Source organism: Microcystis ichthyoblabe FBCC-A1114 (assembly GCF_050500245.1).
GTDB lineage: Bacteria > Cyanobacteriota > Cyanobacteriia > Cyanobacteriales > Microcystaceae > Microcystis > Microcystis ichthyoblabe_A.
Genome location: NZ_CP191408.1, coordinates 1311462 through 1366855 on the forward strand (window position 1 = coordinate 1311462; position 55394 = coordinate 1366855).

Here is a 55394-nt window from a genome sequence, read left to right on the forward strand (position 1 = left end):
AGCCACAAAAACCCCCGCCACTGCCACGACTACCTGTGCCGGTGTGGACAGGCTGCCGTACCAAGTTTTCACTTTTTCGAGGGTGGCAGCGAAACTAACCGGGGTATCAAGGGGGGAAAAATCGTCGGTTTCGATTTCCACTTCCACTTCCTCTGGGGTATATTTAGTATCGAACGGTTCGGGAGACTTCATAAATACTCAAGCTACTTAACACTTCATCCCTATTTTATCGGTGATTGGGGTTGATAGGGGTTGGGACGAAATTAATGTAACAATGAGTTTATCAATAGCTAGACGACTGGAATCTATGAGCCTATCGACTCCCACCGTTACCGCCATCAATTATTCTGATGCTACCATCACTAGGGCCCAACGCGCCCTCTGTTGTTCTCCTTTCCGTGTCACCCTATTCGCCGCTATGCTGGAGCAAAGTGTATCACTTTTGAGCATTCCGGGTGCTGGGGGTTTAGAGAAAAGTTATACTTCCAGACTGCTGACGGAAGCAGCAGTGGAAAGCTATCTTCTCTGGTTGATTAAAGTGGGAATTTTGCGACGCGAAGTAGATGGACAGGGGATAACCGATAGTTTTCGTCTCACTCCTTTGGGGAGGAAATTAATAGAAAAATGGCAACCCCAAGGGGACTTTTTCCCTCAACCCACTTTCTGGCAAAGATTTTTAAATACTCTGCAACGTTGGTTTTCTTTTTAATGCTGTTGGGTGTCAGTTATCAGTTATCAGTTATCAGTTATCAGATGTGAGTTTTCAGTTATTAGCCTCTTGCATGAGTGCCTGTCCTTATAAATAGCATATACTCAACGGATTTAGTATCAACTGATTACTGTTTACCGATTACTGTTCACTGAAAATACTCAATAAAAAAACTAGATGAAAGCAATTATGGTAGTGGGGACAACCTCCCACGCGGGTAAATCTTTTTTAACTGCGGCTTTATGTCGTTTATTCAACCGGAAAGGTTGGCAGGTAACACCCTTTAAAGGTCAGAATATGGCTCTTAATGCCTATGTTACCGCCGGAGGGGAAGAAATGGGTCACGCTCAGGCGGTGCAAGCATGGGCCGCGGGGACAATTCCCCGGGTAGAAATGAACCCAATTTTATTAAAACCCCAGGGAAATATGACCTCTCAGGTGATTATTAAAGGTAAGGCTGTTGGTGTCACCACGGCAGCGGATTATTATCAGAATTATTTTGACCAAGGTTGGCAAGCAATTAAAGAATCTTTAGCCAAATTATCGGCAGAATTTGATCTAGTTGTCTGTGAAGGTGCGGGAAGTCCGGCGGAAATAAATCTCAAACATCGGGATTTAACTAATATGCGGGTGGCTAAATATCTCGATGCCGCTACTATTTTAGTGGTGGATATTGATCGCGGGGGGGCTTTTGCTCACGTCGTCGGTACGTTAGAATTATTAGAACCGGAGGAAAGAGCTTTAATTAAAGGTATTGTGATCAATAAATTTCGCGGACAAAAATCTCTCTTAGATTCGGGGATTACTTGGCTAGAAGATTATACAAAAATTCCCGTGTTGGGAGTTCTTCCCTATAGTGATATCTTTTTAAGTGCCGAGGATTCTCTCAGTTTACTCGATCGCCCCGCCCAAAAACCCAAAGCTGAACTAAATATCAGTGTCATTCGTCTGCCTCATATCGCTAATTTTACGGATTTTGACCCTCTCTGTGGCGAAGCAACAGTTAATGTCCGTTATCTAGAATTACAGGAATCTTTAGGTGATCCTGATGGGGTAATTATCCCCGGTTCTAAAACCACTGTTGCTGATTTAATTGCTCTTAATCAAAGTGGTATGGCTAATCAATTACAAGCCTATCACCAAAGGGGAGGTATTATCTTTGGCATCTGTGGTGGTTTGCAAATGTTAGGGCGATTAATCCTGGATCCTGACCATCGAGAAGGTCCCGAAAGTGAGGCAACTGGCTTAAATTTACTGCCCTTAAAAACGGTAATTACTGCCGAAAAAATTACCCGTCAACGACAAGTTTTATCTAATTTTCCCCAGGGGGGTTTACCAGTAACAGGATACGAAATTCACCAGGGAATAAGCCAATGGGAAAGTGAATCAGGTTATCAAAAAATGTTCGAGGAAGATGCTAGTCTAGGAATTGTCAATGATTCTCTCTCAATTTGGGGCTGTTATTTACATGGTATCTTTGATAATGGTTCTTGGCGAAGAACTTGGCTAAATCATCTACGTCAGCGTCGCGGTTTATTATCTTTGCCTACGGGAATTGCTAACTATAGTGAACAAAGAGAAATAACCCTAGATAATATGGCTAATTTATTGGAAGAACATTTAAATCTTAAACCTATTTTTGCTCATTTGTAAGGAGAAATTATGACTATTTCAGTGCGTTTTTTACCCGATGATATTATCATAGAAGCGGAAACGGGAGAACTATTATTAGATGTAGCCAAAAAAGCAGGAATTGACATTCCTACTGGCTGTTTAATGGGTTCCTGTCACGCCTGTGAAGTAGAATTAGATGATGGTACTCAAATTTGTAGTTGTATTACTGGTATCCCGGGCGATCGAGATTCTTTAACCGTTCATTTATACTCCGATCCGCTCTGGTAGTTGCTCCCTTAGATCTAGTCAAACTTGGGAACAATCCAAGCCGCTATAATAGCCAATAAAACAACAATTTCTAAGACTTTATATAAGTTAAGAGATTGTAGCCACTGAAAACTATTAGCTAGACGCAAACTTAACCCCCATTGACGTAATTGAGATAACCATAATTTCGGACTATCTTGTTCACGAAAACCCCATTTAAGGATAGACAATAACAGGGGAACTCCTCCCACTTTAGCAGTCATGAGCAGGTGCAGGATCAGACATACTGCCATAATTAACCAACTGAGCAAATGGGCATAATACCAAAAGTGATTTAATTCCCCTTCCGGTAGCCATTTGGAATCCATCATCCGACCACTATACAAGGCAAAAGTTAGGGCAAAAAGAATCAAAGTATTGACTAAACGATGGAGACTGTACCACCAAATTGGCTTACCAAATTGGGTTAATTTGTTAAGAGAATCACTTTGAATTAATCTTTTGTTGCCGCGACGAAAAGCATAGATAGCAAAAACGGGAAAGATAATCAGAGTATAGAGGCCAAAAGTACCATGAATACTTTCAATTTCTTGATATTCTGGTAGGGGCAGTTTCAACCAACGACCGTCAAAAGTATCATAGGTCCAATAGGCCGTAACCATGGCGGCAATGAGGACAATTCCCGTTAATCCGTGCAGAATTCGCAGTAAAAGAGGTTGATAAGGTTGATTAGTTTTCATAAACTCGATCGATACAATAGGGTATATAAACTTGGCCAGATACTATGTTAACTAATCCTTGGCTCGTCGCTGTTCTTCTCAATACCATCCTCCTCGGAATCGCTGCAATTGCCCCAAAAAAGCTCTTAACTCGGATGGGTTATCTCCATGCTTGGGTTTTAGGGGTAATTGTCTGGGGAAGCTTGGGATGGCGCGGTTATCTGATTGTTTTATTCTATTTCCTCGTCGGTTCTACTGTCACCCGCATCGGTTTAGCGCGCAAGGAAGCGGAGGGAATCGCCGAAAAAAGAGCGGGGGTACGCGGTCCAGAAAATGTCTGGGGTTCCGCTTTAGCAGGGGCAATTTGCGCTATCCTCAGTCTTTTTGCCGCTTCTCCCTGGGATTACCTGTTAATACTCGCTTATGTGGCTAGTTTTAGCACTAAATTAGCCGATACTACTGCCAGTGAGGTGGGTAAAGCTTACGGTAAAACTACTTATCTAATCACTAATTTTAAATCCGTCCCCCGGGGAACAGAAGGTGCTGTTAGTTTGGAAGGAACGCTCGCCGGTTTGCTGGCAGCCACGGCTATTTCCCTGTTAGCATGGGGTATCGGTGCGATCGATCTTCTTGGTGTGTTATGGTGTGTAATTGCGGCATTTATCGCCACCAATATCGAAAGTCTCATCGGAGCTACCCTACAAACTCGCTTTCTGTGGTTAACTAATGAATTAGTCAATGTGATCAATACGGTTATCGGTGCGATCGTGGCTATAATGTTAAGCTTGCTCTGGTCTTTCCGCTAAAGTTAAGTGACTAAAAAAATTTTTCAGAGAATATCTATGCTAAAGTGGCGTTTTTGTGCATTGTCCCTCCTGTTACTGCTAATTACTGCCTGTGGGACGGAAAATCAACCGAATTCTAGTTCTAACACTGCAAATAGTCCCAGTGCTGACCGCTTGCAAACGGTGAAAAATCGCGGTAAGTTAATTTGTGGCATTAACGGAGAAGTGCCGGGGTTTAGCTTTGTTAATGAAAAAGGCGAATATTCGGGCTTAGATGTGCAAATTTGTCGAGCTATCGCGGCGGCTCTCTTTGATGATCCCGCCAAAGTCGAATATCGTAAACTTAGTCCCCAAGAGAGATTTACTGCTGTACAGACGGGAGAAGTGGATATTCTCAGTCGCAACACCACCTGGACGATTAACCGGGATACCGCTCTGGGGATGGAGTTTATCACCCCGGTTTTCTATGATGGTCAAGGAATTATGGCCACGAAAGCCAGTAATATTAAGAAATTAGAAGATTTAAGCGGAAAGTCCCTTTGTGTGCTATCGGGAACCACCACGGAACAAAATCTGGCCGATGCCATGGCAAAAGCGGGAGTTCAAGGTTATAAACCGATCGTTTCCGATGATGTGGAGGCTTTATATACAGCTTATCAGGCGGGGCGCTGTCAGGCCGTCACCTCCGATCGCTCCCAATTGGTGGCCCGGCGCTCGGTTTTTCCCCGACCGCAGGATCATCAATTATTAGAAGTGGTAATATCGAAGGAACCCTTGGCCCCGGCCGTGGCCGATGGTGATCCCGCTTGGTCGAATGCCGTCCGCTCGATCGTTTTTAGTTTAATTCAAGGGGAAGAATTCGGGATTAACTCCCAAAATATTGCCACTTTTGCCGATAGTAAAGACCCCAGTATTCGGCGCTTTTTGGGTATTGATGAGAAATTAGGCGAAGATATGGGTTTACCCAATGATTTTGCCCAAAGAGTCTTAAAACAGGTGGGTAATTACGGTGAAATTTATGATCGTGAAATCGGTAAACCCCTGCAACTCGATCGAGGTTTAAATAATCTTTGGATAAAGGGCGGTTTATTGTATTCTCCTCCTTTTCGTTAATTTTAAGATTGTGTTTTCTGGCGGGGAATATAGACCCCTATGGCTGCTGGAATAACCCGAAATATGGCGGGAGTAGTGCTAGTAATTTCGCCATCGGTGTTGATACTATGGGGTTTACGAGTCTCAATTTGAATTTCTTTACCGTTAAGAGTTCTCACCCAAGATAATAAACCCTGTTGTCCTCGCGGCAATGTCCACAAAAGCGGGAAAATTTGCCACCAGTGTTCAATTTCTAGGCTATATAAATCTAACCTTTGATCGTCGATTTGGGCATCGTAAGCGATCGGCATTCCTCCCCCATAATAACGACCATTTCCGATCGCTATTTGTAGGGTTTTAACTTTGATATTTTCTCCATCAATACCGATCATAGCGGTAAAAGGACGGGTTTTACTTAATACCTGTAGGGCTGTCCAAGCATAGGCCAAAATTCCCAAACGTCGCTTTAAACCCTTGCTCAGTTTCTGGGTAATTTTCACACTTAATCCTAAACTAGCCACGTTGAAAAAGTATTTATTATTTACCCAACCTAGATCGATATATTTTAAATTACCTTCGGCAATAATTCGACAGGCTTCGGCAATAGAATTCGGTATCCCTAAAGTCCGGGCCAAATCATTAGCGGTTCCCAGAGGTATAATACCTAGGGGCAGTTGAGTTTCTACCAACACATCCGCCATAGCATTAAGAGTCCCATCGCCACCGCCGACGATAACTAAATCAATACTAGAGCGATATTTTTCCAGCAAAAAAGGTATATCTTCTACCTTTTTCAAAGGGACGCTGATAATTTCAAAATCCCAATGATTGAGCAGATCAACAGTTTGAGCAAAGTTTTCTTTACCCTTGCGCGAGTGACGATTGATTAGTAGTAAAGCTCTTTTAGTCATAGGTAAGTTTCTCAGTAGCATCAATATCTGAAGATAAACCAAGTTGGATAAGGCTTTTAGACTTTTTTCTCCTCAAAAAGTGTGGCTCTCTTATTCTTTGTGTGATCTCGCGTAGCGAGCGCGTTGCGACCAGTTTAACTTACTATAGAAGCGATCAATCTTTGTGTCCTCTGTGTTTCTGTGGTTCCTTCCACTCGCTCGCCAGCAGGACTGTATCTTAGAATACATTTTACCCACCAAACCTAAGAGAGCCAATGGAGGCGGCTCTAAATACTGGGACAAGAAATATAATGGTACTGGAAACACGTCGGTAAATTATGCTCCTCTCAGTGGAGGAGTTGGAGATCTAACTGATGGCATAATTCCTACACAAAACTGGAATGATGTAGAAGTTGCAGACGGTACAGGACCTTATGTTGGTTAGGAAAACCGGAATCCTGTCATTACTTTTAACTTTGCTGGCACAGTAAATATAAACGCAGTTACTGTATATGTGGATGACGCAAATGGTTTTGGTGCTGTTTCCGTACCGCAAAGTATATTATTAAGTATGGGTGGCTCTAATTATAATTCGGGGTCTCTTACTGATCCTCCTACTGCAGCGCCAACATCCTATACTTTTTCAGGATTAAATTTTAGTGGTAGTTCCCTACAACTTACTCTAAATCGGCGCACTGCCTGGGTCTTTGCCAGCGAAGTTACTTTTGATGGCGAACTTTTGGGTGTCCAACCAGTTCCCGAACCCACCTCAACCCTCAGCCTCCTCGCTCTCGGCACTCTCGGTGCAGCTTCAACCCTGAAACGCAAACTAAAACCCTCCCAATCCACCGAAAAAGAAACCACAAAAGTCGGCTAAATTGTTTCTAAAATACCATAAATTCCCCTTTATTTAGTCAATTGAGTAGGGGCATTTATATCATATTTTTATGTTATCTTGAGGGTATTTATACCGCTTTGCGGAAGGCAAAAGTCTTATACCACAAGCTTTTCATGTTCCTAATTTTTACAATCCAAATCAATCATTAATGCTACCAGTATAAAATAATTAAAAAATAAGTCCACATCCCTATAACTTTGACAACTTTACTCTTCTGGAATAAACTGATAAACCAAACGATGCTGACAGAACAAATTAAACCTTTAGCCAAGCAAAAATATCCACTGCTGATATTGACCAACGTTCTAAACCTTTAATCACTGCTAAAGGCTCATTATTTCCTTCAGTTGCAATATGTACTTTCGGTAATCCTGTTTGAAAAACGGTGACTGACTTTGCTGAAGGATCAATCAACCAACCTAATTCTGTTCCTTGTTGTAAACAGAAAATAATCTTTTCCATCCCTAAGGTAACAGATTGTTCAGGAGACATAATTTCAATAATCCTATCGGGATAACGTAAAAATTGATCGGCCATTTCTTCATCTAGATCTCTTGGCAAATTCTCCCAACGAATCACCGCAATATCTGGCACAATTGAACGTTCTGCAAAAGTACAACGCAATTCAGGTAGAGCATAAGCTAATTTTTGAGGTTTAGTCTGTTGATTAATGGCAGAGGCTAACTCAAATTGTAAGATGCTGTGTTTTCCTTTGGGCATAGGTTTTTGAGTGACAATTCCATGATAATATTCCCTAGCAGGCTTAGTTTCTGGAAGGGCAAGAAATACTTCGAGGGAAAGAGCTTGTTTATCTTCTATTGTGGCAAACATTAATTGATTTCTCCGCTCTTGAGTTGTTTTCTATTATAAGCTCCTGACTCCTTACTCTCAGGACAATTTTTGATTTTTGCCATAAGTCCAATCTAAAAATACGGGTTTTTCTTTAAGCTCTAGCACGAAAAATTTGATTAGGGGACTTCCAAAAAATAAACTATTCATTCTCAAGAATAATAATCATTCTCGGAGTGTGGGAGGTAGGGATCGATGGTTGCCCCCTCCTTCCAATTTTGTAGTAGAATTAATCCTGTACATTATTAATCAAGTTTTTCTTTTTAAGAATATATGGAATTAACTGATTCCCTCAAGAAATTGCTCAGTGAAACTGCACTTCAATTAAAAGGTGCAGCTAAAAGAAGATTCATGGCGCAAACAGTCTTAGAATTAGGCTATGGGGGACAAACCCTTGCTGCACAGGAGTTAGGCTGGAATCGAACTACTATTCGTAAAGGAATTAAAGAACTAAAAAGAGGCATTATTTGTGTTGATAATCATTCAGCTAAGGGGCGGAAAAAAGCAGAAGAACATTTACCTTTTCTATTGGAAAACATCAAAAATTTAGTGGATTCTCAAAGCCAAACTGACCCAAGTTTTAAAAGCCAAAGGCTTTATGTGAGACTGAGTGCGGCCGAAGTCCGAAAGCAATTAATCTCTAAATATGGGTACAGTGATGAGGATTTACCGAGCGAGGAAACTATTCGGGTTAAATTAAATAACTTAGGTTATCGTCTGAAAAGAGTCGCTAAAGTTTTACCTCAAAAAAAATTCCAGAAACCGAGGCAATCTTTGAGGAATTAGCTAACATTAATCGGGAAGCGGATGAAGACCCTACGATGTTACGTCTTAGTTTAGATGCCAAAGCCCGTGTTAATATTGGACTGTTTGATCGAGGAGGTAAAAATAGAATAACTGTCGAAACAAACGATCATGATTTTAATCCGAAAACAACCCTAACCCCTTACGGAATATTTATTCCAGAATTTGATGAGTTGTTTTTGTATTTCACTACCTCCACAGTCACCAGTGACTTTATTGTTGATATATTAGAGGATTTCTGGGAATCTGAAAAATCTCGTTTTGAGAAAATTAAAACTTTGATAATTAATCAAGATAATGGATCAGAAAATAATTCGAGACGAACTCAGTTTATGAAACGTATAGTTGAGTTTTCCCAAAAATATCAAGTTAATATACGTTTAGCTTACTATCCCCCCTACCATAGTAAATATAATCCTATTGAACGAACCTGGGCTGTGTTAGAAAACCATTGGAATGGGAGTATTTTAGATGAAATCGAAACAGCTTTGAAATTCGCCCAAACTATGACTTGGAAAGGAAAACACCCGATTGTTAAGTTGATTACTGAAACTTACGAAAAAGGAGTAAAGCTTACTAAAAAAGCCATGGAAAAAATCGAAGAAAAAATCGAACGTCTCACAGAATCAACGAATCAAGACTTTCCCGATTTGGGGCAATGGTTTATTGATATTTATTATGATAAGACCTAGTTTGTAGTTAACTAAGATGGTTAGCTAAAAACTGTATTTGATTCTTTAACTTGTCCTTGTTATACTCGAAAAAGCTCGGAAGTATAAAAGTTTATGCTGCTATTTTTTTTTCGGAAAAATAGGTTGTAATGGGAGACTCTTTGTTTTCCTAGACAAAAATAATTACTTTTTCAAAAAAACACTTTTCTATTTTTTTGTTGGGTATTTTATTCTCTGGAAGTCCCTAGCCGTGAGGTTTAACTCTGGAAAAACCCCTGAAATAAGACGTTGATCCTGTTTAAATAAATTACCTTGATATTCTCCATCGATTAATTGATAGATAGAAATGGTGGGTTCTTTGGGGCTGCCGATATATCGGGCCGAACCTTTGGCTAAATAATCGATAATCCAATATTCGGCAATTCCTAATTGTTCGTAGTCGTCGAATTTTTTCAGATAATCATCTCGCCAATTGGAACTGACAATTTCAATAATTAATTTAGCTGATGTTGCCAAAGAAATTGAGGAAGCGGTTTCCCAATAGGGATCATTAACTAGATTTTCTCTGTCTAAGACAATAATATCGGGTAGATAACCCGTATGGGGGCGAAGGGGTTTTACTGCCGCAGTATTGGGGATAAAATAGGGTAATTGCTGCCGATTTATCTCTAAGAATAGGGTTCCAGAAACAAATCCGCCAATTTCTTCGTGTTTTCCGATCGGTCGCATCATAGCCAATAATTTTCCTGCGATTAATTCGTATTGTTGTCCATCATCGGGATATTGATTAATATAGTCATCAAAAGTCAACAATTGGGGGATAGTTTGGGTTGTGGTCATGGCAGTTAGGGGAATTAAGAGAGATGATTTTTCTAGATTCTAACTCGATTAACGACGTTGCCACCAAGTCAATCCAGCTAGGGTAAATCCTACTAAAGGCATTACTACCATCGCTATCCAAAAAATAGCGTTAGCTTGCAGGGGATTTAAATTGATTCTTCTATTTTCTGGTTCCTTAGCTCGGATAGATAAGGTGGCTGTTTCACCACTGGCTAACCACTGCACAGAATTTAAAAATATATCTCCGTTTAACTGTTGTTCAAACAGTCCATCGCTGGCAAAGCTGGCATTACCAATCACGATTAATTTACCTTTTTTTCCAGCCAGAGCAACTCCTAGATCAAAGGGGCCAGCTAAATCTTTTTCAGGGTTAAACTGGAGATTCTGATCATTTAAATCACTCTCAGCCCACATTTTATCATTAGTAATCATTAAAGATACGGCTTCAATTCCTTCGATGGGAACGGTAGCGATGGGACGAGCAAAGGGAAAGATAGAAATACCGTTAGCAAAATCCTGGGTAATGGGATGATTACCGTAATTGGTAATAATGGGACTAGCCGGACCTAAACCGATGATTTCCCCAGCACCGGAAGCATCAATAATAATCCGATTATCTAGTTTCACACCCCAAGAGGTTAATAAGGGTTCTAATCCGGTTTCGGTTTGGGGGTCAATCATTAATAAAATTTTGCCCCCTTGCTCAAGATAGTTTTTTAACGCGGTGACTTCCTGGGGAAATATTTTTCTTTTGGGACTGGCAATAATAATGACATCGGCATTATTGGGAATGGTGGAACGTTCCACTAGATTAAGTGGTTTTACTTGATAACCTTTTGCTTCTAAACTATTGACTGTTTGCACTAATCCACCTTGAGGCTCTTTGATGGCATTTTCTCCATGACCTTGCAGAAAGTAAGCGGTTAAAGTGCGATCGGTTTTAGCGGTTTCGATGGCGTTACTCAGTTTCGCTTCCGTGAGACTTTCCTCTTCACTAATAGTTTTCAGAGGCTGTTTTTTGTCACCATACTGTAGATAGACTCTGGACAAATTATCATCGGCTAGTTTTTTGAATTCTTGAGCGATATTGGGTTTTTTCTCCGGGTTAACTATCTCGTACTGAAATTGGGGATTTTTGCGTTGATAATTGGCTAAAAGTTCCTGTTCGTTGCCACTGATTCCCCGGGTTGAAAAAATCCAGACTTTGATTGGTTTTGACAGATTGGTTAATAGTCTTTCGGTTTGGGGGGATAAACTAAAGATTTGGTTTTCGGTTAAATCAACTCGATAGGGATAACGGAGGGCGAGAAAGTTAATTAAACCGATAACACCGAGGACAATAATAGTAGTAATGAGGGTTTGAGTGCCAGTGCGGGTACTTCTTTTTTGCCAAAAGTCTTTGGAAGTGATTACTAATAACAACAGCCACCCTAGAAACAGAATAGCCCCGGCAATTAATAACCCCAGAGAGAGGGATGACCATTGACCGGAGATTAACCCCACGGTTAAGCCGGCACTAGCCAGAAAGAGGGCGGGTATATAGAGAAATTTACCGTATTTTTGCCAGGATCTCATAGTTAGTTTCTTTGATAACGGTCCGCTTCGATCGCTTGAGTAGTTAGGAAGATTCCCAGCAGAATATAACTGAGGAGGATGACTAAACTACTACTGTCAAAAATTCCCCGCACGAAATTGTTAAAGGGTTGATACCAAGATAGATGGGAGAGCAATTCTTTCAAGAAAAATCCGATCTGTTCTCCCACTTCTCCTCCAATGCGATCTCGAAAGAAGGTTTCGGCATTGTTAGCAATTACATCCAGTATCCAGATAAATAAGATGGTGATAAAGGTGATGATGTAAGCAAGAATAGAACTATTGGTGAGGGAAGATATAAACATCCCGATGGCTAGGATGGCCGCTGCCAGTAAAATTAATCCTAGATGAGCTAGTAAAATACTGGCTATATTCACCGGGGGAACTGCGCTACTAAAAACTACTATTTCGTAAATCCAGAGGGGGGTAATCATCACGGTAAAAAAGGCCAGCACTCCCAATAATTTACCGATGGCTATACTCCAATTAGTCAGGGGGGAAGTGGCTAAAAGTTCTAGGGTTCCCTGTTTTTTTTCCTCTGCGTATAATCCCATAGACAGGGCCGGCAAAATTACCAACAATAAAGAGGATAAAATAATGCCGATGAAAGTGGTCAGAAATTCAGATACCGTATCTCTGGCTACCAGAAATCCCGATTGTTCCTGAATACCAATATCGAGAATAATGCCGTAGAGAAGGGAGTTAAAGAAAAATCCCGCTACTAACCAAAATATCCCCATAATGATATAGGCATTGGCGGCGGTAAAATAGCTTTGAAATTCCTTGCGAAAAATCGCCCAGATATTATTGATCATGCCTCTCCTCTTGGTGATTACTTTCCCCGCTGCCGATTACTTCCAGAAATATATCTTCTAGGGTTTTACGCGTGCGACGCATTTCTAATAGGTTATAACCATTGTTGACAACTATTCTAGCAAGTTCTGCCCCTAGGTTTGTCCCCGCTTGACCAACAATTTTGAGCAGGTTATCGCCGACTTTTGCTGCTTGTTCGACTTGGGGTATTTGTTGCAGGATTTCTAACAGGGAATCCCTATCACCTTCGATCTCAATTTCATAACTGGAACCAGCAGGGGTAGCGGTAGTAATATTATTGGCTACGATGCGACCCCGATTAATAATTGTCGCTCGATCGCAGGTAATACTCACTTCTGGTAAAATATGAGTGGAGAGAATAATTGTATGTTCTCCCGCTAAACTTTTAATTAGATTTCTCACCTCGATAATCTGTTTCGGATCCAATCCTACTGTCGGTTCATCTAAAATAATTACTGGTGGATCGTGTACAATCGCTTGGGCAATTCCCACACGCTGTTTATAACCCTTGGATAACTTGCGGATAATAACTTTTCTTTTTTCTAGTAACTGACATTTGCCTAACACTAAATCTACCCGCGCTTTTCTATCCCCCGATGAGATGCCTTTAATCCGTGCCACAAAATCAAGAAAACCTTCCACGGTCATCTCTGGATACAAGGGGGGATTTTCGGGAAGATAACCAATGCGACGACGCACTTCTAAGGATTGTTGATGCACATCGTATCCTGCTATCCTTGCTGTTCCTGTCGTGGCAGGAATATACCCAGATAAAATCCTCATAGTTGTGGTTTTTCCCGCTCCATTCGGTCCCAAGAAACCGAGTATTTCTCCTTTTTCTACGGTAAAATCCACGTCACTAATTGCCGTGGTCGAACCATAAATTTTACTCAGATGTTCCACTTCAATCATAAGCTTTATCAGTTATCAGTTATCAGTTATCAGTTATCAGTTATCAGTTACCAGATGTGAGTTTTCAGTCAATAGTGTTAAGTGACAAGTTCGGAGCTTTCTTTTAACTCGACGGAATCTAAAACCTAATTTGTTAAGCTAGAAGATTTTATGGACTTAGTTTCTAACCTTCTTTTTGGGTAGGAGAATTGCCAGATTCTTTCTTTTGCCTCTTGCCTCTTGCCTCTTGCCTCTTGCCTACTGCTCACTGATAACTGATTTTTCCCAGACTATGATCGCGATTAATTTCTACCACTATATCCGCTTGTTTGAGCAGGGGGGGCAGAAACAATTGCGGATGTAAACTTTTCCAAAAATACTTGACAAATTCCTCGATTTCTGATGGGGTCATACCTCCTTTTGTTTCGGCCGCCTGTCGCCATTGTAAACTGTAACGGTAGTCAAGGGGATAAAGAATCAGTAAGCGATCGATTTTTGACCAGAGGGGTAGATATTCTCGCAATCTTTGATTATTATCCCTGGCGAATTGTCGGTCTTCCTCGCTATTAATCGGATCGGGGGCATGATCAAAGACTGTTTCTTCTACTGGATTCATGCCCACAAACCAACCCTCGAAAAAAAGAACATCAACTCGTTCCACTTGTTCCGCTGCAATTCTATCTCCTTGTCCTCGATGCAGGGACTTGTCAAACCGCGGGATTAAAATCGGACTTTCTTGCTGACAAACCTGTTCTAAAACTTTAATTCCTAATGCTATATCATGAGTACCCGGTGGACCACGCCAGCGCAATCTTTCATCCTTTTGACGCAATTTTATTCGCTCATTATAGGTCTTATAAATATCATCTAAAGAGAGATTATTTACTTTTAAATCAAAATAGGCTAAAATAATCGACATTATGGATGTTACGGTGGTCTTTCCCGTGCCTTGGGGAGCCAAAATGCCTTGAATCAACGGTTTTGCGTGGCTGCGTAGCTCTAGCGCCCAGGGAATCCACAAGCGCCAACAGCTGATCAAAATCTGATTTGGCTGATTTATCCCTAACTCCTGACATTTTTGCCAGACTCGCGGCCAGAGAATCGTTAATAGTTCCGCCCTTTCCTGTAGGATGAGAGGGTTAGTCTGCTGAAAATTTAAGGATTCGATCGCTAGTAATTCTTCTAGATCCGCCTCAGTTAAGGGATTTTTGTCGATTAATCCCTGTAAAATCGTCAAAATCTTCATAGCTGTTATCAGAATTAGCAAAAAACTGTCCCTGTTATTCAGGAGTAATTATCTAGGGTTAGCCACCCATACTAGGAGATTAATCCCGCTCAAGATTTTTTTGAGAGTGTTTTTTAGGGTTATTTGCCCAAAAATGAAGGGTTTGCAGGCAGGCACGGATTTCTATCATATATGTAAGTATATGTCAAGTTCCGTTTTTGGTCAAGGGGTTTGGTCAAAAATCTCTAGCTTTGTCTCCAGTTTCTCAATCGGTTAGACTAAGAATTATTAACATTACTTAACAAAACACCAGATGAATACAGCTGCTCTGACAATCAGGCAAAATTGGCAATGGCAAGGAAATTCGATACACTATGTGCAAGCGGGTACTAGAGTTGCGGGAAAACCCCCTTTACTATTAGTCCACGGTTTTGGCGCTTCCACCGACCATTGGCGAAAAAATGTGCAAGGTTTGGTCTCAGAATGGGAAGTATGGGCGATCGATCTGTTAGGATTTGGTAGATCAGCTAAACCGGATCTTGTCTATAGTGGCAATCTTTGGCAGCAACAATTAAACGATTTTATCAAGGAAGTTGTGGGCCAACCGACGGTTTTAGCGGGTAATTCTCTGGGGGGTTACGCTTCTCTCTGTGTAGCTGCTAATCATTCCGAGAATGTTCGGGGATTAATTCTCCTCAATAGTGCTGGTCCCTTTAGCGATACAGAAAGCAATCGTCAGCCTAATTTAGCACAAAAACTACTGCGATCAGTCTTGCTGCAACCCTGGGCTAGTTATCTCTTATTTCTCTATACCCGTCAACCCAAAACTATCCGTAAAACCCTAGAGAAAGTATATCTCGATCGCAGTGCCATTACCGAGCAGTTAATAGAAGATATCCGTCGTCCTTCCCTGGATGCGGGAGCAGCCAAAGTTTTTGCTTCTGTGTTTAAATCTCCCCGGGGGGAAAATGTGGATATTCTCCTGCAAAAGTTAAGTTGTCCCCTGTTGATGTTATGGGGTGAGGGGGACCCTTGGATGAATACTAGGGAACGCGGGGCCAAATTCCGTCAATACTATCCTTCTCTCACAGAATATTATCTAACTGCCGGTCATTGTCCCCACGATGAAATTCCCACAGAGGTTAACCAGTTGATTAGTGATTGGATGAAAAGCTTATAGAACCGATTTGGTATCTTTTATAATGTAGATGCTAGGCTGAAAAGGTGAAGCGAAAACCTTGTCCATTATTAGGTTGCAGGGAAGAGAGTCTGTAGCCTATTTAACGGCAATAAGTACCTAAGCAAAATTAATTACACATATCTAACCACCTCTTGCCTCTTGCCTTTCTTCATTAGGAAATTTATTTTGCACGACTACTTACTGGCTCTTCGTTACTTGTTATGGTTCGATAGGGGGGCATAAATTGACTAAATCCTTCTCTGGCAAGAGACTTAATTGATGAGTTCGCTCTAGATAAAAAACAATTGACAAAAATCGCCAAATGCCTTTCTAAATAAGGTTTTCATCCCTTATAACCCCAGTCCATTGCATAACACAAACCGAAGAACCGCGATATAGCTCTTTGTCCCTTGATGTAATCCTTCAACCGATAGCGGTTAATTTGCATTAGCTCTTCTATATTTTTTTGGGAACATTTGATGTAGCTGGAGCCAATGATAGAAATGTTGACCCACATAAAAACTGCTGTGTCTGCGTTGACCTTTATATCTTTTTTCAGGTCTTGTAACATATTTTTGGATTCCCATATCCTTAATTTTTTTACCTTGCAGTGTGGCACTTGTATAGGCGATAGCTATAACAATTATCAGCTTTGATAAGTATTGCGGTGCTAATTGAGAACCTTCTAAGCTATAGCCTCCCGACTTAAAATTTCGGAACATCTCCTCAATATCAAATCTTTTTTGATAGGCAATTATTGCCGTCTCTAAATCCCCAAAATTTGTCAGAATATATCAAGGTTCTTTTGTTTGAAAACCCCCATAGGTTTTTTTCCACTTACCAGCTAAGTTAAACTGGACAAATCCCTGCTCTTTTGTAATATTGACATCATTTAAAAATAGTTGAGTTCCTGGACTTAAACCTAACTCTCTCATTTCTTGATAAATTCCTTCTTTTGTCTTGACATTTGTACTTTTTTTTTGTCTTAAACAAAAGTATAAACTCTGCTTCTGAAGCCACTTTCCAAGACTGACCGAGCAAAATTCTCTATCTCCTAACACCACGATTTTATGACCTGATAGCACCGTCAATATTTTCCCAATACTCGCTGCTGTTCTTCGAGATTACTACTTCCTTTTTTATCTAATATCTCCCAATAGATTGGCATGGCTCTCTTGTCGTAAATTAGACTCACCATCAAGATATTTATTGCTCCCAAACTTGTCTGGTCTATGGCAATATACGCTAATCCTTTTGTTGTGAATCTCTGCTGCTGTTTTAACATCTCTTTTAGGCAGAGAAACCAGATTTTTTCAATATTCAGAATTTCCAGCTTTAAAAATCTTTTTAGTTTTTTTCTCCGACTCTCAAACAGGATTGGTATTGGTAAGGCTTCAGCTAATATCTCTAACTTAGCTTGCTTTAGTATTTGCAAGGTTCCAACTATCATTAACAACAGTAGATATCTGGCTCGTCCCAGTTCATTTTTTAACACTTTCTGGTATAGTTCACTTATCATTTTCGTTATTTAGGTCATATATGGTAAATATGACTTATCTTTTTTTGGAGTCCGTATCTGTATTCCGTGCTACATAAGCTTTTCAGCTTGCTTGTCCCCCTGTCAGGTTTCTGCTAAGTGTCAAGCTTCCTTAGATAGAACGCAAGCTAAATTGAAGAAAGCTAAGGCATGGAGTTGGCAACTAAATGCTAATGGTGGAAAAACAGCATCTGAATTTAGTATAGAGCTTTTGAATTCACCGAATGCTGTCAGATATAATGGACGAAACAATCCTTGGAAAGCAACCAGAAATAAGATAGTAAACATAACAGTCGGTGAACCAGGATTAAACAATGTTGGCAATTCCCCCAAATTTATGGAATCAATCAGTCAAGACATCATATTTTCTTGTTCGGATGTTGTATTGATTAAGTTTTGGCTAGGATATGAATGGGGACCAGAAGTCGGTCTTCTTCAAGATGGAAATGTTAGAGTTTTTAAATGTTTGAGTGAGGATAATAGGAATTATGGTGAAGGTTTTCCTTGGGGATATGATGATTGTTGCTGCTAATTATTAGACATCTCCAAAAATTATCACCGGCTCATAGCTTGCTTTGGGCTATGTACTAACTAAACAGTTCGATAAGTCTTGATATTACCCTTAGATTCTTGTTGATTTAGATGGAAACAAAACGCGACAAGTGCAGTATGAATGATAATCTTTACAGAAGTCCCCGACAATTAAGTACGTTGAATAATTGTAAACTTTTGTCAAAAAATGCAGTCAGATCAAAGAATCGTCGCTAGACTTCCAGAAAGTTTCTGTTATTTCAGCCTATTGTCATAAATCTACTTCAAGCTTCTGGGTGTGATATACGAAAAATTCTGCGATCGCACCCAAATAGGCTGATATGCCGAAACTTTTCACAGTTCGTTACTCAGACTTCAAAAAATTGCCGTTTATTAAGAGAGGAGCAAGTTAAATGCCGAGTAATTTTTTCAGTTTATTATTCGACCTTTCCTTTTCCAAATTTATTGGAATTAGAATTATTGGTTTAATTTACGGAGTAGGGGGAATTTTTATCTTCCTATTTTCTTTAGGATTTTTGATAGGTGGATTTCAAGCAGGTCCGGGTCAAGGTTTACTGGCTTTTCTCTTGTCCCCAGTTTTATTCCTATCACTCCTGATTAGCTTTCGCATTGTTTTAGAGGGATTTGTGGCCTCACTAAAAACTGCTGAAAATACTTCAGAGCTTGCTGAACACTTCAAACGGCTTCCTTAAGTCTGGAGTTTTTCATCACAAGCTTCTGAAAACAAGTTAAGGTCATGCCAAATCATTAACCCTTAAATGAACTACTCCACTTGATCGTGTAGCAGCGTAGAGTGGTTCATTTTTATTTATTTACACCATGCTGCACTTGCGCTTCCATCCAACCCTGTATAAGTATCACATCTCACACCATTAAAATTAGCGTCTGTCACATCTGCCCCTGTAAAATTAGACCGGGCTATGTCAGCATTTATCAGGCTTGCTCTTTTTAAATTAGCATCCATTAATTTTGCATAGCCCATATAAGCACTATTAAGTCTAGCATTTGATAAATTTGCTCCTATTAATTTGGTGCTATCCAAGTTAGCTCCCGTCAAAATTGCGCCACTTAAATTGGCTTTGGTTAAATCAGAACCACGAAGACTAGCACCACTTAAATCAGCGCCTTGTAGGTTAGCGTGTCTTAGATTTAATCCACTCAAATCTGCACCGCTTAAATCACATCCGGGGCATTGTTTTGTTTGCTTAAATTTCTTTACATGATCGAGATTTTCAGCACCGATAGAACTTACTAAACTCACAGAAGATAGAACGATTATTGAAAAGATGACAGTAAGTTTCATAGCTATTTTACCTCAATTTTTTTTCAAACAAATAAGTAGCTGGTTATAATTAAATTTAAAATGGATTTTAGGTTCGATCCCCCCTGCCCCCCTTGATAAGGGGGGTGCCGATCCCCCCTTAGTCCCCCCTTAATAAGGGGGAATCTGATAATTTTTAACGCCTACCTACTTAAGAAGTAATTATAACATAGTATTTCCCCGATGCGGACAAAAAGGATGCTATCCCTCAGTGCATTTTCTGAGGGCAGTTTATCCTCCACTAACCCTATTAAGTCCAACGAAACTACCTTTGAGATTTTCATTACTAGGGAAATCGCAAAGGTTTTGAGTCATATCAAATAAAAGCCTTTTTTAGTAGGGCTTTTACCTATATTGAGCGAACCCTATCTTGTAACATCGGGATAAGATGGACATTCATAGACTGTTACTTCCTCCTTGTCACAGATTATGCTTCCCAAGAGATTGATGATTCCCAAGGGATCATCGATACGATTACCAGGGCAAACACGCTTTGTTGTTGGTACTTTATTCTTTTCTTCAACAATGGTTGTTGTTTCCACGTATGCTGTGAAGGTTCCCTGGTCAACTATTGTGTTTTTTTCCTTAATCGTATAATCGAAATCGTTTTCTCCCTGTCTGACGATTAGAAATTGTCCATCGTGTCCTGAACCGATGGTTATCTCGGTAATTTGGGAGCCTCTGCCCCGGCTATAATCTCGATCGGTGAAGGGAAAAGGATCGCTCGCCACTCCCCGGCTAACATTTCTAACAATAACCCTTCTGTCCCGACTCGGAGGGAAGGCGGTGGAGGTAAAGCTTGCTTTTACTATACCTTTAGAAAACCCCGGGCATTCACCAGTATATCGGTACATGGGAATCACCAATCTGTTGAGAGAGGGACTTCCTATTATTTCCAAACCAACTTCTGGCGATTCCGTTTGCTTATTCTGTTGTTGTTGGTTGCTGGTGATAATTGGCGGGTAAATATTTATCGCTTGGGTATTTGACGGCAGACAAGTTAGGCAGAAACTTAGGCTGAGAAATTTCAGAGGTGAAATGAAACCGTTATTCATCATAATTAGGGTTCAGATTCGCTTGAGATTATATTCTCTATAATACCTGAGTCTGTGAAACTTAAAGCATCGCATTTTTCCAATCGGTTAAGGAATGTTCCGAAGTCGGAAGCGGCAAGAAGTTTATAGGATGGCAAGTGACCTTTTTTGGCTTCAAGACTGTAGTTGGGGGGATTGGTCAATGGTCCTTCATAGCCACGCCGCCACCCTACCCTCTCTTCAAATTGCTTATAGTCATTTTTTACGCCTCTCCAGATTTCTCCCTGAACGCTAAAGCCAAAATGTCCACTGGAATATTGCACCCAAAGTCGATTAATAATCTTCAGGTCAGAACAAGACAGATTGTTTATGATGTTTCCGTTAAAGTAGGTTTGATCTGTACCTCGAAGCATTAGTTTTTTCGTTTCGGCTTCGGCCTGCTGCCAATTTCCCTGTTCGAGAAGATTGCGAAGTGTCTTAAAGAGATTATTATCGGGCAGCGGAGTGGCTCGACAGTCGTCCACTACTTGGATATTTTGCCAGCTTGCATAAAGATTAATAGGAACGGATGAAAATTCTATAACTGGTATGTTAGGATCTCTTTTGCCACCTCCCCCATTGATTCCTACCAAACAGCCGTTTTCGTGTAATAGTGGACCGCCACTCATTCCGGGTAAAAGTTCGAGTTTATGGGCAATTTGATATCCCCCTGCGGCTTTTCTGTCAGTACCAAGTACATTCCCAGGACCGAAAAATCGCGCACGTCGATCTCGGCTAGTTTTGCTAGGAACTGCCCAGCCAAATACATAAACTTTACTGGAGGCAGATAGCTGTTCTGCATTACCTATTCTAACAGTTTCGTATTCTCTTGTACTAAAAAACTTGAAAATTGCTAAATCAGCATTCGGATGAATTTTTACCGAGGAAATTTCACTTATATACTGTTGTCTGTCAGAAGTTTCAACGCGATATCCAGTAGAGTTGGGCATCGGTTCGGAAGTTGGCTTATTTTCTTGATCGCAGAATTTTGAATTGAGAAACACATGGCAGTTAGTCAGGACAGTATATAAGTATCCTTCCTGTCCTTTAAATATATATTTTTGTTTCTGGACAATTGCTCCAGTACCTGGATTATTACCGTCTATTCTAATTATTTTGACTGTAGTTTGTTTGGCGATTTCTTCAACTTCGCTTTGGGAGAGAGCTAATAAGCCTTGCTGAGTTAATGAAACCGCTATTAATCCAACAATAAGCCAGTTTATTGTAGCTAATATTTTCATCTATTTATCAGATATTACTTTAATAATTTGTTCGCTGGGGATTGCCCAACTTGAGTTATTGATTAGAGTCTGCAAATCCGGCGATGGTTGAGAACCATCTTCATAATTATCGGAGTTTTCCCACAAAACGGGATGTCTGCCGCTGATGCCGACTAATTCTCCCTTTTGATTGAGTAATGGACCTCCGCTCATTCCCTTTTCAAAGTCGCCATTATATCCAATTTGATATCCTCCTTCTAGCGGTTTTTCCAAGAATGCAACTATTTTACCCGGTGTAAAATTAAACTCGTCGTTTAGGCTCTGAGTGCTTTCTCTTGTCTCTTTTTTTTGTATTGACTCATTGGCTGGATAGGCAAATTGTGGCTGCAAATAAAAAGGGAAACCCGCCGCTAACACATATTCCCCTCTCTTTAGGTTAGCGGAGGAACCTAGGCGAGAAGCTACATAAAAGCAGGGGGATTTAAATTGTAGTAAGGCTAGGTCATTCCGAGCCAAATTTGCAGTTTTTACCACTTCTGAAATATGAATCTTTCCGTCAAAAGTTTGAATGCTGTAGGAAAAGTGATTATCCTTGAGAACATGGGCGTTAGTAATCACTTTATAATTGTTGTTTTGGGAGTAAATTATTACTCCAGAACCGATAAATTCTGATTCATATAATATTTTTACTGTGATAACTTTAATCTTATTATATAAAGAATCGATCAAAATTGGTCGAGAAGATGGGCATCCCGACCGAATAATGTGAGGAGCAAAGTAGCTATTATCTGCATCAGTCACTACCCTTAAGGCTGGACTACTGATCAGAAACATTATTAGTAAAAGTTGACATTGGGATTGGTTCACTGCCAAACTTACTCCTAGCGAGGCTCATTTTCTGAAGCTTCGATTATTTCTTCAAGATTGTTAATAAAAGTCTCGACATTAATATTAAGTTCTCCTTCTGAATCATAGGAAAAAGGCTGGTCAGTAAATCTAAATTTTGAAGGATTGCCATAGCGATTCATATTAAATAGTTTTTGGGCAACTTCTTCAGAGTTTACTCCTGCTTTTAGAGTGAATAATACCTCGTTTTTAGCACAACTGCCGCCCTTAACTTTAGGAACACAGATGACGGGATAGCCATTAACATTTGAAGTTTTAACATTGGTCAGCATAGGAGCATATTGATTAAAGCGATCAGAAACCGTGATGCAGCGTTTCCTGTTGTCCCATCCTGAATCGGCAAAGTCGTTAGAAGTCCATTCAATTATCGCTATATTTCTTTTAGGGCGTTTGACAAAGGTATTCCACTTTCCCTGAAGTTGGCCGCAGAAGAACAGTCCCTTTCCTGCGGACTTGCTAGGTTCTGGTAAACTAAAAGTGACCGCACCAGTTAAAAATAACATCGCCAGAATTTGGCATGGCTGTCGGTGTTTCATTCTCAATGACCTCTTTTTTTCGTTTTAGTCGCTAGTCTAACATGGGATTCATCCCAAATCAACTTTTAATAATACGATTAACTCCCGATCGAGCTTTGAAAACCTGCGCCCCGCTTCCCACTTACTTATAGCTATCAGTCATCAGCCTTGAAGACGTTATTAAACAAGATGTAGTATAAAAGCTGGTCAGGATAATCTTGACACCGATAATTCAGAAACTCGGCCGCCAAACTTGGATTTTCTTGTCAAAATTGCTGGCAACGGTACGCCCATCTCCACTGAGGGCGATCATTCTAGGTGAATCGAAAGATTTGGGAGAGGAAGGGGAGTAGCTAAAAATCTCCTTTTTGGTGTTTAGGTTCCATAATCTAATGGTTTCATCGGAACTGCGGCCAGCAATTATCTTGCCATCTTCGCTGATAACTATCAAACAGATATCGGCGGATGACCCTGCTTGGAGAGGAGAATCTTTCCAATCGCTATCTTTCCAAATTCTGATATTTTCTTGGCAACTGCTACTAGCGGCGGTGGTTCCATCGGCACTGACGGCAACCGAGGGGGCTGTCCATGGATTGATAGAGGGAAAAATGCGTGGTTCGTATGGGTTACTGCCTTGTTTTTGCCAAAAACTGATGTCACCGCCCGAATGTCCGCTGACGATAATTGATGCGTCTTGATTGATGGCAAGGGATACCACCTCTTTTTCCACTGGTAGCGTCTCGATTAAATTTCCCGTTGACAGATTCCAGAGTTTAACTGTTGTATCTTTTCCACCAGTAACCAATGTATTGCCATCGGAACTTAAGGCTAGGGCGATCAAACCTCGTTGGTTTGGCAGGGTAATACGTTCTTTCCCCGTTTTTAAATCCCAAACCTTGATTGTGCCATCTTCACTGCTGCTGGCTAATATTTGTTGATCGTTACTTATAGCGATCTCTAAAATAGCTTTTCCTTGTCCTGCTATGGTTTTTTTCCGTTTTCCAGTTGCCACGTCCCACAGGTAGATGTTCCCTTTCTCATCCCCACCTAGCAAAGTTTGACCATCTTCGTCTAGTACAAAGGAATTAATCTGGCTCGACGGCTCAATCAAGGGAAGTTCTTTAACCGTTGGTTCATTTGGGAACAAGTAATCCAACCACGGTTTTATTATTGGATGGCCAAACCCAAAAGAAAACCCACCAGTTATAACAATAAAAATTACCCAGAACCAACGTTTAAACCTCGATGGCGGGAGAATTTTGGTATCAGGAGGAACAACAACAGGCGTTTTTTCCCGTCCAGCGGAACCAGGCAAGTCGGTTAACATTTCTTGAGCAGAGGTGAAGCGATCGCGGGGGTGGAAACGGACAGCGCGATCGATAACGGCGGCTAAATTCGAGGGTCGGTGGGGCGCATCTTTTCGCCAGAGGATTTCACCGGTGTTGGGGTCGCTGGTGAGAGCTTGAGGAGTTTTGCCCGTCAGCAGGAAAATTGCGGTTAGACCCAAGCTGTAGAGGTCGCTGGAGCGAACTGGATGGCCAGCTGCTTGTTCTGATGCCATGTAGCCAGGAGTTCCCAATGGGACTGTTTTATTGCCGCCATTGATATTGTTCACCTCTTTGACAATACCAAAATCAATGAGAACAGGTTTACCGTCGCTGGCCCGCAGGATGATATTGTCGGGTTTGATGTCCCGGTGGATGATTCCTCGGCCGTGGATGTAGTCGAGGACGGGTAGGAGTTCTCGCAAGATTTTTTCTACTTGCGCTTCCGAGAGGTTGCCTTCTCGTTGGTGTTTTTGACTGAGGGTGATCCCTTCAATCCATTCTTGGACGAAGAAGAAATTTTCCCCTTCTGAAAAGTACTCGTAAAGTTGGGGAATTTGTCGGTTATTTCGCCCTAATTCTTCTAAAATAGCGGCTTCTCGCTGGAAACGTTTTTCAAACCAACCGGGAGTTGGTGCTGTGTTAGTTGTATCATCTGGCTTTAGTTGCTTGATTACACATTTACGGCGGGAGGGCATACGAGTATCGATCGCGAGGAAAGTTTCGCCAAAACCGCCTCTACCTAGTTGTTCCAAGATTTCATAGCGATTGTTTAGCATTTAATAGCGACTCTCTAATAGGAATGCTGTCATTTTAAAATGGATAAACTTCGTGGGGGTGATTTTTTTTCAACCCTCGCTGCCCGCTGCCCTTGAGCTATTGGTTAGATTAGCAAAAATGGTAAGTAGCTGGTTATAATTAAATTGAAGATAGATTTTGGGTTTGATCCCCCCTGCCCTCCTTGATAAGGGGGGCATTTGATAATTTTTAACGCCTACGTACTTAATTAAGTCCAGAAAACAAAAACTATCAAAAAGTCCCTCCTATCTCCTGCTGTCAACCCATTGATTAGGATTTTTCTTAGCCAAAAACTTTTTTGGCAGCGATCAAAGATTTTAGGCAAGGATGTGGAACGCTTCAGCTGATTTGGTGTAACAGAAAATTGCTGTAGATTTTACAATCTAAGACTTTAATGAGATAGTCAACAACTTACCCCGTCATAAAATTAGGGGATTTTAAACTCGAATTTTTGATAACCTGAGATGCCTCGATACGGAAAGACTTCACCCCCAAACCTCCCCACTACCCCCTAGCTTTTACCTAGGGATAAAAAACCAAATAGAACAGACAAAAAGCCTGTTCTATTTCTTAGGAGAAAAAAACTTAAACGGTCATGATATCTTTTTCTTTTGTCGTTAATAAATCCTCGATTTTGGCGATAAATTTATCGGTGGATTTCTGGACTTGATCCTGTAAATCCCTGGATTCATCCTCAGAAATTTCGTGACTTTTTTCCTGTTTACGGATAGCATCGATCGCATCCCGGCGAATATTGCGGACAGACACCTTTCCCTCTTCGGCCAATTTCGCCGCTAATTTGACCAAGTCCTTGCGGCGATCGCTAGTGAGGGGAGGGATATTCAAACGAATGGTCTGACCGTCATTACTGGGGGTTAAACCCACGTCCGAGAGAGAAATCGCCTTTTCGATCGCCCCCATACTGGTACGATCGAAGGGTTGAATAGCGATCGTGGTTGCGTCGGGAGTGCTAATAGTGGCCAGGGACTTGAGGGGAGTTTCCATGCCATAATACTCCACCACGATTCGATCTAAAAGAGAAGCATTTGCGCGGCCGGTACGAATCGTATTAAAAGCTCTCTGGGTTGATTCGACGGTTTTCTGCATATGGTCTTGAACTTCAGCTAACTTCACAGAATCCTCCTACCAATGTTCCAACGGGTTCACCTTTGACAGCGCGAACAATATTACCTGCTACCGACAGATCGAAAACGACTATCGGAATATTATTTTCCTTGCACAGAGCGATCGCAGTTCCGTCCATCACCCGCAGATCATGGGTCAGCACATGACCGTAGGTGAGACTTTGAAAGCGTCGCGCGTTAGGGTTGTGAGAGGGATCGGAATCATAAACCCCATCCACTTTCGTCGCTTTAAACACCACTTCCGCATCGATTTCGGCAGCGCGTAGGGCTGCCGTGGTATCGGTGGTAAAGAAAGGATTACCCGATCCCGCACCGAAAACCACCACCCGACCTTTTTCCAGATGACGGATGGCCCGCCGGCGGATGTAGGGTTCAGCTAATTCCTGCATCGCGATCGCCGTTAATACCCTGGTCGGTACTTGCGCTCGTTCTAGGGCATCCTGCAAGGTCATGGCGTTCATGACTGTTGCTATCATACCAATATAATCGGCCGTGGCCCGATCCATGCCAGCCGAGGCGGCTTTCACCCCCCGAAAAATATTGCCCCCACCGACCACGATCGCCAATTGGATGCCTTGGTCAACCACTTCGGAGATTTCCTGAGCGATAGCGGAAACCACCATCGGGTCGATCCCATAGCCGAGATTGCCCATCAGGGCCTCCCCACTCAGTTTTAATAATACCCGCTTGTACGCCATGCCCTTACTACCACTCGCTAAAACAAGATCTAGATAATTTTTGTCTCCCCATAAGATAGCAGGTTTTGGCCTTGATTTAAGTTGACCAGTCCACTCTCCCCCAGGGCCAACAAGTTAAGATTAATAAATCTTTTCGTTGGGAAATTAGTATTTAGTGATACCTTTGTTATTAAGGGAAGCTTAGTTTTATAGAGAATTAATAACCGTGGTCAGCGATCGATTACTATTGGTTAACAAAAACAATCAAAAGGCCGCTAACATCGATACCTTTGATTGGGTCTATGGGTTTCAGGATGGAACTCGTCTGATGGGCAAGGTTTGCGGTTACTTAGATCCCGATAGTAATCGTCTTCTCGATCCCGAAAACTGCAGCGCTATCTACCAGAATGCCCAGGGACAAGTCCTTAGTCGTTGGCAAGGTGGAGATTTTATCGCTTTTGAACTAACCACCACTGGGGAAGATCTCCTGATCGTGGCTTCTAATGATAATTGTGTCAGTAATAGTCTCTGTTTGGTTTCGGGCATTAGTCGCAGCTGCGCCCAAGTTAGCGATGAAGGAAAATCCCTCGTCCGCGAGGTTTTTCAATACCCTGCTTGGTCTTTGCAAGACGATAATAGCAGTTCTAAGCCGGCTTTCAGTTGGAATTGTTCCGTATCTCCCTTTTTCCCCTTTGTTTCCCTGCGTTTTAATCTTCAGTCCACCAGCAGCAAAAAATTCTATCGTTGGACGGTTTCTCCCTATTTTCCCTTTTGTCCCCTCTTAGAAGTGGGAGAATCCCTTGCCTAATTGGCTTTTTCACTACGATAGTTTTAGAAGATTTCAACACATCAGGAATGGTTAAAACCGTAAGCTATCCCGTGCTATATCAGACTTAGGATGGCGTTCTTTTCGAGATATGCTATCGGCGAAATCCGCTTAATATGGTCGGGATTTTCGCTTAATTTCTCGATGGCAACCAACAAAGCGAAAAGTCTGACCGTTGCCCAGATATAGGGTCCAAAAAGCCTTAAATGTCCCTAGAGATGTTAGAGCAGTTATCTTAATAGTGAGGTACGAAGTTTTCCAGCTCTCTTATTCTTTGTGTGATCTCGCGTAGCGAGCGCGTTGCGACCAGTTTAACTTACTAGAAAAGCGATCAATCTTTGTGTCCTCTGTGTCTGGAGTGGTTCCTTCCACCCCCTCACTAGGAGGAATGTATCTTAGAATACATTTTACCCACCAAATCCAAGAGAGCCATAATTCATAATTCCTTTCCAAAATGCCTTCGCCAGAATCTGCTCCGTTGTTAGCACAACTGCAAAAAAAAGTCAATAGTTTAGATGTACCATTTTATGCGCCAGGGCATAAGCAGGGGGAAGGAATCGGGGAAGATTTAAGTAATTTACTAGGAAAAAGCGTCTTTAAAGCCGATTTACCCGAATTACCCGACCTGGATAATTTGTTTGCCCCGACGGGAGTGATTAAAGAAGCGCAAATTTTAGCAGCCGAGACATTTGGGGCAGATAAAAGCTGGTTTTTAGTCAATGGTTCCAGTTGTGGCATTATTGCGGCGATTTTAGCCACTTGCGGCGAGGGAGATAAAATTATTTTAGCGAGAAATATTCATAAATCGGCAATTTCGGGCTTAATTCTCTCCGGAGCGCAGCCTATCTTTATCAATCCCGAATATAATCCCACTATCGATCTAAATTTAAATATAACCCCCCAATCCCTCGCAAATGCCCTGAAACTTCATCCCGACGCAAAAGCGGTAATGGTAGTCTCTCCCACCTATCAAGGGGTTTGCTGTGACTTAAAAACTATCGCCCAGATTACCAATCATTATTCCATCCCGCTGCTCGTTGATGAGGCTCACGGGGCCCATTTTGCCTTTCATCCCGATTTACCTCCCGCTGCCCTCTCTCTCGGCGCTGATATGGCTATTCAGTCCACCCATAAGGTTTTAGGGGCTTTAACTCAAGCATCGATGTTACACTTAAAAAGCGATCGCATTAGTTCCGAAAAAGTCGATCGAGCCTTACAATTAGTTCAAACCACTAGCCCTAGTTATCTACTTCTCGCTTCCCTTGATAGTGCTAGAAAGCAAATGGCGACGCAAGGACTAGATTTACTGACCAAAACCCTCGATTTAGCCGCTTCTGCCCGAAAAGAACTCGATAAAATTCCTAATATCTCTGTTTTAGACTTTCCCCATTCTATCCCGGGTTGTCACTGGTTCGATCGCACTCGTTTAACGGTAATTGTCAAAGATTTTGGCTTAACTGGTTACGAAATAGACGATATTTTGCGAGAAAAATACGCTGTCACGGCAGAATTACCGACTTTAAGCCAACTTACTTTTATTATCTCCATCGGCAATCATCGCGAACACATTAATCGCCTCATTACTGCTTTTCAATCCCTTCAATCCCCTTCCTCTACCAGTTTACCCCTGACTCCTGCCCCAGTCACGGGAAATCTGGCTATTTCTCCTAGAAAGGCTTTTTTTGCCCCTACAGAGATAGTATCCCGGAAAAATGCCCTCGATCGTCTTAGTGCCGATGTTATCTGTCCCTATCCCCCCGGTATTCCCGTTTTGATGCCGGGAGAGTTAATTTCTCAGGAAGTCCTCGACTATCTGCAAACTATTTTAGACCTCGGTGGCACGATTACCGGCGGTAGTGATGATAATTTGGCAACTTTCAGGGTTTTAAAATAATCGCAAAATTATCTGATATATTAACCGGAAAAAGGCAGTAATAGCAATGGCTCCAATGGCTGCCATCACGGCAATGATAGCAATTTCAGGAAAACTTAGGCCGTTTTGCAGTTGCGGAATTAACAGGAAGGCGAGGGTAATTGCTGCTAGAATCGGTAAATCTTTTCCTTCAATCACTTTTTTAAATAATGCCAAAACTAAGCCACCTAAGATCATAAAGGCGATGACAATTCCTGCCGGGGGAACTAAACTATTTAAGGCAATTACTAATAATGTCCCCTCAAATCCTGTAAAGGCAGCATTAGCGAAAGTTTCCCCAAGAGAAAAGCGGGAAGTTTTTCTCATCACCGGAGAAGCTGGGGGAATTGGAGAGGGTGGAGGAGATGGGGGAGGAGGATTTAAAGCGGTTAAAACTTCTTCACAGGATTGAAATCTATCCCGGGGATTTGCTAGTAACATTTTATTGAATACTTGGGCTAAATCTGCACTGATATTAGGGGCATAATTTTGCCAATTCCAGATCTGTTTTTGCGGATCGTATAGCTCGTCAGGATCGCGATTAGTTAAGAGTATAACACAGGTAGCTGCTAGGGCATATAAATCTGTGGATGCCGATACCTGATTGCCTAATTGTTGTTCGGGAGGAGCAAATCCGGCTGAATAAATTGTTGTGGATTTCTCTTGTGTATTACTAGGGTTATTAGTCGCCTGTTTTACTGCCCCAAAATCGAGTAAATAGAGACGGCTATTTTGGGATCGCATGATGTTAGATGGTTTTATATCCCGGTGAATGGAACCATTTTCATGGATAAATTTGAGGATAAGAAGTAATTCTTTGAGAATGTTTTTGACTTCACTTTCTTGAAAGGGTTTTTGTTGCTGTTGGAGAATTTCTTCTAAGTTTTTACCATCGATATATTCCTGGGCCAGATAGAAAAATTGCTCTTCTTCTCCCGTTAATTGATTCTTGACTTTTAAAGGGAAAAAAGCATAGAGATCGGGGATTTGAGGATGTTCTCGTCCTAAATCTTCTAAAACGTGCGCTTCTTGAAAAAATAAGTTTTTCGCTTTTTCTAAAGCTTGGGGACTTAAATTACCAGAGGGTTGAAATTGTTTGATTACACATTTAGCTTTTTTGGGACTATAACGATCTACTGCTAAAAATGCCGCCCCAAATCCCCCTTGTCCCAATAGACGTTCTGGTAAATAACGTCCCCCCAAAATTAATGGCATCCCGCAAGTAATACAATATTTCTGCTCGATCGAGGTTAAGCGATTGCTATCGTCTAGGTCTAGGCACTGATTACGCGGTCTCGGACAGTGGGGACGCGTGCAAATAACTTCCATAATCACCGTTTCCCGTGGTACTGCTCTTAGTTTAGCTACTACCGGCAATTCGGGTTAAAATTTTTATTCTTGAGAAAGATTTAAAAAGAGGGTTCGTAGGCCGACACGGATTCCCATTCTACTACAAGGTTAGCAAAAATTTTAGAGTTTGTCAAGTCTTTGGCCGAAAAAAATTCAGCCAGATAAGGGCGGTTATCAATCGGGTCACGCATATCAGCCAAGGCAAGGGTTCTGGCCGCGGCGTTTTGATGTGCTTGAAAATATTGCTTTTTTTTCCCAAAGGCAGTAAACTCAAATGTATCGTAAATGTATTTCAGATGAATTATGACTCTATATCTAGTAGAGGATGATCGACAAGAAAGGACAAAAGAAGAGGTGAGCGAGATATTGGAGCGCATTGCCACAGTCGCATCAAAATCCCAGGGAGAGTTAATCGAAGCCCTAATCGGTGAAACAGAGGGGCGGTTATTCCTGATTATCAAAGCGATTGATCGCGCCTCCCTCGAACAAGTACTAGAAAACGCTGGGCTCAGTTGGCAACTAATCAAGGAAATGCGCTTGATTGGGCAGGACTTAGCCACTGTGCGAGAGCGCAAAGACAAAGCCAACTATCTAGTACAGTGGAACTTACCCCCGGGGCTAACCATGGAAACTTACCTGCAACGAAAAGCGGAGAAAACCCCCCTTTATGCTCAAGTGCCGGAAGTCAGTTTCGAGCGGACCTATGTTTGCGAAGACTTGAGTAAATGTCTCTGTTTCTACGATAGTCCCGATGAAGCGGCGGTAAAAAGAGCCAGAGAAGTGGTCGGCGCACCTATAGATAGTTTGACCTCGATTGAAAATATTCACCCCTAGGAGAGAACAATTATGCTCGATCGAGGCTCCGAAATTCTTTCTTTTCTGGAAGAAAGAGCCACTGACCTCAACAACGGTACAGCTAATCTCAACGTCGGTTGGGCCCTAACCAAGCTAGGAGAATCGGGCTGGTTCGGCTATGCTATACCTGAAAGCTTAGGAGGCCGGGGTGGCTCCTTATTACAGGCAGTAGAGGCGATCTCCTCTGTGTCCCAATGCTGCCTGACCACCGGTTTTGTTTTCTGGTGTCAGCGCGTCTTCATTCAATATCTGGCCGCCAGTAATAACACTTATCTACAAAACAAAATTCTACCTGCTGTTCTCAAGGGAGAGATAGCCGGAGCCACAGGACTCTCCAACGCCATGAAGTACCTCGGCGGTATCGAGGAGCTGCGTTTACAGGCAAAAATCGAGGGAGAAAACGTCACTGTTAATGGCTTCCTGCCCTGGGCCTCTAACCTCGACTCTAAGGGAGAATTTATAGTGGCCGTTGCCGCTCAAACTACATCGGGAGAAACTCTTATCCTCGCCCTTCCCTCCTTCGCAGAGGGGTTAAAACGGGGTGAAGACCTACAATTATTGGGTTTACAGGCTTCCCGGACCAGTACCCTTGAATTCGATCGAGTTCAGTTATCTCACGACTGGATTATCAGCTTGGAAGCAGCAAAATTTTTACCCTCAGTCCGCCCCTGTTTCTTGCTGTTACAATGCGGACTGGCCCTTGGCATTACGCGTAAATCCCTTGGGGAGACAGAGAAAAGTTTAGGGGGAAAGGCAGCGGTAGCCAGCGATCGTTATTTCTTCGCCCGGGAGCGTCTGACTCGTCTAGAAAAGACAATCGAGCAATTCAGCACCCTAGAAAGCTTCGATCTCGGACGAACACGCCAACTATTCACCCTCAGAGTGGACATTACCCGGTTAGCGGTGGAATCCGTAGGGTTAGAAGCGGAAATTAAGGGAGGAAAAGGCTATTTTCGTAATAGCGACACGGCCCGACGGCTGCGCGAGGTCGCCTTTTTACCTGTGTTAACTCCGAGCCTGATTCAACTGGAAAGAGAGTTACAACGTCAGTCCGCTACCGATAAAATTCTCCCTGGCGAACTCGAGCGAGCGGGGGTGAGGCAATGAGTATCGCCACGGATTACCCCGTCCTCACCCTCAAAAATCTCCATAAACGCTATAAAACCCGCCATGGCTACCGTACCGTTTTTGAGGATATTAACCTACAGGTGCGCTCCGGTGAGGTAGTTTGTTTGCTTGGGGCCAGTGGTTGTGGTAAATCTACCCTCCTTGCTACCGCCGCTGGTTTGCAAAGTGCCGATGGCGGAGAAATACAATTGCACTCACGACCCCTACAAGCCCCAGACATCCGCAGCTCGATCGTCTTTCAATCCCCCGCCCTTTTACCTTGGTTAACCGTTTGGCAAAACGTGGCTTTTGGTTTGAAATTAAAGCGGATGCCCCGCCTCGATCATCAGCAATTGCGCGAAAGGGTTCACACCGCCGTTAAAAGCGTCAAACTAGAGGGCTTCGAGCGTGCCTATCCTCATCAACTATCGGGCGGTATGGCTCAGAGAGTTTCTCTAGCCCGCGTCCTCGCCCGCCGCCCCTCTCTCCTCCTCCTGGATGAGCCGTTTAGCGCCCTCGACGCGATCACCCGTTTCGAGATGCAAAAACTCCTCCTAGAAGTCATAGCTCTCTATAACAGCACGGTTCTCCTCGTTACCCACGACATCGACGAAGCCCTATTAGTGGCCGATCGAGTTCTTCTCATGGGCCGTCATCCGGTGGGCATCCGCCGAGAATGGACCATCTCGATGCCGAAACCCCGTTTCGAGTCAGCCAAGCTTTTGAGTGATCTACGCCAGTCAATTTTTCAAGAATTAGCCCTTGTCATGACACTGTAAATCCATGAACCTACACGATAATTGTGCTTGTTGCGGCATGAGCCGTCGAGATTTCCTGAAACTTTCGGCACTGTTTACCAGTTCCTTCGGGGCAGCGATCGCCGCCGATAATTGGAATCTCCCCGTTCACGCCAATGCCAAAGATCAGCCTGTGAAAATCGGTTATCTACCGATTACGGATGCCGCCCCCCTATTGGTGGCCCACTCGCGAAAACTTTATCAAGCGGAAGGTTTAACTGCCGAACAACCGCGCCTATTCCGTTCTTGGGCGCAGATTGTTGAAGCCTTTCTCGCTCGGCAGGTGAACGTTATTCATGTTCTTTTTCCCACCTCGATCTGGATTCGTTACGGGCGCAATTTCCCCGCTAAAATCGTCGCTTGGAACCATACCAACGGTTCAGCCCTCACCGTCCTTCCCGATATTGAAAATCCCAGGGAATTGGGAGGTAAAACGATCGCGGTTCCTTTCTGGTATTCGATTCATAATTTGGTCTTGCAACAACTCTTACAACGTAACGGGCTGAAAATAGTTCGCAAAGCCAAGGACGCGCCGATCGCTTCTAACGAGGTTAATCTAGTGGTTCTCCCGCCCCCGGATATGGTATCAGCCCTCGCCAATAAGAGCATCGGCGGTTATATCGTGGCTGAACCTTTCAACGCGGCGGCGGAAAATCTCAAAACCGGTAGGGTTCTCCGTTTCACCGGCGATGTCTGGAAGAATCACGCCTGTTGCGTCGTCTTTGTTCACGAGGAGGATATTAGGCAACGGAAACAATGGACGCAGAGGGTGGTAAACGCCCTCGTTAAAGCTCAACTCTGGTCCCGGAGCAATCGCTCGGAAGTGGCCCGGATTCTCTCTAAAGATGGTGGAAAATATACGCCTCACCCGCTGCCAGTATTGCAACGGGCGCTTACTTACTACGATCGCAATTTCTATAAGAAAGACGGGGCGATCGAGAATCCAGCTTGGCAGGTCAACCGGATCGATTTCCAGCCCTATCCTTTCCCTTCCTATAGGTCGGAACTGGTACGCTTGCTCAAAACCACTCAGGTGGAAGGAAATACGGATTTTCTCCAAAAACTGCAACCCCGACAGGTGGCGCGGGATCTCGTGGATGACTCTTTTGTCCGTAATGCCTTGCAACAGGTGGGCGGACCGAAAGCTTTCGGCTTACCGAATAATCTCTCCCGCATCGAGACGATCAAATTTTAAAGGTCTGAACCTATGAAGTCACAATCTTTGACCTCCCCGCCAAGAGCTTTACTACCCTTATGGGGTATCGGTTTTGGATTATTGCTCTGGTGGCTATTTACCAGTCCTCTATGGCACTCAAACCCGATTTTAAATGATTTTTCCCCTGAGCGATCTTTTGTCGCTTTATTACAGCTTTTTGTTGGGGGGGAGATTATGCCCCATATCCTCACCAGTTGCCGCCGGGTTATTGTGGGCTTGGTTCTCGCTAGTGCCATCGGTGTGCCTTTGGGGGTATTAATCGGGTTGTATCGCTCCCTTGAATCGGCTTTGTCGGCTGTATTTCAATTTCTACGCATGATCTCGCCCCTTTCTTGGATGCCTTTAGCGGTGATGGTTTTGGGAATTGGTGATCTACCGGTGTATTTTTTGCTGACGGTGGCGGCCATCTGGCCGATCCTTCTCAATACGGCTGCTGGGGTTAATGCGGTTGATCGCTCTTGGTTGACTTTAGCCCACAGTCTCTGTGCTACGCGAGGGGAAACGGTTTTCCAGATTATTCTGCCTGCGATCCTCTCCCATCTCTTAACTGGTTTCCGTTTGGCTATAGGTATTATCTGGATCGTTCTTGTCCCGGCGGAAATGCTGGGGGTTAGTGCGGGTTTGGGTTATTATATTCTCGATACACGCGATCGACTCGCCTATTCAGAGTTGATGGCAGTGATTCTCGTTATTGGTGCGATTGGTTATCTGCTCGATTGGGGTTTGCGTCTGGCTCATCGCTCTTGGACGCATCAAGATTAGCCTATTGGTTCAACTATGGGGGAAGTGGGAAGTGGGAAGTCTTGGCGCTTTTCCTTAGTTGAAAGAGCGGGCCAGACGACTAACCCCAGTATGTAATAACTGTTCCAAACTTTGGCGATCGCTGATGGCTTGAAGATTGATCACAAAACAGGTTAAACCCAGTCCAAAGAGGATAAAAGTGGGGGCCATAACCACACCAATCATTAACCAAGTGGCGACGTGGAGAAACATGGTGAGGGCGAACAACAAAGCTAGGGAAGCAATGGGGAAGATTTGACGGGTAGGACGACCGAAATAGAGAAAAAGAACCGTTAAAAGGGTGGTTACTAAGTTAGCGGGTACTAAAAAGGCACAAATCGAGACGCAATAGTTGCGGGAAAATTCAGCGAGGGTATTAAAATCTACCATTAATATTACTTTACAATTGCCTGAGTCTTAGTACTCTCGATTGTAGCGGAAAATTTACATGATCGGGATGAAGGTGACTAAAGAGGGATGAAGTTGTGGTGCCATAGATTTTCGAGAGGGAGCTAAAACGAGGATCGGGGTATAGATCCTCCGGTTATAATGAAATCTGGGAAAATGACACCGCCCCATCCCGAAAACTCTCACCCCTTGCTAGGTATAATTGATCGCAGGAAAAATTTTATGAGTAAATTTGTCTTTGTCACCGGGGGAGTCGTCTCCAGTATTGGGAAAGGAATTGTCGCCGCTAGTTTGGGAAGATTGTTGAAAAGTCGGGATTATTCCGTCTCAATTCTGAAATTAGACCCCTATATCAACGTGGATCCGGGTACAATGAGTCCTTTTCAACACGGAGAGGTATTTGTCACCGATGATGGGGCCGAAACCGACCTCGACCTTGGCCACTACGAACGTTTTACCGATACGGAACTCTCCCGTCTCAATAGTGTGACTACCGGCTCGATTTATCAAGCGGTATTGAATAAAGAGCGCCGTGGTGCTTATATGGGGGGAACGGTGCAGGTAATCCCCCATATTACCAACGAAATCAAGGAAAGGATTCTCCGGGTGGCCAAAGATACCAACCCCGATATTGTCATCACAGAAATTGGTGGTACGGTGGGAGACATCGAATCTTTGCCTTTTTTAGAAGCAATTAGGCAATTTAGGAAGGATGTAGGTCGAAATAACGTGGTTTATATGCACGTTACCCTAATTCCTTGGATTCCGGCGGCCAAGGAGATGAAAACGAAACCGACGCAACACTCGGTCAAGGAATTAAGATCGATCGGTATTCAACCGGATGTGTTAGTCTGTCGTTGTCATCTACCCCTACAACCGGGGTTAAAAGAAAAACTCTCAGCTTTCTGTGATGTGCCGGTAGAATCGGTGATTACTGCTCAGGATGCCAGCAGTATCTATGAAGTGCCTCTCAATCTGGAAAAAGAGGGATTAGCGCAACAAACCCTAGAATTATTAAACCTGGGTCCCCGATACCCCCATCTGGAGGAGTGGGAAAATCTCATCCGACAGATGCAATCCCCCGGTCAAAAATTAGAGATAGCTATCGTTGGTAAATATGTGCAGTTGGGGGATGCTTATCTCTCGGTGGTGGAGGCCCTCAAACACGCTGCTATTGCCCTTAATAGCGAGATAGAATTGCGTTGGGTAAGTGCTGAAGATGTGGATAACGATTCGGCCGAAGCTCATTTAAGTGGTGTTGACGGTATTGTTGTACCAGGTGGTTTTGGTATTAGGGGTGTGGATGGCAAAATTAAGGCGATCGAGTATGCTAGGGTCAATAATATTCCTTTCTTGGGTCTCTGTTTAGGGATGCAGTGTTCGATTATCGAATGGGGTCGCAATGTGGCCCGATTAGAAAGGGCCAATAGTTCCGAATTTGAAGAGGATACACCGAATCCAGTGATTAATTTACTGCCAGAACAGGCGGATGTGGTAGATTTAGGGGGAACAATGCGCTTAGGTCTCTATCCCTGCCGTTTAAATCCCGATAGTCTGGCTTTCTCCCTCTACGGTCAAGAGGTTATCTATGAGCGCCATCGTCACCGTTACGAGTTCAATAATGCCTATCGTAGTCTCTTTTTTGAGACTGGTTATCTGGTGAGTGGCACTTCTCCCGATGGTCGTTTGGTGGAAATTATCGAACTACCAAAACATCCTTTCTTTATTGCTACCCAATTTCATCCCGAATTTCGCTCTCGTCCCAATAAAGCTCATCCTCTCTTTTCTGGTTTCATGAAAGCGGCCCTCAAAGGTAGAGAGGAAAAGTTCTCCCTTAGTAGTCAGCATTCAGCTATTAGTTAGGGTTTGCTGGGTTTTATTGGCTCAAAATTTGTTTTTTTTGGGGGGAAACCCCCGAAAATTTGTCATCTTAACCCCAGTCTGGCCTAGGGTTTCCCGAATTGACGTTGATAAACTACTTCTTCCTTGCCAGATTCCAGTTTAATATCGGAGCGAGGATAGGCCACACATAACAAAGCATAGCCCTCTTTTTGCAGGTCAGGGGATAATCCCATGCCCTCACCTTGTTCGACGCTACCCTGGGAAAGTTGAGCGGCGCAGGTAGTACATACGCCCGCATTGCAAGAACTGGGTAAGTCAATCCCCGCATCGTAGGCCGCTTGTAGTATAGTTTGATCTTCCCTAACTTCGATCGTTTGTATTTTTCCTAAATGAGAAATTTCTACTTTGTGGGTTGTGGTCATAGCTAATGAATGATGCTTTGAACTTCACCTATTTTATCATTCTAGATTGGGGGCTCTTCTGGTTTCTGTGTGGAAACGAGGTCTATACTGATAGTTTTTTTCCAAAAATAGTCCTAAAAGTGTTGCCTAGTAAGCATTTCACGATTCTATAAGCAAAAATTATCGACCCTGGTATGTACTCCCGTCACGAGCGTCTCTAGTTGCGCTTTTCCTCCCGGGACTGCCGTGATTAACTTTGTCCAAGCTGTCATCCTTTTAACCACATTATAGCCGCGACTGCGGGCTAACTCATCCAAATGAGCGATCGCACTGTCCACCTCTACCCCCATCACCCGTTCTGACAGGTGTAGGTTTATTACAAAGAGGTGAGCAGTCACACACTCAAGGTGAGAAAATCAAGCTAGAGAGGCTCTTCTAGGTTCTGTGTGATAAGTTTAACTTACATTATGATCGATCGATCTTTGTGTCCTTTGTGTCTTTGTGGTTCGTTCCACCCCCTCGCTAGGAGGAATGTATCTTAGAATACATTTTACCCACCAAACCTGGGAGAGCCAAAATTCTTTAACCTTGTCACAAGTAAAGGTTTTTCTTTTGTCAGGGTGAATCTCTTGGAAAAGTTTTTCTGTGACTCTATTGATTTCCGATGCGGTTTTGTTTTTGGCTAATCCTGCTACTAAAAATTTCGAGGCTTTGTCCATATATGTAACGAGAACTCCTAGATGATTGCCTCCAATCATTGTGTCACTTTCCCAATGACCGATTTCGGTTTTCTGGTCAGCAATTGCTGGTCGCTCGCTGATATCTACACGCCCTGGAATCTCTCCACGCTTACTTTTTGCTCCATTTCGACTCTTTCTTTTTCGGTTCTTCCGAACTTACACTGTAGAAAATTCCTCAAGCTCCCTCTCTGCACAGCAATGCTCTAAAGTTGATAAATATCAATCTAACAAAAATTCAAAGCCTTAGTGTACAAGCTTTACAAGCATAAGTTGTTGATAGTTTTACATGACAGGTTCGGTAGAGCCAAATCTTGTCTCACCCAGGGCAATAGTCGTGAAGTCGTGATCGCTTCGGTAATAGCACTCGACATAAAAATTAGCTCACCAATCTAGATAAAATTTCTCGATGAATTAAAGCTCGATCGATTAAAAAATGTTTGCGATCGCTGGTTAATCCCTCTCCATTGGCATAAAAATTAATCCAAGCATTACTAATATCATTAACTGTTTCTGGTAACTGATCTAATTCCCAACCCTGCATCGGTACTTCGGCAATTAATCGCGACACTTTCGGATCATAACTAAGGGCAAAACAACGACAATCTTCTGCTGCGGCCATAATTAAACTATGAAAGCGCATTCCGATCACCATTTCTACCCCGCGAAATAAGCCTTTTAACTGTCTTGGATCCTCTAAGCTAATGATTTGATAATTTTCCCTTAATTGACGTGCTACAGCTTCACAGAGAGGCAAATCCCGCGACTTTTGAAAAGGGACTAAGAGAATAAAAGCCCCCGTACTGGTTTGCAAATGAATTAAAGCTTGGGTTAATTTATCTAATTTTGCTGGGGTTAATAGGGGATGGGGACGTAAATTGACGGCGATTCTTGGGGCGGGTAAATCCGATAACCCCTTGACTGATTGAGCTTCTAAAGCCCATACTGGATCGGGGGCAACAATGGGACTAATACCCCAATCAGCCACTAAATGAGCCGATATATCATCGCGCACAGTAACTAAACTACATTGTTTTAAGACTTTTTTGGTTAACCAACGGGTAAAAGGTCTATTTAATGGTCCAATTCCCTGCCCCCAAGCAATAGTTTTTAAGCCCAATAATTGAGCAAGAGCCATTAAACCACCGTAATAAATTGGACTGGCAAAACTGGTGACATCCTGCATTAAACTGCCACCACCCCAGATAAATATATCGGCTTTTTTAAGAGTTTGAAAAACTTGCCACCAATCCCGACTAGGACAGGTTTCCACCCCATAACGTTGACTGGTTTCTTTGGGATTATTTGACAAAACAATAGGTTTAATTTCTGAGGGTAACATCTGCAATAGAGACACTAATAATGCCTCATCTCCTCCGTTTCCTCTCCCATAATATCCACAAATTACTGCACGCATATATTCAGTTATCAGTTATCAGTTATCAGTTATCAGTTTATAGTGCTTTTCACGTTACTGAGGTATCGACAAGTTTTGCCAACAAAGGGTTTAAGCTCCTTGCTCATACCTCATTCTGATGAAAACTGCTATATCTATTTTCTTATTCCCACTCATAACTAATATCTTAAACCTGATCACTGGTTACTGATCACTGATCACTGATTTAGTCGTCCATTTGCCAGGGTTCGGTGATGTTGTTTTCATCGAGGATATTTTTGGCTCTTAAAATCAAGATCAATTCACCTAGTATGGTGACATCGGGGGAACTATCAAACCATTGTAAAGAGACAGAATTATCCCTCTCCACTAGATAATAATTGTTCACGTCCCATTCGGCCAAAACTCGATCGATTACTAATAACACTTCCTCAGACCTAGTGGCAATCGATCGAGGTAATTGATCGCTAGGCCATAAAATAGCTACAGGATCGATCGCCTTTAGAATTGCTTGCCAACCGGGGAGAGGCACAATTGTTTGTTTATCCCCCACCGTTACCAGTCGAAAAGGTTCCTCGACGCTCAAACTTTCTGTGTGTTTTATATCAGTTACCGTCACCGGAAATCTTCCCACTAAAGGAATAATTCTGGCTAATTCGTCCTCATCCTGTAAACGATGGACGGGTAGCAGGGGAGCGCTACGGGTGGGAGTAACGGTAAAATCTTGTAGTAAGGACTCGATCGCCTGTCTGGCCGAGTCAGAATGGGCAAATTTCAAACCTTTAGCGATTAATTTCGCTCTTTCGGCTAAATCTCGCTTTTGTTTGCCCCGTTTCCAACACTGATAAGCGATCGCATCTCCAGGATGACGGGTAAATTCACTGGGAATCTGGGATAAACGGGAAAAATCCTGGATAGCCTTGGCGATATCGTGTGCTTCAGCCACTTCAATCCTTTTTTCTGCCGCTAATTTCGCTGCCCCCAATCTTTGTTCTTGGTTGAGAATCCGTAATTCGTATAGCACATCACTGCGCGGCCCGACGTAGTAACTTAATAAATCTTCATCTGCTCCTGCTTTGATTAAACTCTCAAAAACTTGGGCAGCGACAATAATTAAATTTTGTTGGGCATTTTGAAACCCGGTTTGTTCAAAAATTAACTGGGAATCGTAGCCAGCTTTTTGCAGTTTTTGACATTTTTGCCCCCAATTCACCCAATTTCCTTCCTTATGAAGCAGCGAGCGCATTAATTCGGTCGCTTCCGTTTCGCTGATTCGATCATCTGTACTGCGAGGCTGTTCTGTCATAGACAACTTGATCAAGCTACAATAACTAAAATTTATCTAATCCCTCAAAAATCTTCAATAGCAATTAAGGTTAACAGGATAGACTAGATAATAACAGGATAGCTGACAATCACCCCCTTCGTACCTGTTAGGGCAAGTTTATCTTCAATGTCTAGATTAAGAGTTAATGGAAGCATTCCCCCCTCGTCCACAACTAACCCCGGTCAAAGGACGATGAAAACCAAGCGTCACCCCAAAGATAGTGCCTTGGGTTTAGTCTCTACCCTCAGCTTTCCGGCGATCGTCGGGACGGCGGATATGATGCTAAAATCGGCAGAAGTTACCCTCGTGGGTTACGAAAAAATTGGCGGTGGTCACTGTACGGCGATCGTGCGTGGTAATATTGCCGATGTGCGGTTAGCAGTGGAAGAAGGGGCAAAAACCGCCGCACAGTTCGGACAATTGGTATCTAAATCGGTTATTCCCCGACCGATGCCCAATTTAGAGGTAATTTTCCCAATTGGTAGCCGTTTAGCCGAAATTGCCCAAAGTCAACGGGGTTTCAGCAAACTGAGCAATATGTCGATCGGTCTCTTGGAAACCAGGGGTTTTCCCGCTATGGTGGGGGCAGCCGATGCCATGTTAAAATCGGCCGATGTGCAGTTAGCTTCCTACGAAACAATTGGGGATGGTTTGTGTACGGCCATTATCCGGGGTTCCGTCGCTAATGTGGCCGTGGCCATTGATGCGGGAATGCGGGAAGCAGAGAAAATCGGTGAACTGCACGCGGTGATGATTATTCCCCGTTTATTGGAAGATTTAGAACATACTTTACCGGTGGCCAGCTACTGGTTAGAAACTCCCGAACCTTTACCGATGTTGTTACCCAATACTGTCCGGGAAAAACAACGGGAATTGGTCGCTTTACCAGAATTGGAAAAAACCAAAATACCAATTCGTCGCCAAGAAATGCAGGAAAAAGTGTTAGAAGAAGTGATTCCCGTGGAAGTTATCACCGATGAGGACAATTATTAATTTTTATTTTCAGCTTTGCTCCTGTGCTGCTAAAAGTACAGGAGCAAAAGGTTGAATTAGGGTTTGCGGCAAAAAGTTTGTTGGTGGGTGTGGATTTCCAGGTAAAAAATCTTTACAGAGTCCCCCGACAGTTAAACGAATCGAATAATTATAAATTTTTGTTAAGGGGTGCGGTCAGATCAAATAATCGTCGCTAGAATCAGCCTAGTTGTCAGAAATTTAGTTAAACAAGGTTTTTGACAATATGCTAATCTGGCTAACACGCTTTTGGGCGTGATATACGGAAACTTCTAGCGATCACGCCTAAATGAGGTGATATGCCGAAAGTTGACCCATATCGTTAGTCTGGAGAGTGTTATACGGAAAGTTTTCGTCTTTATGACGTAATTGCGAGGTTAGGCATGAAATTTCTAGCATTATTCGTACCTCGTTTAAGCTTTCTTTGTTAAACAAATTCACCCTTAATACTAATAAAGAATGAAACGAAATTCACTAAGCCAAACGACGCATATACGGCATACAAAGTTGCTTGATTTAGGTATCTTGATCTTTTCGGTTGTAGCTCTTTGTTCAGCGATGCTCCTATCTTTTATATATGTTAATAATGACAATCCCAAAACTACCCCGTTTGTGCTGAGAAAAGATACTTATGACAAGCTTTTCCCTTTTTTATTGGGCACTGTTGCGGTAGGAGGGTTTGCACTTGCATATACACGAATTCAGCGATCAAAAGAGGAAGAAATCGCACGTAAGAAGGCAGCAAAAGCGCTATTAGAACGAAGGATTAAGCGTCTGCAAGAAATTTATACAATAGTTTTGACTTTATATCAAAATATTAGGCTACAACTTCGAAGACTGAGCATAGCTTTTATTTTTGACAAATATGATGGGCAATGGAAAATCCGGCGAAGCCTCTTTGAAGAGGTATTGTTTGCACTTAATGAATCTCAGATGGCGGGTGAAAAGATTGTTAAGACACTAGAATTTGAGCAGGATGCAATAAAGTCTGTAAGGCAAAAACACGATAGCGATGACGAAGATAATCAGGAGTATGAGAAACTTATTGATGATTTAAGAGCCCAAATTGGCGGTATAGAAGGAGTTCTTCGCAATGTTTTGAAGTTGGTGGAGTGGCAGAGTATAACAGTTGGAACTTCTTCCGAAGAGGATCTTGTTGCAGTGCCTCAGAAGTTTGTAAACTTTGTAGAAACAAGTTCTACCGGCAACTTGGGATTTCTAAAAATAATTCAGTATTTCAATAAGTTCTCAAAGAATATTCGACTACGAATAGCAATACTTGAGACTGAGCATGAATCATATGGTAATGAGTCATAATATCGTGTCTAAAATTAGTGCCTAACAATTCCAGTGCAGCGGATTGACCGAAGTTGCTTGGGCGGGATGTAGAGACCCTGGCAACCGCTGACCCGAAACGTTAGTGCGATCGCCATCGCCGTAGGGTGCGTTCCCTAAGGTGGCTCCTACTGCTCCAGCGCTCGATTTTGGGGAACGCACCATGTACATTGATTGAAACTGTGGGTTAAACTGCGATGTGGGCTAGTCTGGCTAACACGCTTTTGGGCGTGATATAGGGAAAAGTTCGGGCGATTGCGCCCAAATGGGGTGATATGCCGAAAGTTGACCCATATCGTTACTCTGGAGAGTGTTATACATAAAGTTGGTGTATAATCTTTCGTTATAGATACATTGCCTGTAGCAGAAAGTGGCAGATTTAAGTAAAGAAAAGGCACAATATGACTAAAAAGAATCAATCAAAAAGATTAACGAATCAACATAAAGAGTCTAAAGGTGTAGTTGGTATATTTGGAGATGAAGCAAAATCACACGACATAACTGTTGGAAAAATTTCACTTTTTGTAATTGAACAGCTTGAAAAGGAGTTTCCTCAATTATCTTTTCAATACAAAACGAGCATAAAAAAAGAAGAAATAAACGAAGCATTAAAGAAAATTGACCCAGAATTAGGACAAACACTTTTTGTATCAAATTCAAGTATTATACCCGATGGTGGAATAATAGAAGTAAAAGATGATAAAGGTAATTGGAGAATCGTTTTAGTTTCGGAAGCTAAACATCAGGGGAAAGACATTGAAAACATCAAAGCAGGAAAACTTGTAGGAGCAAAAAATGATCAAGATTTGATGGCTGCTGGTAATGCGATAGAAAGATCCCATAAAAACATATCTGAAATCGCTAATTTGATGTTATCTGAATCTCATTTTCCCTATGTATTATTTCTAGAAGGCTCAAATTTTTTAACAGAAACTATTTCAATTAAAAGACCCGATGGAAGGGTTGTAACGCTTGAATACAATTCAGGAACGCTAAATAGATTAGATAGGTTAACTTCTGCAAATTATGGAATGCCCATTAATACCAATTTGTGTAAAAATAAGTTTGTCAAGCATAAAGATAAAACAATTATGCTTCAAGCAACTTCTATATACACACAAGGAAATGGCGAAAAATGGGATGTCAAAAAAATGTTTGATATTATGCTTGAAATTTCTAAAACCTCTCTTAAAGTATTAGGCAGTGAGATATTTAATCAGATAACCAAAAGTAAATAACTAAAACAAAGATTTATTAAATCAAAATAGGTTGAAAATGGCAAGAAATGCAACAAACGAATTATTACAAAAAGCTAAAAAATCAAAAAGTGACGAGTTTTATACACAGCTTTCAGATATAGAAAGCGAATTACAGCATTATAAAAGTCATTTTGAAAATCAAGTAGTTTATTGCAATTGCGATGACCCCCGAATTAGTAACTTTTTTAATTATTTTACCTCAAATTTCAATGAATTAGGTCTTAAAAAAATAATAACATCTTGTTATAGAGAGCAAGTAAAAAATTTATTTAATACAGAAGAAGATGAAAAAGGTTTTTTCTTTGAATATACAGGTACAGAAGGCGAAAAAAACAAACCAAGTTCAACAGACCTAGTTTACTTTAATGGAGATGGTGATTTTCGTAGTTCGGAAAGCATTGAACTATTAAAGCAGTCCGATATTGTTGTTACCAATCCCCCATTTTCATTATTCAGAGAGTATGTAGCTCAATTGGTTAAATACGATAAAAAGTTTTTGATAATTGGAAATATTAATGCAATAACCTATAAAGAAATTTTCAAACTTATTAAAGAAAACAAGGCGTGGTTAGGAATAAATCTTGGTAGAGGTATTTCAGGTTTTATTGTACCTGAACACTATGAACTATATGGAACAGAAACTCGAATAGATAACTCTGGTAATAGAATAATCTCACCGAACAATTGTTTATGGCTTACTAATTTAGATAATTTTAAGCGGCACGAAGATATAGAACTCACAAAAAGATATTTTGGCAACGAAGTTCAATATCCAAAATATGACAATTATGATGGAATTAATATTAATAAAACACAAGACATACCAATAGACTATAAGGGATATATGGGAGTGCCAATAACATTTTTACATAAATTTAATCCCGACCAATTTGAAATAATTAAATTCAGGAAAGGGAATGATGATAAAGATTTATCAGTAAATGGGAAATGTCCGTATTTTAGAATACTAATAAAGAATAAACGAATACAAACTGAATATATTGATTTAACTGACAAAGAAAGATAATGTATAACAAATCGTTGTACCTGACATTTTTCCGCTACGATCCAAAATGTCGGTGAAATCGATCGTTATGCTCCAAACTTAGTGCGATGTCGAAGGCACTGCTACGCAATGCGATCGCCATCGCCGTAGGGTGCGTTCCCTAATATGGCTACTGCTGCTCCACTAATAGATTTTTGGGGAACGCACCATGCACATTGATTGAAACTGTGGATTTAAGTGCGATGCCGAAGGCACTGGGTAGCAGTACGCCGCTCTGGTGGGTTAGGTTGACGGCAGACCCCCAACTGTGATCTTTGACTTCATGCCAATTTGTGCGGACTGTATTCAGGTGTTACCTGCTGTGATAGTTAGTAAGTGAGCCTGTTCGTTGAGTTGAGGAGTAAAATAGGAGAAGTCCTAATCTAAGATTTAGTAATGGATAGAAGCATTATAGAACGGCAACCGCTAATTGAAGCAGTCAAGGCTCTCCCTGATGAGGCTTTAGTGGAACTGTCTAATTTTCTTGACTATCTTCGCTATAAAGCAGCCCATCAAAGAGAACTGACCACTCATTCTTCTAGTTTTCTGCTTGCAGTTGCAGGTTTAGGCAACTCTGGTCAACAGGATATTTCAGAACGTGATGAAGAGATTCTAGGCAATGAGATTGATCCGGTGTCCGGCTGGAATCTTAAGCCAAGCAATTCAGTATGACGGCGATACTTGACACCAGTTTTTTGTTTGCCTTAACCGATCAGGGCGATCGCAATCATCAGCGGGTGTTGGCTATTGCTCAAAGCGTGAATGAGCCATTGGTTCTACCTGTCGTTGTCTTGCCTGAGGTCTGCTATCTGATTGCATCAAGATTGAGCCACCAAGCAATGCGCCGTTTTGTATCCAGTATGACACCTGATGCGGTTCAAGTTGAACCTGTAATCCCAGAAGACTTGGTACGAGTGCACGAGATATTGGAACAATATGCTGACAATCAGCTTGACTTTACAGATGCAGCGATCATTGCCATAGCTGAAAGGCTTACTATTACTCGCGTTTACACACTTGATCGCCGAGATTTTTCGATTATTCGTCCAAGTCACTGCGATTACTTTGAGTTATTTCCTTGAACCACCAGCTAACACTGCGTGGCAGCGGACGGTCGCAATTCGTCGCTGCCGAGCTTGCTTTCTAATGCCGTCGCTGATTTGAGCCGTTAGCGATCGACCGCGCTACGCACCGATCGGGTGAAAGAAATTAGATAAATTCAACGCCGTACAAACTCCTCGTCAATAGCAAATCAGGTTATACTTCACACCCCACACCCCACACCCCACACCCCACACCCTACCCCCACGAAAAACTTTTTCAGCAGACCCTACCTATCGATCCCATGTTTCCCTATTTTAAGCGCACAATCTCTCCAACTCTGGCTAGAGATAATTCTGCTGCCTGGAGGATTTTGACTAATTCCGTCCCTACCGATCCCGAAGATACAGGAGAATCGACACCTGTAGCCACCGACTCTAGAAAATGTTCGCATAATGCTTTTAGGGGTTCACCATCGGCAATAGGGATAGATTCCGTCTCCTGTCCCCGGGGAATAAAATAGGCTTCCTGACGTTCAAAATCGCCCTTTTGTCGGGTTAAAGGCGATCGAGAGTCTAATTCATTAAAAATTAAAGTCCCTTCGCTGCCAACTATCCCTAAACGTCGCTGTTTATCGGGATTCAACCAACAAAGGTGAATAGTCGCTTGAAAACCATCGCCATAGATCAGGGTTAACCAGACTAAATCGGCTAGATTAGGTTGTAGCCAGAAGGTTCCCCTTGCCTGCACTAATACTGGTGTACTATTAAGCCAATGATTAAAAATCGAGATATCGTGAATAGCCAGATCCCACAAAGCGGACACATCCTGACGAACTGGCCCCAGGTGGGTGCGAGTGGCATAACCATAAAGAGGTTTACCGATACCCCCGGATTGCAGGACTTTTTGTCCAGTGATAACGGCGGGATGAAAAAGATAGGTATGATCAACTAATAAAATACGCTGTTTTTTCGCCGCTAATTCCGTTAATTCGCCACATTCTTGGGGATTGAGGGTTAAGGGTTTTTCGGCGAGGACATGATAACCTAAATTAAGAGCATCTTTAATCAGGGGATAATGGCTGATGGCGGGAGTAACGACGACCACAGCCGAGATTTCGGGGTGATTGCGAATAGATTCCCAGTCATTGGCTAAAATAACCTTATTAGTATCGAGATTAAATTGATCGCGACAGAGACGGAGTTTTTCGGGGGAGGGATCAACGATCGCCACTACTTGCGCTGAGGGATGTTGAGAAAAATGACGGACGTAATGCACTCCCCAACGTCCTACCCCTAAGATAGCGATTCCTGTGGACATTTTGCTTACTCAGATAAATCAATCTAGTTTATCTTAAAAGGATTAGGCGCAATTGTTAATTGATTCTGAGAACTGGAAGGGATTATGTTAAAATTTTTTATCGATCGAGGGGGAACTTTTACCGATATCGTGGCGATAATCGATCAACCAGAAATTATTGAACGACTAGCTAGAGATGCCGCTAGATTTCTGATTGTTCCCCTTGCCGATCAACAGTGGATTGTTCTCTATAAACTGCTCTCGGAGAATCCCGAAAAATACCCAGATGCAGTCATTCAAGGGATCAAAGATATTAGCGGTTCCCTAGATAACATCGAAGTGATTAAAATGGGAACAACGGTAGCCACCAATGCGCTGTTAGAAAGAAAAGGAGAGCGCACGGTTTTGTTAATCACCAAAGGGTTTAAAGATGCCTTGAGAATTGGCTATCAAAATCGCCCCGATATTTTTGCCCGTCAAATTATTCTTCCTTCTTTATTATACGAACAAGTTATCGAAGTGGCCGAACGCTACGATAGTCAAGGACAAGAATTAATCGCCGTTAATCCTGCCCAAGTTAAAGCTGATTTAATACCAGTTTATCAAGCGGGTATCCGAAGTTGTGCGATTGTTTTTATGCACGGTTATCGTTATCCCGACCACGAAAAACAAGTGGCAGCCATTGCCGAAGAAATCGGCTTTACTCACCTAGCCATTTCCCACCAAGTCAGTCCTTTAATGAAACTGGTATCCCGGGGAGATACCACAGTAGTTTCTGCCTATCTATCGCCAATTTTACGCCGCTATGTTGATAGTATTAGCCAGCAATTACCGAAAACTAGCTTACTATTTATGAAATCCGATGGCGGTTTAGTCACCGCCGATAAATTTCAGGGCAAAGATAGCATTTTATCCGGTCCTGCGGGTGGAATAGTCGGGGCAGTACAAACCAGTTTAAGGGCGGGATTTAGCAAAATTATCAGTTTTGATATGGGAGGAACTAGCACCGATGTTTCTCATTTTCAAGGGGAATACGAGCGGCAAACAGATAACGAAATTGCTGGCGTAAGAATGCGAGCGCCGATGTTAAGTATTCACACCGTGGCCGCTGGTGGGGGTTCGATTTTAGTCTATGATGGTTATCGTTTTCGGGTCGGACCAGAAAGTGCCGGAGCTAATCCGGGACCGGCCTGTTATCGACGGGGTGGACCATTAACAATTACCGATGCTAATGTTTTGTTAGGAAAAATTCAAGCTGCCTATTTTCCCGCTATTTTTGGACAAGAGGGAAATTTACACCTAGATAGAGAGATTGTGCTGACAAAGTTTCAAGAATTGGCGGCAACAATGGGGGGTAATAATAGTCCTGAAATGTTGGCTGCGGGGTTTATTCAAATTGCCGTAGAAAATATGGCTAATGCGATTAAAAAAATCTCTCTACAAAAGGGTTATGATCTCAGTGATTATACTCTTTGTACCTTTGGCGGTGCCGGGGGTCAAGTGGCCTGTTTAATTGCCGATACTCTGGGAATGAAAAGTATTTTTCTCCATCCCTACGCTGGGGTTTTAAGCGCCTACGGCATGGGTTTGGCCGATTTGAGGGTAATTAAAGAAAAAGCGATCGAACAGCCGTTAAATGCCGATTTAATCGGGCAGTTACTCACGGAGATGAAGGAATTAGAAGTTTTAGCGGGTCGGGAATTAGAGGGTTATAATCGGGTGCGGCAGCAAGTCAGTTTAAAATATCAAGGCAGTGATGCCACTTTAGCGGTTAATTTTAGCGATCAAATGCGTCAGGATTTTGAACGGGAACATCAAAGACGTTATGGGTTTAAGCAAGAACAAAAAGCTTTAATTGTTGAGTCGATTGCCGTGGAATTGATCCAGACTATGGACAGTCCCAAAGAAGCAATTTTAACTCGCTCCCGTCCGATGGGAGAATTACCTCCTATCCTCGATCGAGTAGCGGTTTTTCTGGCTAATCAATGGCGAGAAACGCCAATTTATCAGCGTTCAGATCTGCAACCTTTTGATTGTCTGGCAGGACCGGCAATTATTATCGAAAAAATTAGCACGATTGTGATCGAACCGGGTTGGATGGCCAAATTAACGGAGAAAAATCATTTAATTCTCTCCAAAGATTAGCTAATTGAACTACATAGAAATATCTACGGCAGTTAACCTAATTGATCAATTCTCATTTCGCCGAGGTATTTACGGAGATAGGGAGAAAAAACCTCGTAAATCAGGGTAAGGGGTTGGCGAGCGTGCCAAAATAGGTAATGACGACCCCAAAATCCTCCTTTTTCCCCAAAAGCTATTTCTAATTCCGGGGAATGACCGTAATAAAGTCCCTGCACATCGCGATACAATTCCGTGTGCAGCCGCGAGAGACTTTCCCAAATCGGTAGGGAACGATTTTCTAGATATTCGTCCACTTGATTGGCGGACCACCAAGAAGCGGCATAGGCTAACCTTTGACCACTAGCTGTGCGTAACCAGACTTGACGACGCAATCTCGGCCCCGGAATCAGGCTAATTTTCATCGGTGCGCCATCCTCATCATCGCCGATGGGGGACATATCGATCACATCCACTTCCGTTTTTTCACCGGTTAAAAGTTGTAAATGACGGGTGGGAGAACCATCGCCGAGAATTAAAATCTGCCAAGGAGGCGCGAGTTGGCTATGGGGTAAACCTTGTTTAACATCGGTTTCGTCTCCTTGCCAGAGAGGGGACAGGGAGTACCAAGGAGGATTAAGCAGGGGCTTTTCTTGGGGGCGGAGGATAGCAGTCAAGGTTTGTTACAAAACTTTATGATTTTTTCATTAATCATAACACGGGATTTTTGTCTGCTGGCGAAAAAAGCGATCGCCCTACGCCAATCCTCTCTAAATTTTTCGGTTAGCAGATGCACTCTCGCCAAAGGAGATTGACTATGTTTATTTTAACGATAGAAAGGTATCAATATCTGGAGGAGTTTTTGTAATCTTCTCAGGGCAATTAATTGTCGAATCTTGGGATTAATTTGGGGGGGATAAATGCTGGTGGCTAATTGTTCTTCTAGTAAGGCATATTCTGCCGCAGTTAGGGGTTGATTATCAAGGGGCGAGCGAGCCGAGGTGATAATTTCTGCTCGTAAAACTTCTTCGGGAATATCTTCAGGAGAGGGCAAAGCAAGGGCTTTTAGGGGCGATAAGAAACCGATAGAGATGAGGATGATAATTTTTGTCGTTCGCTGCATTTAATTTAAACCGGGGGGCAATTTTTCTCGACACTGTTGATGAATTTCCCCGATTCTAGCAAACAACCAGGGATATTTTTGACGATAACTGGGAATTAGAGCCAGAGGACTGAGTAGGGCAGTGGCGGCAATATCGGCTACACTTAATTTATCTCCCACCAAATAGGCCTGATTTTGCCAATATTCTAGAATCTTGAGGGCATTTTCTAGGCGCTCTTCCGCTAGTTTTACCCTTGCTGGGGTGATTTTATATTGTTGTCGCACGATCTTAATAATTATTTGACTACTCAGGGAAGAATCGATCGCTTTTCCCTCTCCAGCGCGATAATCATAATAGACAAATCTCGTCGCTACTCCAATACTTTCATCTAACCAATCCTCTAGTAACCAAGCTTGATTTTTCTCCTTTTCCCCATCGGGAATAAAAGAGGGGAAAGGAACTACTTTTTCTAAATATCTGAAAATGGCAGTAGAATCGGCAATAATCTCATCTGCTGCCATTAAAACGGGGACAGTGGTTAACCCTTTAGTTAGGGGACTGAGTTTGAGAATATGTAGTCCGGGGGTAAGATTTTCTACTTGGTAATCAATCCCCTTATAACCTAGGGCTAAACGAGCTTTGCGACAGTAATGAGAGGTGCTAAATTGAAGTAAAAGCATTAATTGTTATTGGGTGTTAGAGCAGTTATCAGTTATCAGATTTGAGTTTTAAGTTACCAGTTACCAGTTATCAGATTTGAGTTTTAAGTGAGCAGTATGTATTAAGGGAGCAGTATTATTCCTAATGTGTTTTCACTGATTACTGATCACTGATTACTGATCACTGTTTACTGATTACTGTTTACTAATTACTGAATTGCCAATAAATATATACTATGAGCAAACCCTCCCTTTTTTCGGCTGTTTCTCGTCCTTATGCGACTAATTCACAAGCAAAAGATCCCTGGTTAGCGGTCAATCTCTCGATGTTTTTCCCCGGTTTGGGACAATGGTATGCTAACAAAAACCAAAAAGCAACCATTTGGGCGATCGCTCAAGTAATATTAATAATTGTGACAATTTGGTCAATTTTTAGCCCCAATGGCCCTGTAAGCTGGGGATTAGGGGGAATAGTTGCTCTGGTTATCGTTTACATTAGTAATATTTTTGACGCTCACTGGACTGTTTATGATTCCAGACAGAATAACAGCTTAGAAAAAATTCCCCGGAAACAAAAAAACCCATGGTTTGCCGTCTTCGCTAACCGGATTATGCCAGGTTTGGGGCAATTGTACGCTGATAAGGTGAGCTTAGGGATAATTTTTCTGACTATATCCCAGATTAGCCTGAAAATGGATCATTTTTTGACCAATATCCTCTTTCTTACCCCTTTAATTACAGCGATCGCTATTTATCATGTTTATCACACTTTCCCCCATCAATTCCACCCCCATCGTCACACCTATCGTTCCATTTTGGCACTGATGGTGGGAGTGATTTTTACTTGGGGAATTATCTGTAATTATTTTCCCAATTGGTTACATCAAAAAATAGAATTTTTCCAGATTCCGAGCGAATCCATGCTACCTACCCTCGCAATAGGTGATCGCATTTTCGTCAGTCAATCTGGTAATTATCAAGCGAAAAGAGGCGATATAATTGTTTTTAGAACTCCCGAAAAAATTAGGCAACTAGATCCTAATTCTGGAGATTTTTTTATCAAACGAGTCATCGCTATTGCCGGAGATACCATTGAAATCCGCAGGGGTAAAGTTTATCTCAACCGGCAAGTTATCGAGGAACCCTACACCGCCGAGTTGGGCAATTATGAAATAGAATTTATGACTGTACCCCCAAAAAATCTGTTTGTTTTGGGAGATAATCGTAACCATAGTTTTGATTCCCATGCTTGGGGTTTTTTGCCGGAAAGTTATATCATTGGTCAAGCCTATAAAGTTTACTGGCCTCTTGATCGTGTCCAGTCTTTGCTATGATGGGGATGACTATTGATTTTCAACTGTCTTCAAGGGGTAATTTTAATCCTATCTACTTATTAGCGAGGAAAAACCTAACCAGAAGAATTTTTCGGTGAATCCTAATTGAGATGGGAGTCTTTGGGAATAACATCCAAACCGAGGAGAACCTTTTGGGTGTTGGACATATCACCGATAATTCTTTGTAGGGGTGGGGGAAGTTGTTTGACTAAAGTAGGAGTTACGAGAATTTTATCCTGTTCCGCTAATTGGGGCTGTTCGAGAACATCAATTATTTCTACCGTATAAAGACCGGATAACTCCTCGCGACAGATACGAAAAATATTAGCGATCGCCCTCTGGGATTTACTTGAATCACCCATAATGTAGAGTTTGAGAAGATATTGACTCATGATTGCGTGTTATTGAACAGTTTAATGTTGCTGAGACCGATATAGTATTTACGATAGAAAGAGACGAGATAACCCATCAATTCCAAGACCATGAGACGACCTTCGCTAACGTAGGCCTGCGCTTTGGCCAGGGTGACATCCTGATTTTTTTGGCGTAGGGTGGTGGTATGAATGTCCACCACATCGCGAGGACTAGCTTTTAAGAATCCTAACTTATCGGCTAAGCTTCGCAGTCGTTCCGATAGATTATGTTCCACTTTATATGCTTGTTCTTCCAAAGCTAAATCTAATAAATCTCCGTAATTTTGGACTAATTCTTGAAAAATATCGGGAATACTCTGCCTTATTGCCTCAGAACCGAACATTTTCGCCGTGATGCTAGTTTGTCCTCCCTTGATTAACTGTTCCAGTTCGCGAAATTCTTCTTCCTGTTGTTGATGTTTAAGATTGAGGATATATTGCTGACGCTCGATCGCTACACGAATTTGATAGACTAAAAGACTACTATCGATATTATTTAACTGAATATAACCATCAGCACCGAGTTGAAAGGCTTTAACGACTAATTTCTCATCATTGCTAGTAGTTTGAACCACTATCGGTATAGCAGCGGCTAATTCTCTGGTTTTGACTAGAATATTTAAGCCGGGGGGGACGGAGATTTCCAAGCTTAAGAGGATGAGATCAAATTTCTCCCCTGCCAGTTTTTCGGCAGTTTCCTCTAGATCCTGAGCTTGGGTGAGGGTGAAAGTCAACCCCTCAGCCAGAGAACATTGGGGGGCTTTTAACAGCAATCTCTGGATTAATTTAACAGTCGTCGGTTCGTCCTCTATCAATAAAATTCTACAGAGGTCCCTAGTCATACTAAATCCTGTTTAAAAAGCATAGGAGAGTGGGGAGCGGGGGAGAGA

Annotated in this window: 58 protein-coding genes and 3 pseudogenes (1 of these 61 only partly in view); 27 read left to right on the top strand and 34 right to left on the bottom strand. The window is 42.3% G+C overall.

Translation table 11 applies throughout. The features are described 5' to 3' along the window. A protein-coding gene (locus ACQY1Y_RS06435) for a hypothetical protein (protein WP_430014205.1) crosses the window boundary here: on the bottom strand, positions 1-192 show its 5' portion. The gene continues 111 nt to the left of window position 1, outside the view; the window shows 192 of its 303 coding nt (coding positions 1-192); the start codon lies at positions 190-192; its stop codon lies beyond the left edge, outside the window. A 115-nt stretch (positions 193-307) separates the two neighbouring features. On the opposite strand from ACQY1Y_RS06435, the gene ACQY1Y_RS06440 reads away from it, so the two are divergent. From ACQY1Y_RS06440 to ACQY1Y_RS06450, 3 genes are all read left to right on the top strand, one after another. Further along, positions 308-709, top strand: coding sequence for an Npun_F0494 family protein (locus ACQY1Y_RS06440; RefSeq protein WP_430014650.1), 402 nt, complete (start codon positions 308-310; stop codon positions 707-709). Positions 710-886: 177 nt separating this feature from the next. Then, positions 887-2362 (top strand): cobyric acid synthase CobQ, encoded by a 1476-nt coding sequence (gene cobQ / locus ACQY1Y_RS06445; protein ID WP_430014206.1) that lies wholly within the window; start codon positions 887-889, stop codon positions 2360-2362. Positions 2363-2371: 9 nt separating this feature from the next. Then, positions 2372-2611 carry a 2Fe-2S iron-sulfur cluster-binding protein gene (locus ACQY1Y_RS06450; RefSeq protein WP_002732958.1) on the top strand — a complete coding sequence of 80 codons (240 nt, stop codon included), beginning with the start codon at positions 2372-2374 and terminating at the stop codon, positions 2609-2611. 14 nt (positions 2612-2625) lie between these two features. Here ACQY1Y_RS06450 and ACQY1Y_RS06455 read toward each other — a convergent pair whose 3' ends face one another. Then, positions 2626-3330, bottom strand: coding sequence for a cytochrome b/b6 domain-containing protein (locus tag ACQY1Y_RS06455; protein ID WP_430014207.1), 705 nt, complete (start codon positions 3328-3330; stop codon positions 2626-2628). A 44-nt stretch (positions 3331-3374) separates the two neighbouring features. Here ACQY1Y_RS06455 and ACQY1Y_RS06460 point away from each other — a divergent pair, with 44 nt between their 5' ends. Both ACQY1Y_RS06460 and ACQY1Y_RS06465 read left to right on the top strand, forming a co-directional pair. Further along, entirely contained in the window at positions 3375-4115 is a 741-nt protein-coding gene (locus ACQY1Y_RS06460) for a TIGR00297 family protein (protein ID WP_069475541.1), read from the top strand. Positions 4116-4151: 36 nt separating this feature from the next. Further along, positions 4152-5207, top strand: a complete 1056-nt coding sequence (locus ACQY1Y_RS06465; RefSeq protein ID WP_430014208.1) for an amino acid ABC transporter substrate-binding protein — start codon at positions 4152-4154, stop codon at positions 5205-5207. Between the two features lie 2 nt (positions 5208-5209). Here the strand turns inward: ACQY1Y_RS06465 and ACQY1Y_RS06470 are convergent, their stop codons facing one another. After that, positions 5210-6097, bottom strand: a complete 888-nt coding sequence (locus ACQY1Y_RS06470; protein WP_002732954.1) for a lipid kinase — start codon at positions 6095-6097, stop codon at positions 5210-5212. Positions 6098-6311: 214 nt separating this feature from the next. On the opposite strand from ACQY1Y_RS06470, the pseudogene ACQY1Y_RS06475 reads away from it, so the two are divergent. Then, positions 6312-6953: pseudogene (locus ACQY1Y_RS06475) on the top strand (PEP-CTERM sorting domain-containing protein). Positions 6954-7229: 276 nt separating this feature from the next. On the opposite strand, the gene ACQY1Y_RS06480 reads toward ACQY1Y_RS06475, so the two are convergent. Further along, the gene (locus ACQY1Y_RS06480; protein WP_430014209.1) at positions 7230-7805 is read right to left on the bottom strand and encodes a Uma2 family endonuclease; all 576 of its coding nucleotides are present in this window, start codon (positions 7803-7805) and stop codon (positions 7230-7232) included. A gap of 291 nt (positions 7806-8096) precedes the next feature. Here ACQY1Y_RS06480 and ACQY1Y_RS06485 point away from each other — a divergent pair. Beyond that, positions 8097-9319, top strand: a protein-coding gene (locus ACQY1Y_RS06485; protein WP_420065268.1) for an ISAzo13-like element ISMae28 family transposase whose coding sequence is annotated in 2 segments (ribosomal slippage) — positions 8097-8577 and positions 8577-9319 — 1224 coding nt in all. Because the reading frame shifts where the segments join, the coding sequence is not laid out codon by codon here. A 186-nt stretch (positions 9320-9505) separates the two neighbouring features. Here the strand turns inward: ACQY1Y_RS06485 and ACQY1Y_RS06490 are convergent. The 5 genes from ACQY1Y_RS06490 to ACQY1Y_RS06510 form a co-directional block, all read right to left on the bottom strand. Beyond that, complete coding sequence (locus ACQY1Y_RS06490) at positions 9506-10138, bottom strand: Uma2 family endonuclease (RefSeq protein ID WP_430014210.1); 633 nt, start codon at positions 10136-10138, stop codon at positions 9506-9508. A 48-nt stretch (positions 10139-10186) separates the two neighbouring features. Continuing rightward, positions 10187-11713 carry a GldG family protein gene (locus ACQY1Y_RS06495; RefSeq protein WP_430014211.1) on the bottom strand — a complete coding sequence of 509 codons (1527 nt, stop codon included), beginning with the start codon at positions 11711-11713 and terminating at the stop codon, positions 10187-10189. A 2-nt stretch (positions 11714-11715) separates the two neighbouring features. Further along, positions 11716-12546, bottom strand: a complete 831-nt coding sequence (locus ACQY1Y_RS06500; protein ID WP_002775196.1) for an ABC transporter permease — start codon at positions 12544-12546, stop codon at positions 11716-11718. After that, entirely contained in the window at positions 12536-13477 is a 942-nt protein-coding gene (locus ACQY1Y_RS06505) for an ABC transporter ATP-binding protein (RefSeq protein ID WP_430014212.1), read from the bottom strand. Before ACQY1Y_RS06505 ends, ACQY1Y_RS06500 begins: the two co-directional genes overlap by 11 nt. A gap of 244 nt (positions 13478-13721) precedes the next feature. After that, positions 13722-14702: an ABC transporter ATP-binding protein gene (locus tag ACQY1Y_RS06510; RefSeq protein ID WP_430014213.1), complete on the bottom strand. Its 981-nt coding sequence runs from the start codon at positions 14700-14702 to the stop codon at positions 13722-13724. A 292-nt stretch (positions 14703-14994) separates the two neighbouring features. Here ACQY1Y_RS06510 and ACQY1Y_RS06515 point away from each other — a divergent pair, with 292 nt between their 5' ends. Beyond that, positions 14995-15861: an alpha/beta fold hydrolase gene (locus ACQY1Y_RS06515; RefSeq protein ID WP_430014214.1), complete on the top strand. Its 867-nt coding sequence runs from the start codon at positions 14995-14997 to the stop codon at positions 15859-15861. A 437-nt stretch (positions 15862-16298) separates the two neighbouring features. Here ACQY1Y_RS06515 and ACQY1Y_RS06520 read toward each other — a convergent pair whose 3' ends face one another. The 3 genes from ACQY1Y_RS06520 to ACQY1Y_RS06530 form a co-directional block, all read right to left on the bottom strand. Further along, positions 16299-16583 (bottom strand): hypothetical protein, encoded by a 285-nt coding sequence (locus ACQY1Y_RS06520; protein ID WP_002733645.1) that lies wholly within the window; start codon positions 16581-16583, stop codon positions 16299-16301. Positions 16584-16655: 72 nt separating this feature from the next. Next, the gene (locus ACQY1Y_RS06525) at positions 16656-16925 is read right to left on the bottom strand and encodes a hypothetical protein (RefSeq protein WP_430014215.1); all 270 of its coding nucleotides are present in this window, start codon (positions 16923-16925) and stop codon (positions 16656-16658) included. Positions 16926-16948: 23 nt separating this feature from the next. Then, the gene (locus ACQY1Y_RS06530; RefSeq protein ID WP_430014216.1) at positions 16949-17311 is read right to left on the bottom strand and encodes a hypothetical protein; all 363 of its coding nucleotides are present in this window, start codon (positions 17309-17311) and stop codon (positions 16949-16951) included. Positions 17312-17531: 220 nt separating this feature from the next. On the opposite strand from ACQY1Y_RS06530, the gene ACQY1Y_RS06535 reads away from it, so the two are divergent. After that, entirely contained in the window at positions 17532-17930 is a 399-nt protein-coding gene (locus ACQY1Y_RS06535; protein ID WP_253845321.1) for a hypothetical protein, read from the top strand. Between the two features lie 412 nt (positions 17931-18342). Continuing rightward, on the top strand, positions 18343-18642 hold the full coding sequence (locus ACQY1Y_RS06540) for a DUF4282 domain-containing protein (protein ID WP_430014217.1): 300 nt from the start codon (positions 18343-18345) through the stop codon (positions 18640-18642). Between the two features lie 116 nt (positions 18643-18758). Here the strand turns inward: ACQY1Y_RS06540 and ACQY1Y_RS06545 are convergent, their stop codons facing one another. From ACQY1Y_RS06545 to pyrH, 8 genes are all read right to left on the bottom strand, one after another. After that, positions 18759-19253, bottom strand: coding sequence for a pentapeptide repeat-containing protein (locus ACQY1Y_RS06545; RefSeq protein WP_316578230.1), 495 nt, complete (start codon positions 19251-19253; stop codon positions 18759-18761). Positions 19254-19636: 383 nt separating this feature from the next. Continuing rightward, positions 19637-20329, bottom strand: a complete 693-nt coding sequence (locus ACQY1Y_RS06550; protein WP_130758240.1) for a hypothetical protein — start codon at positions 20327-20329, stop codon at positions 19637-19639. Between the two features lie 2 nt (positions 20330-20331). Continuing rightward, positions 20332-21585 (bottom strand): GUN4 domain-containing protein, encoded by a 1254-nt coding sequence (locus ACQY1Y_RS06555; RefSeq protein ID WP_430014218.1) that lies wholly within the window; start codon positions 21583-21585, stop codon positions 20332-20334. Further along, positions 21586-22431, bottom strand: a complete 846-nt coding sequence (locus ACQY1Y_RS06560) for a S1 family peptidase (protein ID WP_430014219.1) — start codon at positions 22429-22431, stop codon at positions 21586-21588. 14 nt (positions 22432-22445) lie between these two features. Next, a complete protein-coding gene (locus ACQY1Y_RS06565; protein ID WP_430014220.1) occupies positions 22446-22973 on the bottom strand; it encodes a COP23 domain-containing protein in 528 nt (175 codons plus the stop codon). A 244-nt stretch (positions 22974-23217) separates the two neighbouring features. Then, complete coding sequence (locus tag ACQY1Y_RS06570; protein ID WP_430014221.1) at positions 23218-25089, bottom strand: protein kinase domain-containing protein; 1872 nt, start codon at positions 25087-25089, stop codon at positions 23218-23220. Positions 25090-25693: 604 nt separating this feature from the next. Beyond that, complete coding sequence (gene frr, locus ACQY1Y_RS06575; protein ID WP_002734034.1) at positions 25694-26215, bottom strand: ribosome recycling factor; 522 nt, start codon at positions 26213-26215, stop codon at positions 25694-25696. Positions 26216-26228: 13 nt separating this feature from the next. Further along, positions 26229-26951, bottom strand: coding sequence for a UMP kinase (gene pyrH, locus ACQY1Y_RS06580; RefSeq protein WP_002732255.1), 723 nt, complete (start codon positions 26949-26951; stop codon positions 26229-26231). Between the two features lie 205 nt (positions 26952-27156). Here pyrH and ACQY1Y_RS06585 point away from each other — a divergent pair, with 205 nt between their 5' ends. The 3 genes and pseudogenes from ACQY1Y_RS06585 (at position 27157) to ACQY1Y_RS06595 (ending at position 29650) form a co-directional block, all read left to right on the top strand. Further along, positions 27157-27738 carry a hypothetical protein gene (locus tag ACQY1Y_RS06585; RefSeq protein ID WP_002746740.1) on the top strand — a complete coding sequence of 194 codons (582 nt, stop codon included), beginning with the start codon at positions 27157-27159 and terminating at the stop codon, positions 27736-27738. Positions 27739-27752: 14 nt separating this feature from the next. Then, positions 27753-27956, top strand: a pseudogene (locus tag ACQY1Y_RS06590) (RNA-guided endonuclease TnpB family protein); the annotation flags it as partial. A gap of 254 nt (positions 27957-28210) precedes the next feature. Then, complete coding sequence (locus tag ACQY1Y_RS06595) at positions 28211-29650, top strand: aminotransferase class I/II-fold pyridoxal phosphate-dependent enzyme (protein ID WP_069475546.1); 1440 nt, start codon at positions 28211-28213, stop codon at positions 29648-29650. Here ACQY1Y_RS06595 and ACQY1Y_RS06600 read toward each other — a convergent pair. Continuing rightward, a complete protein-coding gene (locus ACQY1Y_RS06600) occupies positions 29642-30997 on the bottom strand; it encodes a protein kinase domain-containing protein (RefSeq protein ID WP_430014222.1) in 1356 nt (451 codons plus the stop codon). The genes ACQY1Y_RS06595 and ACQY1Y_RS06600 overlap by 9 nt on opposite strands. 324 nt (positions 30998-31321) lie before the next feature. Here ACQY1Y_RS06600 and ACQY1Y_RS06605 point away from each other — a divergent pair, with 324 nt between their 5' ends. From ACQY1Y_RS06605 to ACQY1Y_RS06625, 5 genes are read left to right on the top strand one after another with little or no spacing between them, the layout of a single operon-like run. Further along, positions 31322-31852 (top strand): DUF4242 domain-containing protein, encoded by a 531-nt coding sequence (locus tag ACQY1Y_RS06605; protein ID WP_002753852.1) that lies wholly within the window; start codon positions 31322-31324, stop codon positions 31850-31852. 12 nt (positions 31853-31864) lie between these two features. Then, positions 31865-32980, top strand: a complete 1116-nt coding sequence (locus ACQY1Y_RS06610; protein WP_430014223.1) for an acyl-CoA dehydrogenase family protein — start codon at positions 31865-31867, stop codon at positions 32978-32980. Further along, on the top strand, positions 32977-33759 hold the full coding sequence (locus ACQY1Y_RS06615; RefSeq protein ID WP_288138629.1) for an ABC transporter ATP-binding protein: 783 nt from the start codon (positions 32977-32979) through the stop codon (positions 33757-33759). The genes ACQY1Y_RS06610 and ACQY1Y_RS06615 overlap by 4 nt, the downstream gene beginning before the upstream one ends. A 4-nt stretch (positions 33760-33763) precedes the next feature. Then, complete coding sequence (locus ACQY1Y_RS06620; RefSeq protein ID WP_430014224.1) at positions 33764-34972, top strand: ABC transporter substrate-binding protein; 1209 nt, start codon at positions 33764-33766, stop codon at positions 34970-34972. A gap of 12 nt (positions 34973-34984) precedes the next feature. Continuing rightward, complete coding sequence (locus ACQY1Y_RS06625) at positions 34985-35755, top strand: ABC transporter permease (protein ID WP_430014225.1); 771 nt, start codon at positions 34985-34987, stop codon at positions 35753-35755. A gap of 54 nt (positions 35756-35809) precedes the next feature. Here the strand turns inward: ACQY1Y_RS06625 and ACQY1Y_RS06630 are convergent, their stop codons facing one another. Continuing rightward, positions 35810-36163, bottom strand: coding sequence for a hypothetical protein (locus ACQY1Y_RS06630; RefSeq protein ID WP_130758547.1), 354 nt, complete (start codon positions 36161-36163; stop codon positions 35810-35812). A 240-nt stretch (positions 36164-36403) separates the two neighbouring features. Between ACQY1Y_RS06630 and pyrG the strand changes: the two genes are divergently transcribed. Continuing rightward, positions 36404-38044, top strand: a complete 1641-nt coding sequence (gene pyrG, locus ACQY1Y_RS06635; RefSeq protein ID WP_430014226.1) for a glutamine hydrolyzing CTP synthase — start codon at positions 36404-36406, stop codon at positions 38042-38044. An 83-nt stretch (positions 38045-38127) separates the two neighbouring features. On the opposite strand, the gene ACQY1Y_RS06640 is transcribed toward pyrG, so the two are convergent. The 5 genes and pseudogenes from ACQY1Y_RS06640 to ACQY1Y_RS06660 form a co-directional block, all read right to left on the bottom strand. Next, the gene (locus tag ACQY1Y_RS06640) at positions 38128-38445 is read right to left on the bottom strand and encodes a 2Fe-2S iron-sulfur cluster-binding protein (RefSeq protein ID WP_002732025.1); all 318 of its coding nucleotides are present in this window, start codon (positions 38443-38445) and stop codon (positions 38128-38130) included. Positions 38446-38591: 146 nt separating this feature from the next. Beyond that, positions 38592-38822 carry a DUF3352 domain-containing protein gene (locus ACQY1Y_RS06645; RefSeq protein WP_238142312.1) on the bottom strand — a complete coding sequence of 77 codons (231 nt, stop codon included), beginning with the start codon at positions 38820-38822 and terminating at the stop codon, positions 38592-38594. A gap of 177 nt (positions 38823-38999) precedes the next feature. Further along, positions 39000-39305: pseudogene (locus tag ACQY1Y_RS06650) on the bottom strand (IS30 family transposase); the annotation flags it as partial. A 235-nt stretch (positions 39306-39540) separates the two neighbouring features. After that, complete coding sequence (gene csaB, locus ACQY1Y_RS06655) at positions 39541-40578, bottom strand: polysaccharide pyruvyl transferase CsaB (protein ID WP_430014227.1); 1038 nt, start codon at positions 40576-40578, stop codon at positions 39541-39543. A gap of 205 nt (positions 40579-40783) precedes the next feature. Further along, positions 40784-41863 (bottom strand): RuBisCO accumulation factor 1, encoded by a 1080-nt coding sequence (locus tag ACQY1Y_RS06660; protein ID WP_130756877.1) that lies wholly within the window; start codon positions 41861-41863, stop codon positions 40784-40786. Positions 41864-42076: 213 nt separating this feature from the next. Between ACQY1Y_RS06660 and ACQY1Y_RS06665 the strand changes: the two genes are divergently transcribed. Further along, a complete protein-coding gene (locus ACQY1Y_RS06665) occupies positions 42077-42877 on the top strand; it encodes a carbon dioxide-concentrating mechanism protein (protein WP_002753877.1) in 801 nt (266 codons plus the stop codon). Positions 42878-43354: 477 nt separating this feature from the next. Continuing rightward, positions 43355-44212, top strand: coding sequence for a hypothetical protein (locus ACQY1Y_RS06670; RefSeq protein WP_430014228.1), 858 nt, complete (start codon positions 43355-43357; stop codon positions 44210-44212). Between the two features lie 21 nt (positions 44213-44233). Here the strand turns inward: ACQY1Y_RS06670 and ACQY1Y_RS06675 are convergent, their stop codons facing one another. Then, a complete protein-coding gene (locus ACQY1Y_RS06675) occupies positions 44234-44395 on the bottom strand; it encodes a hypothetical protein (protein WP_430014229.1) in 162 nt (53 codons plus the stop codon). A gap of 236 nt (positions 44396-44631) precedes the next feature. Here ACQY1Y_RS06675 and ACQY1Y_RS06680 point away from each other — a divergent pair, with 236 nt between their 5' ends. The 4 genes from ACQY1Y_RS06680 (at position 44632) to ACQY1Y_RS06695 (ending at position 47616) form a co-directional block, all read left to right on the top strand. Further along, on the top strand, positions 44632-45468 hold the full coding sequence (locus tag ACQY1Y_RS06680; protein ID WP_430014230.1) for an EcoRI family type II restriction endonuclease: 837 nt from the start codon (positions 44632-44634) through the stop codon (positions 45466-45468). Positions 45469-45505: 37 nt separating this feature from the next. After that, a complete protein-coding gene (locus ACQY1Y_RS06685; protein ID WP_002733673.1) occupies positions 45506-46516 on the top strand; it encodes an adenine-specific methyltransferase EcoRI family protein in 1011 nt (336 codons plus the stop codon). A 414-nt stretch (positions 46517-46930) separates the two neighbouring features. Continuing rightward, positions 46931-47206: a hypothetical protein gene (locus ACQY1Y_RS06690; RefSeq protein WP_002794726.1), complete on the top strand. Its 276-nt coding sequence runs from the start codon at positions 46931-46933 to the stop codon at positions 47204-47206. Next, complete coding sequence (locus ACQY1Y_RS06695; protein ID WP_004268924.1) at positions 47203-47616, top strand: type II toxin-antitoxin system VapC family toxin; 414 nt, start codon at positions 47203-47205, stop codon at positions 47614-47616. The genes ACQY1Y_RS06690 and ACQY1Y_RS06695 overlap by 4 nt, the downstream gene beginning before the upstream one ends. Before the next feature lie 271 nt (positions 47617-47887). Here the strand turns inward: ACQY1Y_RS06695 and ACQY1Y_RS06700 are convergent, their stop codons facing one another. Beyond that, entirely contained in the window at positions 47888-48895 is a 1008-nt protein-coding gene (locus ACQY1Y_RS06700) for a Gfo/Idh/MocA family protein (protein ID WP_002752667.1), read from the bottom strand. 84 nt (positions 48896-48979) lie between these two features. Here ACQY1Y_RS06700 and ACQY1Y_RS06705 point away from each other — a divergent pair, with 84 nt between their 5' ends. Continuing rightward, a complete protein-coding gene (locus ACQY1Y_RS06705) occupies positions 48980-51019 on the top strand; it encodes a hydantoinase/oxoprolinase family protein (RefSeq protein ID WP_430014231.1) in 2040 nt (679 codons plus the stop codon). 32 nt (positions 51020-51051) lie between these two features. Here the strand turns inward: ACQY1Y_RS06705 and ACQY1Y_RS06710 are convergent, their stop codons facing one another. The 3 genes from ACQY1Y_RS06710 to ACQY1Y_RS06720 form a co-directional block, all read right to left on the bottom strand. Continuing rightward, the gene (locus tag ACQY1Y_RS06710; RefSeq protein ID WP_002752664.1) at positions 51052-51672 is read right to left on the bottom strand and encodes a chorismate lyase; all 621 of its coding nucleotides are present in this window, start codon (positions 51670-51672) and stop codon (positions 51052-51054) included. A gap of 149 nt (positions 51673-51821) precedes the next feature. Further along, positions 51822-52118: a hypothetical protein gene (locus tag ACQY1Y_RS06715; protein ID WP_002733251.1), complete on the bottom strand. Its 297-nt coding sequence runs from the start codon at positions 52116-52118 to the stop codon at positions 51822-51824. Then, a complete protein-coding gene (locus ACQY1Y_RS06720; RefSeq protein WP_430014232.1) occupies positions 52119-52778 on the bottom strand; it encodes a glutathione S-transferase family protein in 660 nt (219 codons plus the stop codon). A 215-nt stretch (positions 52779-52993) separates the two neighbouring features. Between ACQY1Y_RS06720 and lepB the strand changes: the two genes are divergently transcribed. Then, positions 52994-54091 (top strand): signal peptidase I, encoded by a 1098-nt coding sequence (gene lepB, locus ACQY1Y_RS06725; RefSeq protein ID WP_430014233.1) that lies wholly within the window; start codon positions 52994-52996, stop codon positions 54089-54091. Between the two features lie 101 nt (positions 54092-54192). Here the strand turns inward: lepB and ACQY1Y_RS06730 are convergent, their stop codons facing one another. Then, positions 54193-54483 carry a circadian clock KaiB family protein gene (locus ACQY1Y_RS06730; RefSeq protein WP_002772019.1) on the bottom strand — a complete coding sequence of 97 codons (291 nt, stop codon included), beginning with the start codon at positions 54481-54483 and terminating at the stop codon, positions 54193-54195. Then, the gene (locus ACQY1Y_RS06735; protein WP_002740748.1) at positions 54480-55346 is read right to left on the bottom strand and encodes a response regulator; all 867 of its coding nucleotides are present in this window, start codon (positions 55344-55346) and stop codon (positions 54480-54482) included. The genes ACQY1Y_RS06730 and ACQY1Y_RS06735 overlap by 4 nt, the downstream gene beginning before the upstream one ends. Positions 55347-55394: the final 48 nt, after the last annotated feature.

Bases quoted from the DNA above. Each gene is read 5' to 3' on its own strand.
- ACQY1Y_RS06505 (WP_430014212.1), bottom strand. From the start codon at position 13,477: ATGATTGAAGTGGAACATCTGAGTAAAATTTATGGTTCGACCACGGCA.
- frr (WP_002734034.1), bottom strand. From the start codon at position 26,215: ATGCAGAAAACCGTCGAATCAACCCAGAGAGCTTTTAATACGATTCGT.
- ACQY1Y_RS06460 (WP_069475541.1), top strand. From the start codon at position 3,375: ATGTTAACTAATCCTTGGCTCGTCGCTGTTCTTCTCAATACCATCCTC.
- ACQY1Y_RS06545 (WP_316578230.1), bottom strand. From the start codon at position 19,253: ATGAAACTTACTGTCATCTTTTCAATAATCGTTCTATCTTCTGTGAGT.
- ACQY1Y_RS06665 (WP_002753877.1), top strand. From the start codon at position 42,077: ATGAAAACCAAGCGTCACCCCAAAGATAGTGCCTTGGGTTTAGTCTCT.
- ACQY1Y_RS06700 (WP_002752667.1), bottom strand. From the start codon at position 48,895: ATGTCCACAGGAATCGCTATCTTAGGGGTAGGACGTTGGGGAGTGCAT.
- ACQY1Y_RS06515 (WP_430014214.1), top strand. From the start codon at position 14,995: ATGAATACAGCTGCTCTGACAATCAGGCAAAATTGGCAATGGCAAGGA.
- ACQY1Y_RS06695 (WP_004268924.1), top strand. From the start codon at position 47,203: ATGACGGCGATACTTGACACCAGTTTTTTGTTTGCCTTAACCGATCAG.
- ACQY1Y_RS06705 (WP_430014231.1), top strand. From the start codon at position 48,980: ATGTTAAAATTTTTTATCGATCGAGGGGGAACTTTTACCGATATCGTG.
- cobQ (WP_430014206.1), top strand. From the start codon at position 887: ATGAAAGCAATTATGGTAGTGGGGACAACCTCCCACGCGGGTAAATCT.
- ACQY1Y_RS06555 (WP_430014218.1), bottom strand. From the start codon at position 21,585: ATGAAAATATTAGCTACAATAAACTGGCTTATTGTTGGATTAATAGCG.
- ACQY1Y_RS06615 (WP_288138629.1), top strand. From the start codon at position 32,977: ATGAGTATCGCCACGGATTACCCCGTCCTCACCCTCAAAAATCTCCAT.
- ACQY1Y_RS06470 (WP_002732954.1), bottom strand. From the start codon at position 6,097: ATGACTAAAAGAGCTTTACTACTAATCAATCGTCACTCGCGCAAGGGT.
- ACQY1Y_RS06455 (WP_430014207.1), bottom strand. From the start codon at position 3,330: ATGAAAACTAATCAACCTTATCAACCTCTTTTACTGCGAATTCTGCAC.
- ACQY1Y_RS06530 (WP_430014216.1), bottom strand. From the start codon at position 17,311: ATGATAGTTGGAACCTTGCAAATACTAAAGCAAGCTAAGTTAGAGATA.
- ACQY1Y_RS06480 (WP_430014209.1), bottom strand. From the start codon at position 7,805: ATGTTTGCCACAATAGAAGATAAACAAGCTCTTTCCCTCGAAGTATTT.
- csaB (WP_430014227.1), bottom strand. From the start codon at position 40,578: ATGCGTGCAGTAATTTGTGGATATTATGGGAGAGGAAACGGAGGAGAT.
- ACQY1Y_RS06510 (WP_430014213.1), bottom strand. From the start codon at position 14,702: ATGAAGATTTTGACGATTTTACAGGGATTAATCGACAAAAATCCCTTA.
- ACQY1Y_RS06500 (WP_002775196.1), bottom strand. From the start codon at position 12,546: ATGATCAATAATATCTGGGCGATTTTTCGCAAGGAATTTCAAAGCTAT.
- ACQY1Y_RS06680 (WP_430014230.1), top strand. From the start codon at position 44,632: ATGACTAAAAAGAATCAATCAAAAAGATTAACGAATCAACATAAAGAG.
- ACQY1Y_RS06540 (WP_430014217.1), top strand. From the start codon at position 18,343: ATGCCGAGTAATTTTTTCAGTTTATTATTCGACCTTTCCTTTTCCAAA.
- ACQY1Y_RS06595 (WP_069475546.1), top strand. From the start codon at position 28,211: ATGCCTTCGCCAGAATCTGCTCCGTTGTTAGCACAACTGCAAAAAAAA.
- lepB (WP_430014233.1), top strand. From the start codon at position 52,994: ATGAGCAAACCCTCCCTTTTTTCGGCTGTTTCTCGTCCTTATGCGACT.
- pyrH (WP_002732255.1), bottom strand. From the start codon at position 26,951: ATGGCGTACAAGCGGGTATTATTAAAACTGAGTGGGGAGGCCCTGATG.
- ACQY1Y_RS06605 (WP_002753852.1), top strand. From the start codon at position 31,322: ATGACTCTATATCTAGTAGAGGATGATCGACAAGAAAGGACAAAAGAA.
- ACQY1Y_RS06610 (WP_430014223.1), top strand. From the start codon at position 31,865: ATGCTCGATCGAGGCTCCGAAATTCTTTCTTTTCTGGAAGAAAGAGCC.
- ACQY1Y_RS06660 (WP_130756877.1), bottom strand. From the start codon at position 41,863: ATGACAGAACAGCCTCGCAGTACAGATGATCGAATCAGCGAAACGGAA.
- ACQY1Y_RS06685 (WP_002733673.1), top strand. From the start codon at position 45,506: ATGGCAAGAAATGCAACAAACGAATTATTACAAAAAGCTAAAAAATCA.
- ACQY1Y_RS06690 (WP_002794726.1), top strand. From the start codon at position 46,931: ATGGATAGAAGCATTATAGAACGGCAACCGCTAATTGAAGCAGTCAAG.
- ACQY1Y_RS06715 (WP_002733251.1), bottom strand. From the start codon at position 52,118: ATGCAGCGAACGACAAAAATTATCATCCTCATCTCTATCGGTTTCTTA.
- ACQY1Y_RS06440 (WP_430014650.1), top strand. From the start codon at position 308: ATGAGCCTATCGACTCCCACCGTTACCGCCATCAATTATTCTGATGCT.
- ACQY1Y_RS06465 (WP_430014208.1), top strand. From the start codon at position 4,152: ATGCTAAAGTGGCGTTTTTGTGCATTGTCCCTCCTGTTACTGCTAATT.
- ACQY1Y_RS06670 (WP_430014228.1), top strand. From the start codon at position 43,355: ATGAAACGAAATTCACTAAGCCAAACGACGCATATACGGCATACAAAG.
- ACQY1Y_RS06495 (WP_430014211.1), bottom strand. From the start codon at position 11,713: ATGAGATCCTGGCAAAAATACGGTAAATTTCTCTATATACCCGCCCTC.
- ACQY1Y_RS06520 (WP_002733645.1), bottom strand. From the start codon at position 16,583: ATGTTCCGAAATTTTAAGTCGGGAGGCTATAGCTTAGAAGGTTCTCAA.
- ACQY1Y_RS06600 (WP_430014222.1), bottom strand. From the start codon at position 30,997: ATGGAAGTTATTTGCACGCGTCCCCACTGTCCGAGACCGCGTAATCAG.
- ACQY1Y_RS06640 (WP_002732025.1), bottom strand. From the start codon at position 38,445: ATGACCACAACCCACAAAGTAGAAATTTCTCATTTAGGAAAAATACAA.
- ACQY1Y_RS06720 (WP_430014232.1), bottom strand. From the start codon at position 52,778: ATGCTTTTACTTCAATTTAGCACCTCTCATTACTGTCGCAAAGCTCGT.
- ACQY1Y_RS06490 (WP_430014210.1), bottom strand. From the start codon at position 10,138: ATGACCACAACCCAAACTATCCCCCAATTGTTGACTTTTGATGACTAT.
- ACQY1Y_RS06735 (WP_002740748.1), bottom strand. From the start codon at position 55,346: ATGACTAGGGACCTCTGTAGAATTTTATTGATAGAGGACGAACCGACG.
- ACQY1Y_RS06565 (WP_430014220.1), bottom strand. From the start codon at position 22,973: ATGTTATTTTTAACTGGTGCGGTCACTTTTAGTTTACCAGAACCTAGC.
- pyrG (WP_430014226.1), top strand. From the start codon at position 36,404: ATGAGTAAATTTGTCTTTGTCACCGGGGGAGTCGTCTCCAGTATTGGG.
- ACQY1Y_RS06625 (WP_430014225.1), top strand. From the start codon at position 34,985: ATGAAGTCACAATCTTTGACCTCCCCGCCAAGAGCTTTACTACCCTTA.
- ACQY1Y_RS06450 (WP_002732958.1), top strand. From the start codon at position 2,372: ATGACTATTTCAGTGCGTTTTTTACCCGATGATATTATCATAGAAGCG.
- ACQY1Y_RS06675 (WP_430014229.1), bottom strand. From the start codon at position 44,395: ATGGTGCGTTCCCCAAAATCGAGCGCTGGAGCAGTAGGAGCCACCTTA.
- ACQY1Y_RS06550 (WP_130758240.1), bottom strand. From the start codon at position 20,329: ATGATGAATAACGGTTTCATTTCACCTCTGAAATTTCTCAGCCTAAGT.
- ACQY1Y_RS06570 (WP_430014221.1), bottom strand. From the start codon at position 25,089: ATGCTAAACAATCGCTATGAAATCTTGGAACAACTAGGTAGAGGCGGT.
- ACQY1Y_RS06630 (WP_130758547.1), bottom strand. From the start codon at position 36,163: ATGGTAGATTTTAATACCCTCGCTGAATTTTCCCGCAACTATTGCGTC.
- ACQY1Y_RS06730 (WP_002772019.1), bottom strand. From the start codon at position 54,483: ATGAGTCAATATCTTCTCAAACTCTACATTATGGGTGATTCAAGTAAA.
- ACQY1Y_RS06620 (WP_430014224.1), top strand. From the start codon at position 33,764: ATGAACCTACACGATAATTGTGCTTGTTGCGGCATGAGCCGTCGAGAT.